This window comes from Streptomyces sp. NPDC001401 (assembly GCF_042895385.1).
In the GTDB taxonomy this organism is placed as follows: Bacteria; Actinomycetota; Actinomycetes; order Streptomycetales; family Streptomycetaceae; genus Streptomyces.
Window position 1 is genome coordinate 185,703 of record NZ_JBIAWI010000014.1, and the last position, 55,976, is coordinate 241,678.

Below are 55,976 nucleotides of genomic sequence, written 5' to 3' on the forward strand. Positions count from 1 at the left end.
GAGCGCCGCCCCGACGTCCGCCCGGGCCCGGGCACCCCGCCCACCGGCACGCCCGTGGTGCGCGCCGACCACCGGCCGACCTGGGCGAAGAACCCGGAGGTCGGCCTGCCCGTCGAGGAGCGCGAGCCGGGCTCGGAAGCCTCCCTGGGACCGGCCGAGATGGAGGTGGACGCGCCCTTCGAGGCCGAGTTCGAGCCCGGCTTCGGCGCGGGCTTCGACGCGGGCGAGGAGGCCGTACGAGAGGCGGAGGCGTCGCTCGTACAGGAGCCCGTACAGGAAGAGGCGCCCGTACGAGTGCCCGATCCGCCGTCGCTCTCGTGGCGGGAGCGGCTGCAGCCCACCCGCCTGGGCGTCGTCCTCGGCTGTCTGCTGGTGGCCGCGCTGCTGCTGTACTGGGTGCCCGCGCTGCGGCTGGGCGAGGCGGACCTGGACCGGATGGGCGGGCTCGGCCTCATCTCGGTGCTGCCGCTGCCGACGCTGATCGGGGCGGCGCTGCTGGTGGCGGTGTTCGCCTCGCTGCTGTGGCTGGGCCGTGAGCACAAGGCGCTGCTGCTCATCACCCTGCTGGCGACCGTGGTGTCGCTGCACGCGCTGCCCGCGGTGATCGAGACCGAGCCGCGCTTCCCGACGGCCTGGCAGCACCTCGGGTTCCTCGACTACATCGACCGCACCGGGTCCGCCGTACCCGACCTGGACGCGCGCTGGAGCTGGCCGGGATTCTTCGCGGTGGCCGCGTTCGTCGCGAAGGCCTGCGGGATCACGGACCTCACCGAGGTCATCCGCTGGTGGCCGCTGACCATCCAGCTCCTGTATCTGGCCCCGATGTTCCTGCTGGTGCGCTCCCTGCGGGCCGGCTGGCGCGCCAAGTGGACCGGCATCTGGATCTTCGTCCTCAGCGGCTGGGTCGGCCAGGACTACTTCTCCCCGCAGGGCTTCACCTACCTCCTCTACCTGGCCTTCGTCGCCATCCTGCTGGTCTGGTTCCGTGAGCCGCGGGTGATCTGGACGAAGAAACGGCCGGGCGAGGCGGAGGTCGAGCCGACGAGCCGACGCCAGAAGGCCGTCCTGCTCGGGGTGCTGATCGGCCTGTTCATGGCGAGCGTCCCGGCGCACCAGCTCACCCCGTTCGTGATGCTGGGCGTGCTCGCGGCGCTCGTCCTGATCGGCAGGTCCGAACTGCGCGGCCTGCCCATCCTGTTCGCCGTGGTGGTGGCGGTGTGGATCGGCTTCATGGCCGAGCCCTACTGGTCCGGGCACTTCAACGAGCTGTTCGGCGGGGTCGGCGGCGTCGGCAGCAATGTCTCCACGTCGGTCTCCGGCCGTATCCAGGGCGGCGACTCGACCCACAAGCTCGTCCTGTACGCGCGCGTGCTGCTGGCCGGCGGCGTGATGGCGTTCGCCTGCTGGGGCTGGTGGCGGCGGCGCGACCACAAGTACCGCGAGCGCTCGCTGCTGGTGCTGACGTTCGTGCCGTTCCTGGGCTTCGGCATGCAGTCGTACGGCGGCGAGATGGCCCTGCGCGTCTTCATGTTCGCGGTGCCGGGCGCGGCCCTGCTGGCCGGCCTCGCCCTGTTCCCGCGCACCGGAGTCACCGCCGAGGAACGCGACAAGGACCGCGTCAGCCTGGCCCCGCTGGCCGCACTGCTGGCGGGACTGCTCCTGATGGGCGGCTTCCTGGTGGCCCGCTGGGGCAACGAGCCGTTCGAACGGGTCCGGCCCGGCGAGGTCGCGGCCATGGACTACGTGTACGCCCACGACCGGCCGACCGTCCGCCTGCTGTGGCTGAGCAACGACACCGTCAACGACGTGACACCGGCGATGCCGTGGGGCGCGAAGGACATGGAGCGGGTCAACTACGTGCCCACGCTCGCGCCGGCCGACCCGGTGCTGGTGTCGGGGCTGGTCAAGGCGCTCAAGGACGCGGGCCCGAACTCGTACCTGATGGTCAACGCCAGCCAGACGACCTATCTCCAGATGGACGTGGGCTATTCGGACACCTGGGAGCCCCGGCTCATCCAGAACCTGGACCAGCGGCCCGAGCTGAAGAAGGTCTACGTCAACGACGACGCCACCGTCTACGCCCTCAAGAAGCAGCCCGCGGGCAAGGTGCCGAAGCCGGATCCGGGTCCGATCGGACCGCAGATCACCTGGACGCCGTGGTCGGTCGTCGGCGCCCTGGCCGCCCTCGCGCTGATCGTCTTGCTGACGGCGCGCGAGGTGGTGCGGGTCGCGGTGCGGCCGGGTGTGCGGCAGCTGCGGTGGCTGCAGAGCAGCTTCTGGTTCTCGCTGCCGCTGCTGGCGGTGCTGCTGGCCTCGCTGGTGCAGCGGTTCCTGACGATGAAGTGAGATGAAGCGAGATCGCGTGTCGTGAGGTGGCTCGACCGGCTTACCGGTTGAGCCACTTCACTTCGTACGCCTGCATCTCGAACCGCTTGCCGTCGACCTGCGCGCTGATCGACCGGTCGAGGGTGTTGACCACCAGGACGGTCCTGTCGGTGGCGAGGACGCGGACGTTGGGCACGTCGTCCGCGGCGACCGACACGGTCGTGTACTTCGTGCCGGGCGGGAACGCCTGGTGGAAGCGGGAGACCAGGTCGAACATGGGCAGCTTCCTGCCGCCGTCCGCGCTGTCGGTCGGCGTCCACAGACAGCCCGCGCAGTTGGTGCCCTTCTCCTCCTCCGGGTTCCAGTAGAAGCCCGAGGAGGCGCCGCCCTTGACCATGGCGATCATTCCGGCGGCCTGGACGGCCACGCGGCGGGTCTCGGACCAGCCCTTGCGGTCGTCGTTGCCGTCGGCGGGCTCGACGTAGTACTCGGCCCACCACAGCGGCAGGTTGTGCGTCTGCTGCCGCACCCACTTCCCCACGGCGGTGAGCTTGTCGGTCGCCGCGAACTCGTTCGGCAGCATCTCGTCGTCGTTGGTGTAGCTGGAGCCGTCGACGACGACGAAGTCGGCGCCGGCCTTGTTCCTGTTCCAGTAGTCGAAGGCGTCGAGGACCCGCTGGTCCATGGCGCCCCAGGGGCCCTTGAAGGTCTTCGAGGCCTCGTCCGCGCGCGGGTCGACACTGTCCATGACCAGGTACGGCCCGCCGACCATGATGTCCTTGTCGACCTTCTTCAGGGCCTTGTAGACCAGGTTGTAGAGCTTGGTGTAACCCTCGTAGTCCCAGCGGCCCTTGGCGTCGTTCCAGAAGCCCTTGAACTCGTTCCAGACGATGAAGTGGCGTACGTCCGGATAGCGCTTGGCGACGGTCGCGGCGAGCGCGGCGAAGTCCGCGTAGTGCTCGGGCAGCGGGGCGGTCTCCAGCGCGGACTGGCTCCAGTCGGTGTTGTCGACGCCGGCCTTGCCGCCCTTCATCCAGTCCGGGGAGCAGCACAGGGTGACGACCGGGGTGCCGCCGGACTTGCGGATGAAGTCGATACGGCGGTCCATCGCGTCGAAGTCGTAACGCCCCTTCACCGGCTCGGGGTTGTCCGCGCCCCAGCCCATGAGGGCCTGGTCCTGCGGCATCCCCCCGGCGTCCGCAAGTAGCTTCTCGACGTTGTCGGTAGCGGTCGAGCTGCCCTCGTCGGCGCTGTACTGGGTGTGCGTGAAGCCCCAGCCGACCTCGGGCTTGTCCTGGTCCTTCGGGGTCACCGGGGTGCCGTGCACCGTGGCGCCGTTCTTCGAGGTGCCCTTGGTGCTTCCGCCGCTGTCCGGAAGCGTGTTGATCAGGGTCACGATCAGTGCGAGTGCGGCCACGCCCACGCCGAGCAGCGCGGTGAGCCGCCACCGCCGTGCCCCCGAAGTCCACTCATGACGTCCCATCGAGGGCAACAGTAACGGCGTGAATGCCGTACAGGGCAGATGTTGTGAATGCACAGCTCTGTAACGGGACGGATTGGATACAAACGGACTCTCGGCGCACAGCCGACACAACCGACGCACTACGGAAAGCGGATGCACACGGCGCCCTCGTGCCGGATCATGGACGCCATGTCTGCGAACCCACACGACGCTCTGCCGATCCGGCTCAACGTCGACGACAGCGACTCGCCGTCCGACGTCGTCGACGCGCTGTTCCTCGGCCGCTTCGCGACGGGCGAGCAGCCGTACTCGCATGCGGCGAACATCGACCGGGTCCGGTCGGGGGCGACGCTCCTGCCGCCGGGCGCCCGGGTGCTGCGCATGGCCCGTGACGACGACCGCAGCGCGACGCTGGCGGAGGGCGACGGCTGGACGCTGCTGATCTCCCGCTGGAACCGCGGCGCCGACGTCACGGTGACGGCGACCAGCGCCGAGCTGGCGCAGAAGGTCCTCGACCAGGCCACGGACGGCGCGGCGGACGAGCCCGAACCCCAGCCGGAGAACGTGACGATGGGCTTCTGGTACGTCTCCCCCAGGCGCGGCCCGCACCGCACGACCCGGCAGATCTCCGCGGGTACCTGGGACGAGGTGCGGGAGAACTACACGGCGCCGGTGGCGGACGCGATGGACCGCCTGATGAAGACGACTCCCGAGGACATCGCGGGCCGCCTGCTCCTGCTGCACGGCCCGCCGGGCACCGGCAAGACCTCCGCCCTGCGCACCCTCGCCCGTTCCTGGCGGGACTGGTGCCAGGTGGACTGCGTACTCGACCCCGAGCGCCTCTTCTCCGACGTCGGCTATCTGATGGACATCGCGATCGGTGAGGAGGACGGGACGGGCAAGGGCCGCTGGCGGCTGCTGCTCCTGGAGGACTGCGACGAGCTGATCCGCGGCGAGGCGAAGCACACGGCGGGCCAGGCGCTGTCGCGGCTGCTGAACCTGACCGACGGCCTGCTCGGCCAGGGCCGCAACGTCCTGGTCGGGGTGACGACGAACGAGGACCTGGAGCGCCTGCACCCGGCCGTGGTCCGCCCGGGCCGCTGTCTGGCCCGCATCGAGGTGGGGTCGCTGACCCGCGCGGAGGCGGTGAACTGGCTGGGCACGGACGAGGGCGTGGGCCGCGAGGGCGCAACGCTGGCGGAGCTGTACGCGCTGCGCCGGGGCACCTCGCCGACGGCGCTGCCGGAGCCGCGGGACGGGGCGGACGCCGGGCTGTATCTCTAGGCGACCGGTGTTTTGATGGACGTATGACCCTGTTCGTCGGGACGTCGGGGTGGCAGTACAAGGACTGGCGGGGCGTCCTGTACCCGGCCGAGTGTCCGACGCGGCTGTGGCTGGAGGAGTACGCGGCCCGTTTCGCCACGGTGGAGATCAACAACGCGTTCTACCGGCTCCCGACGCGGGAGAACTTCGAGAACTGGCGGGACCGGGTGCCGCCGGATTTCGTGGTCACGGTGAAGGCGAGCCGCTATCTGACCCACATCAAGCGCCTGCGGGACCCCGAGGAGCCGGTCGACCGCCTCATGACCCACGCGGCCGGCCTCGGCGACCGCCTGGGCCCGGTGCTCCTGCAACTCCCTCCGACACTGAAGGCCGACGCGGGGCTGCTGGACGCATGTCTGGGCTGCTTCCCCGCCGGCACGAGGATCGCGGTGGAGCCCCGCCACGATTCGTGGTGGACAGCCCAGACCCGAAAGGTCCTCGAGGCCCGGCGCGCTGCCCTGTGCTGGGCCGACGTCCAGGCTCACCCCACCACCCCGCTCTGGCGCACCACCGACTGGGGCTACGTCCGCTTCCACGAGGGCCGCGCCCGTCCATGGCCGCACTACGGCCGCCGCTCCCTGGAGACATGGGTGGACCGGATCGCAACCACCTGGTCCGACGCCCGGGACGTCTACACGTACTTCAACAACGACCCCGGCGGTGCGGCGGTGAAGGACGCGGTCACCTTCGCGCGAACGGCCACGAGGGCGGGGCTCACGGCAACGCGCACCCCGGAGCTCGCCGCACGCCGCTGACCGCTGCCGGCAAGCGGGCGGGGCGAAGTACGCTGCGGTTCGACAGCGCCCCAAAGGGGCGCGGGGAACTGCGCGACCAGCCACGACGGGCCTGCAGGCGATCAACGGCGCACCACTCCCGGAAACTGCTTACCCCTCGTAGCCCGCCCGCAGGGCATCCCGCACGGCGGCCAGCGCCGCGCCCTCGTCCAGCCCCAGCCGGCGAGCCCGCTCCACGTAAGCCTGGGCAGCCAAGGCCAACTCCCGCTCCGCCGCCGAGCCCGCGGCAGCGACGAACGTACCGTTGCGCCCCCGCGTCTCGATCACCCCGTCGCTCTCCAGCGCGCGGTACGCCTTGGCGACCGTGTTCGCCGCGAGCCCGAGCGATTCGGCCAGCCCCCGCACGGTCGGCAGCCGGTATCCCACCGGCAGCACCCCCGACCGCGCCTGCTCGGAGATCTGCGCCCGCACCTGCTCGTACGGCGCGGCACTGTCGTCGATGTGGATCTTCAAGGTCACGCTGCCGATTGTCCCGCACCCGCAGGAAAATGAGGGGCGCCCGCGCAAGTCCCCACGTAGCGTGCGCGCATATGACTGTGAACGTGCGCGATCTCCGCCCCGACGACCGGGCCGACGTCGAGGCCTTCGCCCGGGTACGGCACCTCGCCCTCCCCCACATTCTGTGGACCCCGGACGCGATCACCCACCGCCTCGCACACACCCACCCCGACGCCCGCTTCAGATCCCTGGTCGCGGAGGAGGACGGCGAGGTCATCGGCACGGCCCAGGTGCAACTGGCGTACGACAGCCCGGAGCCGGACCAGGGGATGCTCAACATCTATGTGCGCCCGGACCGGACCCTGCGCGGCGCGGGCGGCCTCCTGGTCCGCACGGCCGAGGAGCACCTGACCACATACGGCGCGACGAAGCTGTTCGCCTGGGTCCTGGACGAGCCGGCCAACCGGGCCTTCGCCGAACGGCACGGCTACCGTGCCAGCCGCTCCGCCCACTTCCTCCGCCTCGACCTGACCGGCGGAACGCTCCCGCCGCTCCAGTCCCCGCCGCCGGGCGTCGAGCTGCGCTCCGCGGCCGACTTCGCGGACGATCCGCGCCCGCTGTTCGAGCTGGACGCGGAGACGACATCGGACGAACCGAGCGACGTCGAGGCCGAGCTCACCGACTACGAGGCCTGGCTCGAGGAGAGCTGGCAGCACCCGCTGCTCAACCGGGAGCTGACCACGGTCGCGTTCGTCGAGGGCCGCCCGGCCGCGTTCAGCGTGGCCTGGACGGACGCCGCCACCGGCCGCTACGCCACCGCCATGACCGGCACCGCCCGCGCCCATCGCGGCCGCGGCCTGGCCAAGCTCGCCAAGAACGCCTCCCTGCACCGCGCCCGCACCGCGGGATACGCGGTGGCGCTCACGGGCAACGACTCCGGAAACGAGCCCATGCTCGCGATCAACAAATGGTTCGGATACGAGATCTGCGCATCGGAGGTGCGGTATGTCCGCGAACTCACCTGATCAGTCAGGGCAGTTGGACGTCGTCCTGGTCAAGGCGGGCCGGACGAAGATCCGTTACGCGGCGGAGCTGCTCGGCGACGACGGTACGCGCATCGTCGTCCGCGCGCCCTGGGCGGGCGACGGCGTCCGCGACTTCGGCTTCGTCCGCTTCGAGAAGGGCGACGTCTTCACGGAGTACTACTGGCGCGACCGCTGGTACGCGGTGAAGGAGGTCCGCGACTCCGAGGGCACCCTGAAGGGCTGGTACTGCGACATCACCCGCCCCGCCATCCTCTCCGGCACCGAACTGATCGTCGAGGACCTCGACCTCGACCTGTGGCACTCCGCCGACGGCAGGGACGTACGCCGACTGGACGAGGACGAGTTCGCCGAGAGCGGGTTGCCGGAGACGGACCCGGAGGCCGCGGCCGCCGCCGTCGCCGCCCTGGACCAGCTGGAGACGCTGGCCCGCGGGGGCGGCTTCGACGCACTGCTGGCGTGAGGGACTCACACCAGCGCCACCACCGCGTACCGCTCGTCCGCCACCTCCTTCCCCCACAGCAGCGCGTCCTCCGACAGCCACTCCACACGCACGTCCCCGGCCAGCGGTGCGAGCAGGCCGGTGAGCAGGTCGGCGGGGATGCCGGCCGGGCTGACCGTCCCCCACACGCCCTCGACCAGCACCAGCCGGCCTCCCGGGCGCACCAGCTCCCGCCAGTGCCGCAGGACCCGGCCGGGGTCGGGCAGCGCCCACAGCAGATGCCGTACGAGCACGACGTCGAAGCGCTGCTCCCCCACCGGCGGCGCCGCCGCGTCACCGACGAGGAACGCCGCGTCACGCCCGGCCAGCTTCGCTCTGGCGAGGTCGACCATGGGCGCGGAACTGTCCACGCCGGTCACGCGGTGTCCCTGCTCGGACGCGAGGAGCGACAGACTGCCGGTGCCGCAGCCGAGGTCGAGGACGTCGCTCGCCCGCTCCGGCAGCCAGGAGAGGAGCCGCTCGGCCCAGGCCCGGCGCGCCTGCGGGTCGCGCAGACCGTGATCCGGTTCGTCGTCGAAGGTGGCGGCCTCCGCGTCCCAGTCCACAGCCGCCCAGCTCAGCCCGTCGTTGTCGTTGGTCATGAGCCCAAGAGTGACACCCGCCACTGACAGTCGATTCGTGACAGCCACCACAGACAGGCCCGGACCGATGAGTCACCCTCCCGGAAAGGGTCTGCCTCCGTGAGAACGCGGAAGACCGGCAGAACCCGAAGGAGGCAGCCATGCGCCGCACCTATGTGCAGAAGCCCCTGAGGAAGACGGACTCCCGCAAGGTCCGCGAGGAGGCCGACGAGCGTCCCGCCGGACGCCCGGAGGTCCGAAAGGACATCGCACGAACGTGGTGGCCGGACGGCTGAAGCAGCCGGTCCAGCCAGTGCGTCGGTCCAGCCAGTCCGTCCGTCCGTCAGCCAGTCAGTCAGTCCAGCCGCTTGCGGTAGTGGATGCGGTCGTAGGGGCCGTCCACCCGCCGCTCCACGACCTCATAGCCGAACTTCGGATAGATCTTCTGGTTCTCCCACATCATCGCGTTGGTGTAGAGCCTGACCTCGGGCAGACCGAGCGCACGCGCGCGTGCGTCCACGAACTGCAGCAGCCGCCGCCCCACGCCCCTGCCGTGCGCGTCGGGGTGGACGGCGATGTTGTCGAGGTACAGATGGTCCGCGTGCTCCTCGAGCACGACCAGGCCGATCACGGGGTCTCCCGTCACGAACACCCTGCCCGCGGCCACATTCGCCGCGTGGTCCGCCTCCATCGGCTGCGGCACCACCCCGATGCGCTCGATGTAGTGGTGGTACGCGGCGTCGGTCACAGCCTTCACGGCCGGTACGTCGGCGGCGACGGCCGCCCGGATCTCCTCGTCGGTCATGCCGCGCACGGTATTACCTGATCCCAGGCTGAGCACTCCCTTAACGCCACCATAAGGATCTCCATCACCCGCCTCCAGCAGGCGATTTCACGGTTTCTTGGGGCTAGCTTGCTGATCGCCCCCACGGGTTTCCAGCCGCGATCCCAGTGACCGTTCCGAGGAGTTCCCCCATGCCCGCACGCCGCAAGGCCGCCGTCGTCGCCGCCCTCGGCACCGCCCCCCTCGCCCTGACCGTCCTCGCCGCCGCCCCGGCATCCGCGCACGGCACGATGGGCGATCCGGTCAGCCGGGTCTCGCAGTGCTACGCGGAGGGTCCGGAGAGCCCTGAGTCGGACGCGTGCAAGGCGGCGGTCGCGGCCGGCGGCACCCAAGCGCTCTACGACTGGAACGGCATACGCATCGGCGACGCGAACGGGCAGCATCAGACGCTGATCCCGGACGGCAAGCTGTGCAGCGCGAACAACGAGGAGTTCAAGGGGCTCGACCTGGCGCGCGCCGACTGGCCCGCGACGAGCGTGAGGAGCGGCTCGTACACGTTCAAGTACCGCGTCACCGCACCGCACAAGGGCACCTTCAAGGTGTACGTCACCAAGGCCGGTTACGACCCGACGCACCCGCTGGCCTGGTCCGACCTGGACCTGGAGCACCCGGTGGCGACGGCCACCGACCCGGTCGCGGCGGGCGGCTTCTACACGTTCTCCGGCACGCTCCCCGAGCGCTCCGGCAAGCAGCTCCTGTACGCGATCTGGCAGCGCTCGGACAGCCCGGAGGCGTTCTACTCCTGCTCGGACGTGACCTTCGGCGGGAGCGGCAGCAGCAGTGGCGGCAGCGGTACGACGAGCAGCTCGTCCCCGGCCCCGGCCGCCTCCGCGCCCTCCGACGAGCAGATCGAAGCCGGTGCCGACAAGTCGACGGTCGAGCACCACGGTCACGGTGACGCCGACGCAAGCACCTCGGCGGACCCGACGACCGCCGCCGCGGCCAACGCACCCAAGGCGGCCGGCGCCGAGGAGAACCTCGCCGAGACCGGCGCCGGCGGCAGCACCCCGTACATCGCCATCGGCGGCGCGGGCGCCCTGGCCCTCGGTGCGGCTGCCCTGTTCGCGTCGGTCCGCCGTCGCGCGAGCGGCGAGGGCGGACGGCACGGCCGCTGACCCGGCCGAAGAGCGCGGGGCCTGTCCGGCGGCTCAGGTCGGACAGGCCCCGAGATGTGCGTCAGCCCAGTGCGGACAGACAGGTGGTGGCGGTGGCGTGCGCCGGATCCAGGGCGTTGGCCACCTCGTGGAAGGCGACCCGGTCGGTCAGCCCGACCAGGGCGTGCTCGGAGAGGTCGACCGCGCACAGGTTCTGCAGCAGCACGTTGTGCACGTCGGAACCGCTCAGGAACTGACTGCTGTACGGCGTGACCACCTCGTCGTACTTGGTGGCGAGGACCGTGTAGTGGACGCCGGGGACGGTGTCCCCGCCCGCGTTGAGCTTGGTGAGGAAGGCGGATCCGACGACCTGGTCGGCCAGTGCGGGTGTGGCGGCGGAGATCAGGTCCGCCGCGCCGGGGAAGTACGGCAGCAGGTTGGTGAAGCCGTCGAGGTCGGTGCCGTGATTGCTGGGTGCGATGCCGACGAGGGCGTTCACCTTGGCGGCTCCGCCGAGGAACTTGAGGTAGTAGCGGGGCATCATGCCGCCCTGCGAGTGGCCGACGAGGTCGACCTTGGCGGCGCCGGTCGCGGTGAGCACCTTGTCGACGTAGGCGGACAGTTGCTGTGCCGACTTGTCGATGGGCCCGAGGCCGTAGAAGACGGGGACGCCCGACAACTGCCCGTAGTCCAGGGAGAAGACGCAGTAGCCGCGGTCCTCCAGATAGGGCGCGAGGGCCAGCCAGTTGTCGACGGAGTTGGCGAGGGTGCCGTGGACCAGGACGACGGGGCGGGGATGGGTGGCGGACGGTTTGCAGGAGTAGTCGTTCCAGCCGCTCGACGAGGTCACGGCCGTGTCGCCGGCGTGGGCGACGGTGGCCGGAACGGTCGCGATCGCGGCGGTCAGCAGCAGCGCGGTCAGCGGTCTGAGCACTCGTTTCCAGGGCAGCATCGTGTGATCTCCTTGCGGCTCAAGGGAGTTGCGATGGACTTACGCCCTGTGATCCGGATCACGAAGGATGCTGTTCACTCGTCAAGTTACGAGCGAGTAGCTCAAGTGTGAAGTTACGCGTCAGTAAAAACTTCCAGTGATAACTGACTCGGCAGTAGCCGGCACTGAACCGTCACCAGGCGGGCCTGATGGGCCCATAGGGCGCAATGCGCCCCAACTGCCCACCCAGCGACCGCACTTCAACCTCACCGAGCACATCACTCCACCCCTGCACCACCTCCGCGGCAGCCTCCTCCGCGGCCCGCGTGCAGGCCCAGCCTCGCTCGGTCAGCACGATCAACCTGGCGCGCGCATCCACGGGATGCGGTCGGCGCTCGGCATAACCCTTCCGCACGATCTCGTCGACGAGCTGACTGGCGGCCTGCTTGGTGACGCCGAGGTGGACCGCGAGGTCGGTGACCGTCGCGCCGCCCGGGGCAAGCCGCGCGAAGGCGAAGCCGTGCGCAGGCCTCACCCCCTCGAAGCCGCGAGCGACGACGCCTTCATGGATGCGTTGCGTGAGCTCGCCGGCGACGGCAAGCAGGGCGGCGGACAGGGCCATGGCCTCGGAGTTCTGCACGGAGGCATTGAAACACCCTTGACGGGATGGTCAAGCAGCTTGACCATAGAGGAGACAGTCAAGCTACTTGACCATATGGATCGGAGTCAGCCATGCCCGTCATCCGCACGTCCGAAGCCGTCACCCACGAGATCCACGGCGCCCGCTTCGTCTCGTACGCCACCCCGCTCGCCGGCAGTCAGGAACTGTGCGCCTGGCGCGGTGAGATCCCCGCCGGGACCAAGGCTCCGGCCCACACCGTCAGCCGCGAGGAGATCTTCCATCTCCTCATCGGCGAACTGCTCGTCACCCTCGACGGCCGCACCGACCGCATCACCGCGGGCGACACGGTCATCATCAATCCGGGCGCGACCTTCGGTGTCGAGAACCCCACCGATCAGACGGCGATCTCCTGGGTCACCACATCCATCGGCCTGGAGGCGGTACTCGCCGACGGCACCCGGATCACTCCCCCATGGGCCAACTGACCTTCTGGCAGGGGGAGTTACGCCGCCAGCGCCCCCGGTCGCACCGCCCCCGGTCCGAACTTCGCCCGGACCCGGTCCGCGGCCTCCTCGATGCGGCGGACCTTCTCGTCCACCGGGTCGAAGGTGAGCTGGTAGGAGGCCTGTTCGGCGGGGCCGAGGGACTCGGCGCGGAGGGTGAGGGCGCGGACCCGGGCGCGCTGGAGGCCCAGGGACTCGTACATGTCGTACGCCGTCCTGGTCAGGGCGGCCGAGTGGGCGGTGGGTTCCTTGAGGGTGCGGGTGCGGGTCGTCGCGGTGCGGTCGGCGTAGCGCGCGGTGAGGGTGAGCGTGCCGCAGACCTTGTCCAGGGCGCGCAGCCGGGCGCCCAGTTCCTCGGCGGCCGAGAGCAGCGCGCGGCGGTGCCGGTCCGGGGACAACTCGTCGCGGGTGAAGGGGCGTTCGGCGGCCAGGATGGGGGTCCCCCCGCTCGAGCGAAGCCGAGAGTGGGGGAGGGAGACGGCGTTCGGGACGACGCGGCCGCGGTCGATGCCGTTCGCCTTCTCGTGCAGTTCGCGGGCCGTCTTCGCGCCGATCAGGCGCTGGAGTGTGGAAAGCGGTGCGGCGGCGACCCGGCCGAGGGTGTCGAGGCCGTACTCGCACAGGGTGCGGGCGGTGGCCGTGCCGACGCCGGGGAGCGCGGTGACCGGGCGGTCGGCGAGGAACTCCGCGATGCCGTCCGGATCGCCGGGGACCTCGCACGTCAGCCCGGGCCGGGCGTCCCGCAGCGCCACCCGTGCCAGCATCGGGCCCGGTCCGGCACCGATCACGCAGTCGACGCCGTACAGGGCGAGGGCGCGCACCCGGATCACCGCCGCCAGTTCGACCGCGCTGCGCCCGAAGTACCGCTCGGCGCCCCGCAGATCGGCCAGTGCCCCGTCCGGCGGCAGTGCCTCCACGACCGGGGTGAACTCCTCCAGCAGCCCGAGCAGCCCCGGCAGGGCGGCCTCGTACGCCTGCGGCAGCTGGAAACGTACGCACACGATGGTCATCCCGCACTCCCCGGGCTCTGGTGCCACAACTTCCGTACCTGTGAGGGCTCTTGACCCGCCGGTCGCAGATCGGCCCACGGGTTCATTTCGTATCCGGTGGGCATTTGGATTCGCCGGCCCCGTGCCGGATCCGAGCCCTCTCCCTCCGGCATGGGCTCCGCCAGCCGCTTCGCCACCTCGTCGAGGCCGCCCTCGGCGCGCAGTTCGACCAGTTCGGCGAGGTTCCAGGCGGCGGCGCCCACCACGCTGAGGCTGCGCGGGCCGCGCCGCTGCACCACTCCGCGCACCAGCAGCAGCCAGGAGTGGAAGACGGTGTGGGCGCAGGCGTCGTGGGAGTCGTCGAAGAAGGCGAGGTCGACCAGGCCCGTGCCGTCGTCCAGAGTGGAGAAGATGACCCGCTTGCCGGAGCGGATCGGCGGGGTCTGGGTGGCCGCCTTGGCCCCCGCCACCAGGACCGTCTCGCCGTGCCGCGTCTCACGCAGCCGGCGGGCCGACACCACGCCCAACTCGTCGAGGAAGGCCCGGTGGTCGTCCATCAGGTTGCGCGAGGCATCCATCGACAGCACCCCCAGTTCGGCACTGAGTTTCTCGGCGGAGGACAGGTCCGGCAGCCCGGCGGAGGCGGTCTTCCGCCCACCGGCCAGGGGGAGTTGACCACCGCCCGCACCCCGGGCGCCCCGGTGCAGCTCGGTCAAGTGCAGTTGCAGATCACGCCGGTTGGCACCGAAGGCATCCAACGCACCCACCTGCGCGAGCCGCCCGGCCAGCGGACGACTCGGCCGCGCCCGCTCCCAGAAGTCCAGCAGCGAGGCGTACGGCTGCCCCTCCGCGATCCGCGCCGCCTCGGCCTCGCTGATGCCGTACACGTCGGAGAGGGCCAACCGCAGCCCCCAGACTCCCGATCCCGATCCCTCTGATTCAGACACCAGTTCGATACGGTGTGCGACCGCCGACCGGTTCACATCCAACGGCAGCACCGGCACCCCGCGCCGCCGCGCATCCGCCAGCAGCAGCCGCTTCGGATACATCCCGGGGTCGTGCGTGAGCAGCCCGGCATAGAAGGCGGCCGGGTGATGGGCCTTCAGCCACGCGGACTGATACGTCGGCACGGCGAAAGCAACGGCATGCGCCTTGCAGAAGCCGTACGAACCGAAGGCCTCGACGATCTCCCAGGTCCGCCGAATCGTTTCCGCGTCGTAGCCGTTGGCCGCCGCGTGCTGTGCGAACCACACCTTGATCCGCCCCTGCGACTCCGGGTCCGACAGCCCGCGCCGCACCCGGTCCGCCTCGCCGCGCCCGCAGCCGGTCATGATGGCGACGATGTCGATGATCTGCTCGTGGAAGACGACGACCCCGTACGTCCCCTTCAGCGGTTCCTCCAGGTCCGGGTGCGGATAGCGGACCGGCGCCCGCCCGTGCCGTGCCTCGATGAACGGCCGCACCATGTCGGCGGCGACCGGGCCGGGCCGGAAGAGGGAGATGTCGACGACGAGGTCGTGGAAGGTGGCCGGCTGCAGCCGGCCCACCAGGTCCCGCTGGCCCGGCGACTCGATCTGGAAGCAGCCCAACGTCTCGGTGGAACGGATGAGTTGATACGTCGCCGGGTCGCCGCCCTCGACCGCGTCCAGGTCGATCCGCTCCCCCGTCGCCCGCTCCACCTCGGCGACCGCGTGCGCCATCGCCGACTGCATCCGCACGCCCAGCACATCGAGTTTGAGCAGCCCGAGGTCCTCGACGTCGTCCTTGTCGAACTGCGACATCGGGAAGCCCTCGCCGCTGGTCGGCATGACCGGCGTACGGGAGAGGAGGGAGGCGTCGGAGAGCAGGACCCCGCAGGGGTGCATGGCGACTCCGCGCGGGAGGGCGTCGAGGGCTTCGACGAGTTCCCAGAGCCGTCCGTACCGCTCCTTCTCCCCTGCCAGCGCCTTGAGTTCGGGCAGTTCCTCCAGTGCCGCGCGGGCGTCGCGGGCGCGGATGTGCGGGAAGGACTTGGCGATGCGGTCGATGTCGGCCGGGTCCATGGACAGGGCCGCGCCGACGTCACGGATCGCGTGGCGGACGCGGTACGTCTCCGGCATCGCGACCGTCGCGACCCGCTCCGTACCGAACCGGCCGATGATCGCGCGGTAGACCTCCAGCCGGCGTGCGGACTCCACGTCGATGTCGATGTCGGGCAGCACGACCCGCTCCTTGGACAGGAAGCGCTCCATCAGCAGTCCGTGCTCGACCGGGTCGGCGTTCGCGATGCCGAGGAGGTGGTTGACCAGGGAGCCCGCGCCGGAGCCGCGGGCGGCGACACGGATGCCCATGTCCCGTACGTCGTCCACTACTTGAGCGACCGTCAGGAAGTAGGAGGCGAAGCCGTGGTGGGCGATGATGTCCAGCTCCCGGTGCATCCGCTCCCAGTAGGCGCGCCTGCCGGAGTAGCCGTGCAGCACCATTCCGGCCGCCGCCCGCGAGGCCAGCGCCCGCTGGGCGGTGCGGCGGCCCGCGCCGACGAGGTGCGGCTCGGGGAAGTGGACGGCGCCCATGCCGAGGTCGTCCTCGGGGTCGACCAGGCACTCGGCGGCCGTCGCCTGCGTCTGCTCCAGCAGGCGGTGGGCGGTGTCGCGCCGGTAGCCCGCGGCCTCGACGATCCGCTCGGCGGCGTGCAGCATGTCGCCCGCGCCCTTGAGCCAGGCCTCGCCGGAGTCCAGTTCCTTCGCCGGGTCGACGGGGACCAGGCGGCGGGCCGCGTCCAGGACGTCGGCGACCGGGCCGAGGCCGGGGTCGGCGTAGCGGACGGCGTTGCTGAGCACCGGACGGATGTGCTGCTCGGCGGCGAAGCCGACGGTGCGGGCGGCCAGGCGCAGGGAGCCGGGGCCGGTGCCCTTGCGGCCGTGCCAGACCGCTTCGAGGCGCAGGGCGTCGCCGTAGATCTCCCGCCAGGGGGCGAGCAGCTTGGCCGCGCGGTCGGGGCGGCCGGCAGCGAGGGCGCGGCCGACGTCGGAGGCGGGGCCGAGCAGGACGGTCAGGCCGTCGGCGACGGGGGTCCCCCCGCTCGGGTGCGTCCGGGAGTGGGGGGTGTCGGTCCAGGGCAGCAGGGGCGGGCCCTCGGCGGAGTGCGCCGCGGTGACCAGGCGGCACAGGTCGGCCCAGCCGCGGGCGCCGTCCCTGGCGAGGAAGGTGACGCGGGGTGTCGACTCGTCGATGAAGGCACCGCCGCGTACGGGGGTACGGCGCCTTTCCCGTCGTACGGGATCGTCCTCCCGCAGCCGGGCGGGCTGCTCCACCGCCAGTTCCGCGCCGAACAGCGGGCGGACGCCCGCCTTGGCGCAGGCCTTGGCGAAGCGGACCGCGCCGGCGAGGGTGTCGCGGTCGGTGAGGGCGAGGGCGTCCATGCCCCGTTCGGAGGCGCGCTCGGCCAGCCGCTCCGGGTGCGAGGCGCCGTAGCGCAGGGAGAACCCGGAGACGGTGTGCAGATGGGTGAAGCCAGGCATCCGCACCTCCCGCTCTCGTCCGCCGTCGTCCGCAATCGAACATCAGTTCCCGACTGCCCCACCCCCACCATAGACCAAAAATCGAATGAGTGTGCGACAACCGTTCGGCCCTTCCCCACCTGCGGAAACGTCCGCCGCCCCGGACCGTGAGGACATGGCACAGAGGACCTTTCTCGCCGAGGTGAAGGACGCGGTCACCCCGCGCGCCACGCTGCTGGTCGTCGGCGTGATCGCCCTCCAGTTGCTGTTCATCGCCTCCTACGTGGGCGCGCTGCACGATCCGAAGCCCAAGGACGTGCCCTTCGGAGTCGTCGCGCCGCAGGCCGCGGCCGAACAGGCGGTGGCCCGGCTGGACAAGCTGCCCGGCTCGCCCTTCGACCCACGTGTGGTGGCGGACGAGGCGGCGGCGCGCGCGCAGATCCTGAACCGGGACATCGACGGCGCGCTGCTGATCAACCCGGCCCGCACGACCGACACGCTCCTGGTCGCCAGCGGCGGCGGCACCGTTCTCGCGAACACCCTGGCGCAGTACCTCACCGTCCTGGAGGCCTCTCAGCAGCGGACCGTCCGGACGGTGGACGTGGCCCCGGCCTCGTCCCAGGACTTCGACGGACTGACGTCCTTCTACCTGGTCGTGGGCTGGTGCGTCGGCGGCTATCTGTGCGCCTCGATCCTGGCGATCAGCACGGGCGCCCGGCCCGCCAACCCGCGCCGCGCGGTGATCCGGCTGGTCGTCATGGCGCTGGTCTCGATCGTCGGCGGACTCGGCGGGGCGGTGATCGTGGGCCCGGTCCTGGGTGCTCTGCCGGGCAGTGTGATGGCCCTGTGGGGGCTGGGCGCGCTGGTCACTTTTGCGGTCGGGGCGGCGACGCTCGGACTCCAGGGGATCTTCGGGATCGTCGGCATCGGGCTGGCGATCCTGCTCGTGGTGATCGCGGGCAACCCGAGCGCGGGCGGCGCCTTCCCGCTGCCGATGCTGCCGCCGTTCTGGAAGGCGATCGGGCCGGCGCTGCCGCCGGGTGCCGGGACCTGGGCGGCGCGGTCGATCGCGTACTTCGAGGGCAACGACACGACCGCCTCGCTGCTGGTGCTGTCGGCCTGGGCGGCGGCCGGGATCGCGGTCACGCTGGTGGCGGCGGTGCTGCGCGAGAGGCGCGCGGGCGAGCCCCTGCCGACTCAGGTGCAGTAGCACTCAGGTACGCGAAGGTCCCGCCCCTCGCGCGCGGGGCGGGACCTTCACTCAACTTCACACAACTTCGAGCAACTTCTGCGGAGCCGGTGTGCCGGTCAGCCGATCTCGGCACCCTCGGCCGACAGCGCCTCGGTGACCGGCTGGAAGAAGGTCTCGCCGCCGGAGGTGCAGTCGCCGCTGCCGCCGGAGGTGAGGCCGATCGCCGCGTCGCCGTCGAAGAGCGAGCCGCCGCTGTCGCCGGGCTCGGCGCAGACGTCGGTCTGGATGAGACCGCTGACCGTGCCCTCCGAGTAGTTCACGGTGGCGTTCAGACCGGTGACCGTGCCGTCGTGCACCTGGGTGGTGGAGCCGCTGCGGGTCACCTTCTCGCCGACCGTGGCCTCGGCGGCGTGGGTGATGGACTGCGAGGAGCCGTTGTAGAGGTCGACCTCGCTCGGGTGGTCCACGTCGGCGGTGTACTTGACCAGGCCGAAGTCGTTGCCCGGGAACTGGGAGTCGGCGTTGGTGCCGATCTGGTTGCCGCTGGAGTCCGACCAGGAGGAGATGGCGTCGGTGCAGTGACCGGCGGTGAGGAAGTACGCCTCGCCGCCCTTGGTCACGTTGAAGCCGAGCGAGCAGCGGCCGCCCGAGCCGGAGATGGCGTCGCCACCCGCGATGAAGGGCTTGAACTCCCCCTTGGTGCGCTTGAGTTCGGCCTTGGCGCCGAGCCCGTCGACGACCTTGGAGAGCTTGGCCCACTCGGTCTTGGAGACGGTCTTGTCGGCGGTGACGACGACCTTGTTGCTCACCGGGTCCGTCGACCACGACGTGCCGGGGATGGTGGCGTCCTTCGTCAGCGTCGTACGGGCGCTGTTGAGTTCGGCGAGGGAGTTCTCGACGACTCTGGCCTTGGCTCCGGCCGCCTCGACGGTCTTGGCGGCGGCTTCGTCGAGGACGTTCACGACGAGGCTCTTGGCGTTCGCGTCGTAGTACGTTCCCGCCGCGTCGGTGCCGAGGTTCTTACCGAGGGTCGAGGCGAGCTTTCCGGCCGCCGCGGCCGACAGGGTTTCGGGCGCGGAGGTCTTCGAGGGCTCGCTGGCGTTCGCAGTCTGGAAGGTGACTCCCGCGGTGACCAGTGCGGCTATGCCCGCACCTACCACGGCTGCACGCCGCTTGGGTATACGTCGGTGATTCAACTGACGTCCTCCTGTGGGGGGTCGGTCCGGGAGGTTGTGGGGACCTCGCGAACCGGAAGGCGTTGAACAGCGCCTACTATCCCGAGGCCGACAGGGAGCACACAAGGGCGTCTTCAGGACGCGCGTAGAACGCGGTTTGTGCGCCCCCACACTTTTGACAGTCCACGGTCACCCCACGTCTTCGCTCTGCAAACACTACGAGCAAGTACCTTGTGCGCAGTGCGTGAGGTCTAGTCCTGTCCGGAATTCGACCCCTCGGGACCGGGTTCCAAGCGGGGCACGGGAGGCGGCAGTTGCTCCTGCACCGGTTGCTGCTGCGCCTGCACCGGCTGCTGCGAGACCTGCTGAGGCGCCCCGGTCGGCTGCTGTGCCCTCTCCAGGAACCGCAGCAACTCCACCGGGAACGGCAGGACGAGCGTGGAGTTCTTCTCGGCGGCGACCGCCACCACCGTCTGCAGCAGCCGCAGTTGCAGCGCGGCGGGCTGCTCGGACATCTCCTTGGCGGCCTCGGCGAGCTTCTTCGACGCCTGCAGTTCGGCGTCGGCGTTGATGACCCGCGCCCGCCGCTCACGGTCGGCCTCGGCCTGCCGGGCCATCGACCGCTTCATGGTCTCGGGCAGGGACACGTCCTTGATCTCGACGCGATCGATGGTGACGCCCCACTCCACGGCAGGGCTGTCGATCATCAACTCCAGGCCTTGATTGAGCTTTTCGCGGTTGGACAGCAGATCGTCCAGCTCGCTCTTGCCGATGATGGACCTGAGCGACGTCTGCGCCATCTGCGAGACCGCGAACCGGTAGTCCTCGACCCGGACGATCGCTTCGGCGGCCCCGGTCACCTTGAAGTAGACGACGGCGTCCACCCTCACCGTGACGTTGTCCCGGGTGATGCCCTCCTGCGCGGGCACCGGCATCGTCACGACCTGCATATTGACCTTCTGGAGCCGGTCCACGAACGGCACGATCATCGTGAACCCCGGCCCGCGCACATCGTCGCGGAGCCTGCCGAGCCGGAACACCACACCGCGTTCGTACTGCTTGACGACCCGCGCCGCCGCCATCACGTACACCACACCGACGGACGCGAGAGTCGCTCCCGCCGCCACCAGCTCCTCGACCATGTCGGCCCCCAGGGGACTGAGCCCTATTTGTACTTCGAAGGTAACTCCGTCACCCGGGCAAGAGGGAGCCCCCGCACGCCAGTTGCGTACGGGGGCCACTCGGAGGACATGTCAGCCCTCGAAGGAAATGTCAGCCGACGCTCACGCCGTAGTAGCTCAGCGCCTCGGTGACCGGCTGGAAGAAGGTCGTGCCGCCGGAGGTGCAGTTGCCGCTGCCGCCGGAGGTCAGACCGTACGCCACGCTGCCGCCGTACAGCGGGCCGCCGCTGTCGCCGCCCTCGGCGCAGACCGTGGTCTGGATCATGCCGTAGACGACGTCGCCGCTGCCGTAGTTGACGGTGGCGTTCAGCGCGGTGACCCGGCCGCTGTGCGTGCCGGTGGTGGAGCCGCGGCGGTAGACGGTCGTGCCGACGCTCGGGGTGGCCGCGCTGGAGATGGTCTGGCTGCCGACCGCGCTCGGGTGCGCGATCGAGGAGTTGGTGTAGCGGACCAGCGCGAAGTCGTTGGTCGGGAAGCTGTAGCCCACGTTGGTACCCAGCGTCGTGGTGTGGCCGGAGTTGGAGTACCAGGTGGAGGCGACCTCACCGCAGTGGCCGGCGGTCAGGAAGTAGTAGGTGCTCCCGCTGTGCACGTTGAAGCCGAGGGAGCAGCGGTACTGGCCGCCGTAGATGGCGTCGCCGCCGCTGATCAGCGGCTTGAACTGGCCTGACGTGTGCTTGATGGTGAGGGCGCCGGAGTTGGCGCCGGCCTGGCGCTTGATCTTCGCGATCTCGGCCTTGGAGACCGTGCTGTCGACGGTGACGACGACACGGTTGGTCTTGCTGTCGACGGCCCAGGCGGTGCCCGGGACGTTCGCCTTGAGCACCGAGGCATCGGCGCTCTTCAGCTGGGCCGTGCTGAAGGGGGTGGCGGTGGACGCGTTCGCGCTGGGGACCGCGATCGCGGCGGCGGCCACGAGACCGGTGGTGACGGCGATCAGCCGGGTCCGTCTCGCAATGCCGCTGCGGGGGGTGGTGCGCTTGATCCTCACGTTCGTTCCTCCCAAGGGGAAGTCGGTGGGCCCGCGTGGGGTCGGGGCCCGTGAGGCGCAGCCAGGGCTCTGATCGTCCGGATTCCGGACACGCCGTGCCCCTGACAAGCGCTTGCGGGGAGTATTCGGCCGAACGACCGGTAGCCGCAAGGGGGCCTTTCAGCCGTCAACCTTTGAACGAACTATGCTTTTTGGCCACCCGTGCCCTGGTTCAGACCAGGTTGCGCTCACCCGCCTCCACAGCGACGTCCAGCGTGTTCCCGGGCGGCGGAAAGGGGCAGATGAAGTGGTCCGCAAAGGCGCACGGCGGCAGCACGGCGCGGTTGAGGTCGACCGTCGTACGGCCCTCGGCGTCGGGGGCCTGCGGGTAGAGAAACCGGAAGCGGAAACTTCCGTCCCCGCTGGTCGTGTCGGCGAAGACGGCCCACAGCACGTCGCCTTGGATCGCGACCTGGAGGGTGAGGTCCTGCCCGTCGAGAGTGAAGGCCAGCTCACCGGCGAGCCCCAGCCCGCGTTCGCGTCCGTCCGCGTTCTTCACGCGTACGGTGCGGTCCTCGCCGTACGGCGTGAAGCGCCCCGGCACCGACCAGCGCGGATCGTAGGGCGTGGCCTCGATCCCGCGGAACGCGCGGCGCGCCTGCGACGCCGGATCGAAGTCCCGCACACCCCAGACCCCTTCGCGGACGAGCACGACCAGCCGCCGCTCGCCGTGGGCGACCCGGGCCGCGTCCACCGCTCCGGAGTCGGCCGTGAGCCGGACCGCACCGTCGAGGGGCTGCCCGTCCACGGTCAGACCATCGGCAGCCACGGCGGTCAGCACCACACCCTCGCCGTCGGCCGTCCAGATCCCGGGAATGTCCGGAAGTCGCCCTTCCGGATGGTCCTCGAACCAGTGCGTACCGGTCAGCGCGAGCGGCCCGTAGGGCGCCGACACCGTCTCGACGCGGCCCTCCTGCCACTGCTTCCACTCGTCGGACGCGTCCGAAGTCATGCGATCAGCCCCGTCGTCATTGATCAATCCGGTCGTCATCTGGTCAACCCCTCCATACCGGGTCGGGCAACCCGAGATGTGAGCGCAGAGTGGCGCCCTGGTATTCCGTGCGGAACGCGCCGCGCTCCTGGAGCAGCGGCACCACCCGGTCCACGAACTCGTCGAGCCCTTTCGGGGTGATCACCGGTTGGATGATGAAGCCGTCTGCGGCGTCCTTCTGCACGAACTCGTCGAGCTCGGCGGCGACGGCCTCGGGAGTGCCGATGAAGGACTGCCGGGTGCCCGCCTCGATCACGGTCTGGCGGATGGACAGCCCCTTCTCCTTGGACAGGGCACGCCACTTCTCGGCGATCGCGACGGTGTCGCCGCGCCGGGTGCGCCCCTGGGTGATCCCCGAGTCCGCCACCGGGTCGGTCTCGGGCAGCGGCCCGTCGGGGTCGTACGCCGACAGGTCGACGCCCCAGATCTGCTCCAGCGCGAGGATCGCGTTCTGCGGGGAGACCTGCTGCCGCCGGATCTCGGTGGCCCTCTCCTGTGCCTCGGCGGCGGTGTCGCCGAGGACGACGGTGACGCCGGGCATGATCTTCAAGTCCCCGGGTTCACGGCCGTACTTGGTCAGCCGCCGCTTCACGTCGGCGTAGAAGGAGCGCCCCGCCGCCAGCGAGCCGTGCCGCGTGAAGATGACGTCGGCGGTGGAGGCGGCGAACTCCCGTCCCTCGTCCGAGTCCCCGGCCTGGATGACGACCGGGTGGCCCTGCGGTGAGCGCGGCACGGTGAACTCGCCCGCGATGTCGAAGTGCTGCCCGCGATGCGCGAAGGGCCGGGGGATGCCGTCTGGGGTCCACGAGTCCCACAACTGCCTTGCCGTGGCGACGAATTCGGCGGCCCGCGTGTACCGGTCCGCCCGGTCGAGGAAGCCGCCGCGCCGGAAGTTCTCGCCGGTGAAGGCGTCCGAGGAGGTCACCACGTTCCAGGCCGCGCGGCCGCCACTGAGGTGGTCCAACGTGGCCAGCCTGCGGGCGAGTTCGTACGGCTCGTTGAAGGTCGCGTTGACGGTGGCCGCGAGCCCGAGGTGTTGCGTGACGGCGGCGAGCGCGTTCAGCACGGTGAGCGACTCGGGCCGTCCCACCACGTCCAGGTCGTGGATACGGCCCTTGTGCTCGCGCAGCCGCAGCCCCTCGGCGAGGAAGAAGAAGTCGAACAGACCGCGTTCGGCGGTGCGGGCCAGGTGCTCGAAGGACGAGAAGTCGATCTGCGACCTGGACCGCGGATCGGCCCATACAGTGGTGTTGTTGACGCCGGGGAAATGCGCCGCCAGGTGGATGTGCTTACGACGTCGTACGGTCATGACGCTCCCCCTGTCACGGCGTACTGGTTGGCGGGCCTGGCGAGCCCCAAATGCTCCCTGAGGGTGCTGCCCGGGTAGAAGGTGCGGAACAGGCCGCGGTGCTGGAGCAGCGCCACCGTGCCGTTGACGAGCCGCTCCAGGTCACGGCGTGGCTCGGTGGGCGTGAGGTGGAAGCCGTCGACGATGCCGTCCGCGTGCCAGGTGGCGATCAGTTCGGCGAGGTCCACGGGGCCGCCCCGGTACAGCGGGCCCTGCACGGTCTGCCGGGGGCCGCCTCCGCCGTGGCCCCGCTCGGCCGCGTGCTCGCCGTCGCCGAGGTCGACGAGGAGACTCGCGAGGACGCGCAGGCTGTCGGGGTTGCGCCCGAACTCCGAGGCGGTCTGGCGGAGTTGATCCCGTACGGCGGCGGCCTGCGCGGGGCTCGCAGCCCGCACGAGGGCCACGTCGGCGTACCGGGCGGCGGTGCGCCGGGTGGGCCCCTCGGTGGCGTCGACCACGCGCACGGGGTGGCCCTGCGGGGGCCGCGGCACGATCGAGGGCCCCTTCACCGAGAAGCCGGCGCCGGCGAAGTCGACGTAGTGCAGCTTGTCCCGGTCGATGAAGCGGCCGGTCGCCAGGTCCCGTATCTCGGCGTCGTCCTCCCAGCTGTCCCACAACCTGGCGGCCACGTCGGCGACTTCTCCCGCCTCGCGCCACAGCTCGTCGGCGGGTACGGCATGCCGGCGGCCGAAGAGGCGGGCCTCGCCCTCGGTGGTCGACACGTCGATGCGCCAGCCGGCCCGGCCGCGGCTGACCCAGTCGAGGGTGGCGACGGCGGCCTGGACGTGGAAGGGCTCGGTGTGCGTGGTGGTGACGGTGGGGACCAGGCCGATGCGGTCGGTCGCTGGGGCGACGCGGGACAGGACGGCGAGGGCGTCGGGGCTGGGCCGGGCGAAGGTGTCGTCCAGGGTGACGAAGTCCAGGCCGCCGCGCTCGGCGAGCCGCGCCAGTTCGATGTGGGAGCCGGCGTCGAACACCGCCGGCTGGTCCAGGGCCGCGGCCAGGTGCAACAGCCCCCGGCCGTTCGATGAGGTCATGTGGGGGAACCTTTCGGAGAACCTTGGAGAGAAGCGCCCGTGTGCGCAGTTCGTGCAGCTTGTCGCCGGAGCGCCGGTGGCCGACCAGGGTGAAGGGCATTCACCGAAGGTGTTTCGTCGAAGGAGGTCATGCGGCCACGTCGGAGACCAGGGCGCGCAGGAAGACCAGGGCGGCCCGTGCCGTCGCGTCGTTCTGCCGGAAGGCGGGGCCGCCGGTGCGCGGGCGGGTGAAGGCGCCGGGCGTGCGTCCGTCGGTGTAGGGCCCGAGCGCGAACCGCCGGGGATGCGGCAGGCCGGCCGCGTCGAGGAGCCGCCCGTCGGCGGGGTCCACCCGGAGCAGCCCGTCGGGGGTCTCGGCGGCGCCGTCGGCGTGCAGTTCGCGCAGCAGGGTGTCGCGGGCCCGCCCGACGGTGGGCTCGGGCAGCCGCGCCTCGACCAGCGCCCACGCCTCGACGAAGGAGCCGGGCACGGTGGCGCTCGACGCCCGGAACACCCCGCCCTCGGCGCTGACGGTCATGTCGGAACCGAGGAACTTCAGGACTCCGGCACGGGAGAGCGCCAGCATCTGCCGCAGCCGCGGCCCGGGCGGCCCGGAGGCCAGATAGCTGAAGAAGCCGTGCCACCGGGGGCCGATACCACCGAGCCGGACCAGTTGGCCGTAGACGGAGAGCAGCCCGAGGAACACCGCCAGGTCCGGGCTGTGGTACGGATCGTGACTCCTGCTCAGGTCCCGCTCCACATAGCCGCGCAGCCCCTCCTGGAACTCCTCGAAGGAGCCGTACCGCACCCCGTCCAGCGGGTGGTCGAGTGCGTCCAGGTCGAGCCGGTCGGCGGGGTCGGGCACGGCGGACGCCACGAGCGCCTCCCGCTCTGCCGCGTCGGAAGCGGCCGCGTACTTCTCCTCGAAGGCACTCCAGTCGACGCCCGTCCGCTCCGGATGCACGGTGAACAGCCGGTGGTAGTGGGCGAACCCCAGCTCCTTCTCCACCAGCGGCCACACATCCCGCCCGAAGTCGAACCCCTCGGGCCGCGCGAGCAGCGCGTCCACCTCGGGCGGCCCGAAGAACCTCGGCAGCGGCGGCCGTTCACCACTCCAGTCGTAGCCGATCTTCGAGTGGTACGGCACTCCGCGCCGCGAACCGACGTACAGCACCGGCTCCTGCCCCGACGGCACATAGGTGTCGCCCTCGTACCGCCCGCCCCGCCCCTCGGTCAGCAGCACCATGAGATCGACGAAGGCGAGTCCGAACCCGCGCACGAGAACGGGCTCGCCGGCCTTCAGCGCGGAGAGATCACTGTCGGCGGTGAAGTCGGGCGGCAGGTGGACCAGCCCATGAGCACGCGCGTATTCGGACAACTCGCGTTGCTGGTCGTCGAGTTCGGCGTCGAGATGGCCGAGCGCGAGCACGACGAGATCGGCCAGGAGCGGGCGCGGGCGGCCCTCCAGCCACACCTGCTGACGGCCATCGCGCGGGCCGCCGATCCGCAGGGCCCGCCGCGCATGGTGGTGGACGGTGACGCCCGGGGGCAGGGCGGCAACGGCCTGTTCATGCACCCAGCGCAGATAGGCCCCCTGGAGTTGCCGATCCGCAAAGGTACGACCGTCGATGCCGGCCCACTCGTGCAGCGTGGGCCCCTCCCGCACCGGGCCCTCCATGGCCACCGTCTCGTCGGTGAACATGGTGACGTCCTCGGCGTGGGAGTTCATCCACAGCAGCGGCGACTGCGCGGCGCGCCAGATGCGTCCGGCGCCCGGCGGATGGGGGTCGACGAGATGGATGTCGAGGCCCGAACCGGCGTACAGCTCGGGCGCGTTGGCGGCGATCCGCTCGATGAGGCCGGTCCCCCGCGGACCGGCTCCGACGATCACCAGGGAGGGCCTCATCGCACGCGCTCCGGTATGTCCGGCGCGGCGGGGATATCGGCGTGGGTGTCGGAAGACATGCGAAGGCTCCGTGACACGTAGGTCGAACACGGTGGGTGCCTTCACACGGGCGTGTCGCGCAGCGCACGACGCGATACGGCCGAGCCCCTCAGCAGGGCCGTCCGTCGACTGTACGGGGCCGTTTCCCCTCACTGTCAAGGCTGTCCGGCATGTGAGCCGCACGTCTCAGGTCAGTTGACGCAGAACCGGATGCCTGTTCCACTTGGCCCATGCATCCACAGCAGTGCCTGGTCACGCGCTCCCACATCGACTTCGGTCGAGTGTGGTCCTGTTCCTGTTGAGCCGACCTCACTGCGCGCCCTGACGGGGCGCTCTCAGCGTTCTCCCTCTTCGCCTTCACACGCGCACCCCTCCCCTCGCGCTCTTTTCGCTCCTTGATCCACCTCCAAAGGACGAACCCGCACTCGCTAACGCACCAGAGCCGCCCGCCTCCTGGGCGCAGCCCGAACCCCGATCACCCGGTCCATCAACGCCCCCAGAACATCCCGCACCGACGAACGCTCCCGAGCATCACACTCCAGCACCGGCACATCGGCCCCGAGGCCGAGTGCCTCCCTCACCTCGTCCAGATCGAACCGCTCCGCGCCCTCGAACCGATTCACCGCCAGCACGAACGGCGCCCCCTGCGATTCAAAGTAGTCAACGGCCGGAAAACACTCCTCGATCCGTCGAGTGTCCGCGAGGACAACCGTCCCGAGCGCCCCCTCCACCAGGTCGTCCCACAGGAACGAGAACCGGTCCTGCCCGGGCGTCCCGAACAGATAGAGCGCGATCGTCGGGTCGAGAGTGATCCGCCCGAAATCCAGCGCAACGGTCGTGGTCGTCTTCGACTCGACCCCCTCGAGCGAATCGACCCCCACGGAAACCTGCGTCATCGCAGCCTCCGTGTCCAGCGGTTCGATCTCCGAAATCGCCCCGATGAACGTGGTCTTGCCAACGCCGAGTCCACCGCTCACCACGATCTTCACGGCGAGCGGCACGATCCTGTCAGAGCGCCCGGACATGGTCCCTGATCCTTTCGAGCATCTGGAGCGGCAGCTCCTCGGGTTCCCGGCAGTCGAGCCGGCCGGCGACGACGAGGTCGGACACGAGCACCTTGGCGACGCCCAGCGGGACACCGACCCGCGACGCCACCTCCGCAACCGTCGTCGGCTGCTCGCACACCGCGACGATGTGCCGCCGCTCGAACGTCAGCGACTCGTCGGGTACGCCGACGGCGACGACCAGCGTCTCCAGCCGCAGGTCGGCCTGGAGCGGCTCGGCCCGGCCGCCGGTGATGATGAACGGCCGGACGAACGTCGCGTCCTCAACAGGCTCTACGTCCATGGGCTCTTCGCCGTTCACCGCGGCAACGCCTGTCGCAGATCCGCGATGAGCGTCGGCGTGAGCAGATCACCGGCCCGTTCCGCGAGGACCGCCATCTCGTAGCCGACGAGCCCCAGTTCACCGCTGCTGTCGGCAAGCACCCCGAGACAACTGCCGTCGCGGATCGCGGAGACGAGCAGGAAACCCCGCCCCATCTCGATCATGATGAGCTTGACCCCGTCGAAGCCGTACCGCTTGGACGCACTGCGCGCCAGGCTGCTGAGCCCCGAGACGATCGCGGAGAGATGGTCGGCCTCGGTCCGCCCGAGCCCGTCGGACACGGCGATCAGCAGCCCGTCGGAGGAGACGGCGACCGCGTCCCGTACCCCGTCGGTGCTCTTGACGAAGTTGGCGAGCAGCCAGTTGAAGGTCTGCGAGTCGTTGTGGGCGTCGACTGCGGTCACTTGGCGTCACCCTCTTTCTGCTCGGCGACCTTCGGTTCGGTGTCCTTCGGCTCGGCGTCCTTCCGCTTCTCCTTCTCCGCGCTGATCCCGCCCCGCATATGGGCGCTGCGCAGGGTGGAGAGCATCCCGGAGATCTCCTCGGGGCTGCGGTCGGGGGTGGCCTCGGCGGGGACCGGCCGCTCCGGGCGGTCGGTCTCGCTGACGGCGTCCGAAATGGCACTGCGCTGCGGGCGTTTGACGAGCCCGTTGCGGGTCCGGGCGGCGGAGGTGCCCTTGCCGCCCGCGGCCGTGTTGCCGGCGTTCTCGGCGGATTTCGCCGCTGCCGGAACACCCACGAGCTCACCGGCCGAGGCTTCCGCTTCCTGTCCCTTCCGCGGTGCCGGCACCACGGGCTTGTCCTCGTCGTTGGCCTGCGCCGCCCCGACCGCCTTGTCCTGCGGAGCCTCGGTCAGCAGCGACACCGGAATCAGCACCCGGGCGACCACTCCGGCCGCCGGTGCCTCGCCGAGCCGTACCTCGATCCCGCACTTGCGGGCGAGGGCGCCGACCACGAAGTGGCCCAGGAACCGGGTCGGTTCGGCCATGAAGCTGGCCGTGCCGGACAGCCGTACGTTCGCCTCGGCGAGCGCCTGGGTGTCCATGCCGAGCCCGTTGTCGACGATCGCGACGAGATAGCCGGCGCTGGTGCGCCGCCCCTCGATCTCCACATCGGAGTCCGGCGGCGAGTAGCTCAGCGCGTTCTCGATCAACTCGGCGAGCAGATGGGCGACTTCGCTGACCACGGAGCCGCTGATGTGTGCGCCTTCGACACGGCGCAGGGTGACCCGGCGGTACTCCTCGACCTCGGCGAGCGAGGCGCGCAGGACGTCGGTGACGGCCAGCGGGGTGGCCCAGGGACGGGGGCTGGACTCCCCGGCGAGCACGAGGAGGCTCTCTGCGTTGCGGCGCATACGGGTGGCGAGATGGTCCAGTTCGAAGAGGTTGGCGAGCGTGGCCGGGTCGGCGTCCTCGTGCTCCAGCTTGTTGATGAAGCTGATCTGGCGGCGTACCAGGTTCTGGTTGCGGCGGCCCAGGCTGACCAGCGAGTCGGTGGCGTTGCGACGCAGCACGGCCTGTTCGGTGGCGAGGTCGAAGGCGGCGCGCTGGACGCGGTCGAACGCCTCGGCGACGTCCCGGACTTCGGCTCCCGCCCTGCCGGTCACCTCGAGTGCGGAGGGAGGCTCGGGGCTCTCTCCGGAGTCCGCGTCCTGCACGGCGGCGACGGCGCGCGGCAGTCGCTCGTCGGCCACCTCCCGTGCCTGCTGGACGAGTTCGGCGAGCGGCGCGGAGACGGACCGTACGCAGTCGAGGGCGAGTGCGCCGAGTGCGGCGACGGTGCCGAGGGCGAGCAGCACGAACAGCAGCAGGTCGCGCTGGGCGGTGCTCTCCAGTGCGGCGGCGCGGTTCTCGACGTCGGCGCCGAGCGCGATCTGCACGGCCCGCAGCCCGTTGATGGTCGAGGTCGTGGTGTCCCACCAGGCCATGGGCGGGATGTCGGACGAGTCCAGCTTTCCGCCGCCGTGCACGGCGACGCTCTCGTACGCCAGCATGCGCTCCGCGTCCGGAGTGGTCAGGGCCTCGTTCAGGCGCCGTTGCTGGGCGGCGGTCGCCGAGCGGGGGAAGGCGGCGAGGGCGGCCTGGCGGCCGGCCCGGATCTGCATGAAGCGGCTGTAGTCGTCGCCGCGGAACCGGCCGCCGGACGCGCGCACCGAGCCGAGCACGATGGCGCGTTCCTCTCCGGTGAACTCCTTGGCGTTGCCGAGGACCTGAAGGGCCTGGTACGCGTCGCGCAGGGTGCCGTCGCGCACCGCGTCGAGACCGAGGTCGAGCCGGTCGAGGACGGTGATCGTGGTGGTGAAGTAGTCGAAGGTGTCCTTCACGACGCCGGTCCTGTCGTCGGCGTGCCTGCGGATGCCGGCGAGGCCGTCGAGTCGTCCGAGGGACTCGCGCACGGAGTCGGCGGCCGCGCCGTCGCGCCCCTTCAGCGCCTTGTCGAGCTCGGCGCGGGCGGTGTCGGTGGCCTTGCGCTGGGCAGGCAGCTTGGTCTTGAACTGCGAGACTCCGCCCACGTATCCGGTGGTGAGTCCGCGCTCCTTCTGCAGCTCGTGGACCAGGCCCTGGAGGGTGATCTCCAGCCGTGCGTTCCGGTCGGTGGCGGATGCATTGCGGTAGGCGGAGATCTGCTCGGCGGCCGCGATGCCGAGCAGCGCCAGCAGGACCGCGAGGGCGAGGGTCAGGATCCGCAGCAGCCTGGTGCGAATGGTGGTGGTCGCTTTTGCTGTGACGTCCACTGAAGTGCCTTATGTGGGTGGCGAGTTGGGACAGGGACAGAAATGGTTCTGCTTCCGCCCAACGACCTCACCCGGCACCGGTCACCAGATCATCTTCTTCTTTTACGCCGCGGACACAGGATCTTCGGGAAACACCAGGTGACTCTCCGCCCGGCGCATTCCGTATACGACACCTGCGGTAACCGGATCAGCAGTCGCAGCCGCAGTCGCAGCAGTCGCATCCATCACAGCACTCGCAGCAATTGCAGCTGCAGTCACAGCAATCGCAACAGTCGCCGCAGTCGGTGTCCTTGCAGAGGCCGTCCTTGCGCTCACGGCTCCACGGGTCCTCGTACTCGCCGCAGCACATCTGGCACGTGCAGGCCAGCCCGGCCCACACCGCGCAGCCCGCCAGCAGTCCACGCCGTTCACGCCGGGGCGGCTCCGGCGGCAGGAACGGCCCACCGGGACCGCCGGGCGGTGCATACGGCCCCGACAGCGACGGCAGCGATCCGTGCGCGCAGGAGGCCGTACCGAAGGCGCGGTCGACCGAGGTGCGCAGTTCGTGCACGAGCAGCCGGTGGGCAAGCCTGCTGTCGCCGCTGTGCTTTTCCGGGGAGACCCCGGACCCCCAGGCCACCTCACGCAGCGCGAGCCGGATCCCGTGCAGGGCGTCGTCGGCGAGCCGCCGGGCCTCGGCGAGCGGGGTCCCGGTCACGGTGAGCGGGTTCCAGGCACCCGACGCGGCGTCAGTTTCCTGGTCCTCCACGGCATCCAGGAGATGCGCGAGCCGCCCGAACAGCCGCCCGGCCTCGGCGAGCGGTTCGGCGTTGCCCGGCCGTCCGGCCAGGACCGCGGTGTGCGCGAAGGCCGCGGCGGTGGCCGTCTCGGTCGGTTCGGTGACCGTCAGAACCGGCGTCCCGGGCCCCGCAAGGGCCTCGATGCCGATCTGCCGGTCCACGGCGTCCACGAGCACCGCGGTGTCGAACCCGACGTCGGATCCGGTACGGGCCCCTGCCGCGCCCCAGCTCGAGGCCACCCGGCGCGCGGCGAGCGCCACCGGTTTCCGCGCCAGCAGCCCGTCCCCGTCGGCGACGTGGTCCCGCACCTTGGCCGCGGCGAGCACCAGCGAAACGGCGGCCGCGAGCCGCGCCCCTTCTCCCTGCGCGACGGACGCGGTACGCATCCCGCGCAACGGACAGGGCCCCGCCGTACGCCGCCACCCGGCCGCCTTCTCGGCCTGAGCCTCCGTCAGAACCGATATGAGCAGCCCGTCGTAGTTGGTCACGACCCGCGCGAACTGCCCGTGGTCCTTGCGCAGCGCGAGACACAGGCCGCACAAATGCGCAACCCATTGGGACTTGAGGCTCTCACCGAGCCGATGCCGACAGGGCCTGACGATTCCGAACACGACGATCCCCCGTGACGCGTGTGACTTCCGATGCTGCTGATACGACGTTGAGCTGATACGGCGTTGAGCTGCCGCATCGTATCGACCACCCCGTTCACCCGTACGCACTGCCCGTCACCCGTACGCCGTGAAGAATCATATTTCACTCACAGTCAGCATCTGTGTACAGCAAGACCCTTGGGAAACGCGGGCTCTCGACGGATTCGCTCTGCACCAGTACCGTCACAAACCCCCCGCGCGGCGTCTATCCACTTGGCGCGCCAACCGCATCATGGATGACCATAGGGATGCGGAAAGCAGAAGGACCGCTGTGAGAGGAGGCGTCCATGGGATCGGTACGCAAGGCGAGTGCCTGGCTTGGCCTCGTTGACGACAACGATGACGAGCGTTACTACGACGACGACTACTCCGAAGGGACCGAGCAGCCCGGGGATGCCTGGGTCACCGACCCGCGGGTCAAGGTGGCCTCGGAGGCCGCCGAGGAGAAGGACCGTCGCATCGGCACGGTGACCCCGGACAGCTTCCGGGACGCCCGCGCCATCGGCGAGCTGTTCCGCGAGGGTGTTCCGGTCATCGTGAACCTCACCGCCATGGAGGCGTCCGACGCCAAGCGCGTCGTCGACTTCGCGGCGGGGCTCATCTTCGGTCTGCGCGGTTCGATCGACCGCGTCTCCAACCGCGTGTTCCTACTCACGCCCGCCGACACGGAAATCGTCAGCGGGGAGCCGGCGCAGCACCGTTCGGACGGTTTCTTCAACCAGAGCTGAGGCAGGGCCGCTCACCGGCCCTGCCCCCGCGCAGGGTTTACCGGAAGGCGTCGAGTCCGGTGAGCGCCTTGCCCAGTACGAGCTGGTGCATCTCGACGGTGCCTTCGTAGGTCAGCACCGACTCGAGGTTGGTGGCGTGCCGCATGACGGGGTATTCGAGCGAGATCCCGTTGGCGCCGAGGATGGTCCGTGCCGTACGACAGATCTCGATGGCCTCTCGTACGTTGTTGAGCTTGCCGAAGCTGACCTGCTCGGGACGCAGGCGGCCGGCATCCATGCGCCGCCCCAGATGGTGGGCGAGCAGAATCCCCTTGTGCAGTTCGACCGCCATGTCGGCGAGCTTGGCCTGGGTGAGCTGGAATCCCCCGATCGGCCGCCCGAACTGCTCCCGTGACTTCGCATAGTCGACGGCGGTCTCGAAACAGCTGCGGGCCGCGCCCATGGCTCCCCACACGATGCCGTAGCGGGCGTGCGAGAGACAGCTGAGGGGGCCTTTGAGCCCGACGACCTCCGGCAGTACGGCGTCGGCGGGCAGCCGTACGTCGTCGAGGACGAGTTCGCTGGTGACGCTGGCCCGCAGGGACCACTTGTGCTTGATCTCCGGCGCGGAGAACCCGGCGGTGTCGGTGGGCACGACGAACCCACGGATCCCGTCCTCCGTCTGGGCCCACACCACGGCGACGGCCGCCACGGACCCGTTGGTGATCCACATCTTCCGCCCGTTGAGGACCCAGTCGCCGCCGTCCCGCTTGGCGTGCGTCCGCATCGAGGCGGGGTCGGACCCGTGGTCGGGCTCGGTCAGCCCGAAGCACCCGATGGCCTCGCCGGCGGCCATGCGCGGCAGCCAGTGCTGCTTCTGCTCCTCGCTCCCGAACCGGTGGATGGCGTACATCGCAAGGGACCCCTGCACGGAGACCAGGGACCGGATCCCGGAGTCGGCGGCCTCCAGCTCCAGACAGGCGAGCCCGTACTGCACGGCACTGGCCCCCGCACACCCGTACCCGCTGAGCGACATGCCGAGGGCACCGATACCGCCGAGCTCGCGGGCGAGCTCCCGGATCTCGGGCAGCTCACCCTTCTCGTACCAGTCGGCGACGTACGGCAGCACCCGGTCGGCCGCCCAGCCGCGCACCGTGTCCCGGATGGCCAGGTCCTCCGGCTCCAGCAGGTCATCGATGCCGAGCGGGTCGGCGGGGTCGAAGGGGGGCAGTTTCGAGGACGCGGACATGGGACACCCTCCGGCACACGATGAAAACTAGCAGCGCTAGTTACGATTTCCAGGCCGACGCTACGGTGCAGTCTCCCGCACGTCCAGTGTCACGCCCTAAAGGGGCGCGGGGAACTGCGCGACCAGCCACAATGGCGCCGCAGACAACCGACAACGGTCAGGCCGAGACGCGAGAGTCGGCAACTTCCCGAGGCGCGGGCAGCTCCACCGGTGCCGCAGGCTCCCCGCAGTGCATGATCCGCGGCAACCGCAGCGCCATCACCGCACCCAGCAGCAGCAAGGCCGCGCTGACCAGCAAGGTCACATGCAGCCCGTGCACGAAGGAGTCCCGCGCGGCCCGCCGCAGGGCAACCCCGACGGGCCCGCCCAGGTGCGCGGCAACCTGGTAGGCCTCGCCCAGCGAATGCCCCGCCGCGGCCGAGGCCGAAGACGGCACCCCCGGCACGGACGACAGCCCGGGCGCGTACGCCGCGTTCATCACGCTGCCCAGCAGGGCGATACCGATCCCTGCCCCCAGCTGGTACGACGTCTCCCCGATCGCGGCCGCTCCGCCCGCCTGCGCCGGCGGAGCCTCGCTCAGCATCGACTCGTACGCCCCGAAGAGCGTGGTCTCCAGACCGAAGCCCAGCAGCAGGAACGCGGACACCATCAGCCCGGCGTTGTCCGACCCGCCCATCACGGTCAGCAGCACCACGGCCCCGGCGGTGAGGCAGAACCCGAAGCACACCATCCGGCGCGGGCCGAAGCGGCGCAGCAGCCGCGCCCCCGCCAGCCCCGCCGCCATCGCCGCGAACGTCAGCGGCAGCAGTCGCAGCCCCGTCTCCAGCGGCGACAGTCCCAGCACCAGCTGCAGATACTGCGCCGCGATCAGCTCCAGCCCCACCAGCGCGAGCATCGCCAGCACGATGCAGCCCACGGCGGTGCTGAAGGCGGGCCGCGCGAACATGCCGAGGTCCACCAGCGGATGCGTACGGCGCCGCTGTCGTCGTACGAAGAGGACCAGCAGCAGGGCGCCCACGACGAGCGGCGCCACGGCGAGGACGCCCAGTTCGCCTCCGCCCAGCCGCTTCACGCCGAGCACCACGCCGAACAGGCCGGCCGCGGCCATCAGCGCGCCGACCACGTCCCAGGGGCCGTCACCGGTGCCCCGCGACTCGGGCAGCAGCAGTCGGCCGACCGGCAGGCTGACCAGCATCAGCGGGATGTTGACCAGGAAGACCGAACCCCACCAGAAGTGCTCGAGCAGGAAGCCGCCGAGCAGCGGGCCGACGGCCGCGCCGACCGCGGCGACCGCGCTCCAGACGCCGATCGCGAGTGCCCGTTCACGCCGGTCGGGGAAGACCTGGCGGAGGATCGAGAGCGTCGCGGGCATGATCATCGCGCCGCCGACGCCGAGCAGCGCCCGCGCGAGGATCAGCACCTGTGGGTCGTGGGCGAGGGCCGCGAGGCCGGATGCGATGCCGAAGAGGCCGTAGCCGAGCAGCAGGATCCTTCTGCGGCCGACCCGGTCGCCGAGCGTGCCGAAGAGGATCAGCAGCGAGGCGCAGACGAGGGGGTAGACGTCGACGATCCAGAGCAGCTCTATCGCGCCGGGCTTGAGGTCCTCGGTGACGGCGGGGACCGCCACGTGCAGCACGGTCGCGTCGACCGCGACCAGCAGCAGGCTCACACAGAGGACGACGAGGACGACCCAGCGGTTGGCACCGGCCCCGGCCGCCCGACGGCGCAGCGCAGCGGCGGCCGTGGTCGTCCCGGACATGTACGTACCTCCCAGATGTTCCCTCGCGGTCGGCGGGCACACGGGGTGGGGACTCCCCGTGATCTCGGCCGGAGAGGAGCGGTGGTCTCCGGCCCGCGCAACGAAGGCGAGTGACACGTCAGCGTACGCGAGTTCGTGCCCAGGTCACGTGGCGGACCTCTCAGAGTTCGCACAGACCGGTGTGGCGTACGCCACTCCCCCTCCTCCTGTGGTACGCCCCGCCCGGCCTGCCGGTTCCGTCGGGCCGTCGATAATCGAGCCCGTGACCGACCTTGTGACACGCGTTGCGCCGCCTCGCGACACGGCCCTGCGCCGTGCGGCCCCTGCCCTCCTCGGGTACGCGGCCGTGCGCGCCCTGGGCCTGCTCGCGCTGGCCCTGTGGAGCGCCGCGCGCGGCAAGAGCGCGTACACGCTGCTGACGGCCCGCTGGGACGCGCTCTGGTACGCCAGGGTCGCCGACCTCGGTTACGGCTACGAGGTGCGGCTGCCGAACGGCGACGTGCACTCGAATCTGGCCTTCTTCCCGCTGCTGCCCTGGCTGGAGCGGGGCCTCGCGGCGGTCACCCCGCTGTCGTACGCCGACGCGGGCTTCGTCGTCAGCCTGCTTGCCTCGCTCGCGGCGGCCTGGGGGATCTTCGCGGTCGCGGAGCATGTGTACGGCCGCAGGGTCGGGGTGTGCGCCGTGCTGCTGTGGGCCGTGCTGCCCGTCGGGATCGTGCAGTCGATGGCGTACAGCGAGTCGCTGTTCACCGCGCTCGCCGCCTGGTCGCTGTACGCGGTCCTGACCGGCCGCTGGCTGACGGCGGGCGCACTGGCCGCGCTGGCGGGGCTGACCCGGCCGGTCGGGCTCGCCGTCGTCGCGGCCGTGTGGGCGGCCGGGATCGCCTCGTTCGTGCGAGAGCGAAGCGCGGCGGACGCGCGCGCGGGCGAACGCGCTCCCGCGCCGCCCGGAGACGGCTCCACGCAGCGCGTCGGGACATCCGGCGGCGCGCCGGACACCCCGCGCGCCCCCGCGGCCGTACGACGCGCCCTGGCCATGCTCCTGGCCCCGCTGGGCGCCGCCGGCTACGTCCTGTGGGTCGGCCACCACACTGGCAGGGGCCCGCTGGGCTACCTGGACGTCCAGGCGGGCTGGCGCAACGGCTTCGACGGCGGCCTGGCCTTCGCCCGCTTCGTCGCCGACAAGTTCACGTCACTTCCGGGGGCACTCGCGGGCGTCGGGCTGATCGCCGGGGTCGGACTGGTGGTCCGGCTGTACGTCGTCTGCGTACGGCAGCGCCAGCCGCTCCCGCTGCTGGTGTACGCGGGTGTGGTCACCGCGCTCGCCCTGTGCGCGTCGAGCTACTTCGGCTCGAAACCACGCCTGCTGCTGCCCGCCTTCCCGCTGCTGCTGCCCCTCGCCCTGACCCTGTCCCGGCTGCGTACGTCCAGGTCGGCCCTGGTGGTGGGCGGTGTCGCGGTGGCATCGGCCGTGTACGGAGCGTTCTGGCTGAACGGCTCCGGTCCTCCATGATCGACTTGCGGGGACCGGTGAGCATCCGGAGAAATCCGCCCCAGCATTCGGTGAACGAATTTATAAGGCCCATAAAACTGATTCGCGAATGATCAAAGGAATTGAAGGGACCGACCGCCGGACATTGCGGATTCCTTGGAAATAAACCCGCTCCTGAGAGGAATCCCACATCACATCGTCATCACAAAGCAGCTGAAGAGACGGAGAACTTACCTCACTCGCTGTAACGTCGATTGGGTGCGTACCGAACGAAACCTCACCCGTCTGGACCGGGTGTTCGCCAGGCTGGACCGGGAGCCGGAACGACCGGCCCACATCGATGTGCCGAAGATGAGCCGGCACCGGGTCGCGCTGCTGACCGGGACCCTGGCCTTCTATCTGGCGATCGTGTGGCTCGTGGTGACCACGTCGTGGCTGGTCCGCTTCGACTGGCAGGTCATGTTCTTCCGGCCCTACCAGCAGTGGCAGGGCATCCACTGGTTCGTCGACTACTACGTCGTGCTCGGCCAGCGCGGCCCGACCGCGGTGATGGTCGCGGCCTGGCTCGGCTGGCGTTGCTGGCGGCAGCACACACTGCGCCCGCTGCTGACGCTGGGCGCCTCGCTGCTGCTGCTGAACATCACCGTGGGCGCCGCCAAGATCGGCATGGGCCGCCTCGGACCGCACTACGCGACCACGATCGGCTCGAACGAGATGGGCCTCGGCGGCGATATATTCCCCAGCGGCCACACCGCCAACGCCGTGGTGACCTGGGGAATCCTGGCCTACCTCGCCTCCACCCCGAGAGCCCGCCGCTGGCTGTCCGCCCTCTCCGCGGTGACCGCGCTGGGCGTGGGCCTCGCCACCGTCTACCTCGGTACGCACTGGCTGAGCGACGTGCTCCTCGGCTGGGCCGCGGGTCTGCTGATCCTGCTGGCCCTCCCCTGGTGCGAGCCGGGGATCGCCAAGGCCGAGGTGGCGCTCTTCGACCTGCGCGACCGCTGGCGCGCCCGCAAGGGGGCCACGGCACCTGCCGCTCCCGTCGGCGCTCCGGTGCTGCTCAAGCCGCGCACGACCGCGCAGGACGAGGCCGCCGCACGCGAGACGGTCACCTCCGCGGCCCGCTCGGCCCGGGCGCCCGCCTACCTGGCCCCGGGCCCGCACACGGCACGCTCGGAGCGCACGCCGGTCACTCCGGTCGGCAGCCGCCGCCCGCCGCACTCGGACCGCATCCCGCGCGGCGCGACGGCCTCCACGGCCCGCCCCCTGGGCGGCTGACGCCACACGGACAGCGGGGTCGGTACGCACAACCACTCCCGCACAGCGAAGGCCCCGGTTCCCGTTCGGGAACCGGGGCCTTCGTCACGTATCAGCCCTTCTCAGCCCTTCCAGGCCCGCACCACCCGGCCGTCCTTCACCTCGAAGTTCAGCCGGCCCGTGCGGTACTCCATCGTGATGATCGCCCCCGGCGGCAGTGAGCGCACCGTGGACCATCCGCGCTCCCGCGCGCGCCGCTCGGCGCCGGGCGCATCGAGGCCGACATACGCGTCCGGACTGTCCTGGGGCTCCGCCTGCGGAGTGGGAATCGGTGCCATGCCGCCACGCTAGGCCCTGTCCGGCGGCCGGGGAAGGCGGGGCGGTCCCACACGGCCCGTATCCCCCTCCGGTCACACTTCTGTCACAGGATCACGACACGTGTTTCGGCTCACGTGACATCAACTGCTGCACAGCGGGCGTCACACGTACGAGCGGTTCCGCACCTGTTCCGTAGGCCTTCCGCAGGTAATCGAACGTAATTCCCGCGTGTCGCGACCGTTCTCCGAATAGCCCGTCGGAAAGTGCCGTGAGAACCGACCCCGGGCCTCTTTCCGGTCCGATTCCGGGCGGGTTCGTGAGAGCTGACACCGCGTAGGAAATGCACGGTTCCAGCACAGAACCCCCGCACGCCCCCTGTCGGAGCGCGCGGCGGCGCGCGCATCATGACGTGAGCTCGCGGGCATGCGCGCGCGGGCTTCAGCGGACCCGGGGCGCGACGAGCGAAGGGGCGAGCGAGCGATGGGGACCCAGACCGTGCATCCGGCGGCGCGACCCGTGCCGACCAGTCAGGGACGGGTGATCGTCGACTGGCTGACGACCACCGACCACAAGAAGATCGGGCACCTCTACCTGATCACGGCGTTCCTGTTCTTCCTGGTCGGCGGGGTCATGGCGTTGCTGATGCGGGCCGAACTCGCCCGGCCCGGGCTGCAGATCATGGACAGCAACCAGTACAACCAGCTGTTCACCATGCACGGCACGATCATGCTGCTGCTGTTCGCGACCCCGGCCTTCGCGGGCTTCGCCAACGAGCTGATGCCCCTGCAGATCGGCTCCCCCGATGTCGCCTTCCCCCGGCTGAACATGCTGTCGTACTGGTTCTTCCTGTTCGGCGGCCTGATCGTGCTCAGTTCGCTGGCCGTGCCCGGCGGCCCCGCCGCCTTCGGCTGGTTCGCCTACGCGCCGCTCAACAGCGCGGTGCACTCGCCCGGTGTCGGACCCGACCTGTGGATCATGGGGCTCGCGCTGGCCGGCTTCGGCACGATCCTCGGCGCGGTCAACTTCATCACCACCATCATCGGAATGCGCTGCCCCGGCATGACGATGTTCCGGATGCCGATCTTCGTGTGGAACACGCTCTTCACGTCGATCCTGATCCTGATGGCGTTCCCGGTGCTCGCCGCCGCGCTGCTGTGTCTGGAGGCGGACCGGCGGTTCGGCGCGCAGGTCTTCGACTCGGCCAACGGCGGGGCGCTGCTGTGGCAGCACCTGTTCTGGTTCTTCGGCCATCCCGAGGTGTACATCATCGCGCTGCCGTTCTTCGGCATCATCACGGAGATCCTCCCGGTCTTCAGCCGCAAGCCGCTCTTCGGCTATCTGACGCTGATCGGCGCGACGATGGCGATCACCGGCCTGTCGGTGGTGGTGTGGGCGCACCACATGTTCGTCACCGGCTCGGTGCTGCTGCCGTTCTTCTCCTTCATGACGTTCCTCATCGCCGTGCCCACCGGCGTGAAGTTCTTCAACTGGATCGGCACGATGATCAAGGGCTCGCTGTCCTTCGAGACGCCGATGCTGTGGGCGTGCGGCTTCCTGGTGACGTTCCTGTTCGGCGGTCTGACCGGGGTGATCCTGGCGTCGCCGCCGCTGGACTTCCATGTCTCGGACAGCTACTTCGTCGTGGCGCACTTCCACTACGTCGTGTTCGGCACGGTCGTCTTCGCGATCTTCGGCGGCTTCTTCTTCTGGTGGCCCAAGTTCACCGGCAAGATGCTCGACGAGCGGCTGGGCAAGATCCAGTTCTGGACGCTCTTCGTCGGCTTCCACACCACGTTCCTGGTGCAGCACTGGCTGGGCGCCGAAGGCATGCCGCGGCGGTACGCCGACTATCTCGCGGCGGACGGCTTCACGGCCCTCAACACCATCTCGACGATCGGCGCGTTCCTGCTCGGCATGTCGACGCTGCCGTTCCTCTACAACGTCTGGAAGACCGCCAAGTACGGCGAGAAGGTCGAGGTCGACGACCCCTGGGGCTACGGCCGCTCCCTGGAGTGGGCGACCTCCTGCCCGCCGCCGCGGCACAACTTCACGACGCTGCCCCGGGTCCGCTCCGAGTCCCCGGCGTTCGACCTGCACCATCCGGACTTCGCGGCAGAGCCTCAGGAACCTGGGGAGTCCGTCGCAGCAGAGCGCGAGACAGGCGGTCCCGAGCGGTCCTGATCGCCTCGGTCAGCTCGGCGGGCTCCAGCACCTCGAACTCGAAGCCCATCATCATCACGTGGATCACCATCACGTCGAGGCCGGCGGCACCGGTGCGCAGGATGCAGCTGTCCGGGCCGTCCGCCTCCAGCTGCCCCGCCGAGGGCGAGATGCGCTCCGCGGCCTCCTCCAGGGGTGCCAGTAGCCGGATGACGGCATGTGAGGCGTACGCGCGCGTGGAGACGCCCTTCGAGACGTACGCGGCGAGGTCCTCGGCGGGCGGGGTGCGCGGGGCGAAGCGCGGGCCGTGCGGCGGCTTCGGCGTGATGCGGTCGACGCGGAACGTACGCCAGTCCTCCCGGTCCAGGTCCCAGGCGACCAGGTACCAGCGGCGCTCGGTGCACACCAGGCGGTGCGGTTCGACGGTGCGGCGGGTGGAGGTGCCCCCGTGGTCGCTGTACTCGAAGCGGAGGCGCTCGGAGTCCCGGCAGAGATTGGCCAGTTCGGTCAGGACGGCCGGGTCGACGGCGGAGGGCTGGGGTCCGCGCAGCATCGGCACGGTGAAGGCGTTGAGGGCGCCCACGCGGCGGCGCAGCCGGTTCGGCAGCACCTGCTCCAGTTTGGCGAGGGCCCGTACGGAGGTCTCGCCGATGCCCTCGATGCCCTGCCCGGCGGCCGTGCGCAGCCCGACGGCCACCGCGACCGCCTCGTCGTCGTCCAGGAGCAGCGGCGGCAGCTCGGCGCCCGCGCCCAGCTGGTAGCCGCCGCCGGTGCCGGGGCTCGCGTTGACCGGGTAGCCCAGCTCGCGCAGCCGGTCGACGTCGCGGCGCACGGTGCGCGGGGTGACGCCGAGGCGGTCGGCGAGGTCGGCGCCGGACCATTCGCGGTGGGCCTGGAGGAGCGAGAGCAGGCGCAGGAGTCGTGCCGAGGTCTCCAACATGGGTCCGAGTCTGCCAGGAATTGCGGACAGTAACTGTCCTCAAGGGTGCCTGGTACGGGGCACCGCGGTGACGGACACGGACAGGTCGTTGTCCCGCGTGTAGTACGGCCCGGCCTCCACCGGACCGTACGGCGCGTCCACGCGCACGCGTGGATAGGTGAACACGGGCTTCTTGTCCGCCACGTCGTCGAGCAGCCGCGCGACCCGCACCGCCGGTCCCGCCTCCCCCGCGGGCCGCAGCCACAGGTCCCACACGCCGGGCTCCAGGGCGCCGTACACCACCTTGAAGCGGAACTCGGTCCGGTCGGCGAGGAGTTCGGTCCGGCGAGCCGGGACGGGCGCGTGCCGGCCGCGGAGCTCCGCGTACGCCTCCGGGCCGAGCCCGACGCCGTACACCCGCCCCGGCACCGTCAACACGCCCTGTTTGATGCGCAGTTCGCCCGCCTCGGCGTGCGGGGCGCGCAGCCAGCTGCGGACGGTGAGGTTGCCCTGCCGGGTCGCATACGGGATGCGGACGGCGACGTGGCCGCGGGAGCCGCTGGGGGTCCGGGCGGCGAGCGAGCGCAGGTCGGTGACGCCGGGCACCAGGCGGCGAGGCTCGCCGGCGTCCACGCGCGCGTAGGCGTCCCAGCGGCCCTCGGGGAGGGCGACGATGCTGGGCAGCGCGGCGCGCAGCCGGCCGTCGGCGGCGGGGGCCAGCGGCAGGTACACCTCGTCATGGCCTTCGCGGCGGCGCAGCACGAGCAGGGCCGTGGCCGATTCCCCGACCGCGAGGACGTCGAAGGTCAGCCCGCCGGCGGAGTCGGCGATGCAGTCGGCACGCAGCGGTGTGGACTGCGGGGCCAACGTTGTCATGCGCTACGGATCCCTTCTGGCCTGTTCCCTGGTAAGACCGGCGAACAGGCACTTTGGTTGCCCTTTACCCGGACTACGGCTGGTAGGGGATCTGCGGCACGTCGAAACAGTTGCTGTTCATGTCTCCCTGGGACACCCAGCCCTTGCCGTCCTGCCAGCGGGCCACCGACAGACAGGTCCTGCGGTCCTTCGGCGGCTCGGCCTGCCGCTCGAAGGCGACGGGAACCAGCAGCCCTCCGGCGGTGTAGTTCTCGCTGCGGTTCATGAAGGCGTCGACGCACGCGCGCGTGATGCCCGCGTGTGCACAGGACTTCGCCGCGTCGGTGAACCACATGGCGGCCGCCCAGCCCTCCAACTGCCACTGGGAGTGCGTCTTCAGACCCTTCGTGGCGTCCCGGAAATCCCGTACGCCCGCGTTGCCCGTGTCCTCGTAGTTGCGGCTGGAGCCGGTCGCCCAGAGGGCGTTGCGGCAGCGCGGGGAGTCCTTGTAGTCGTCCGGGACGGTGGACGTCCAGTTCTGTACGTTGGTGACCTTGGCGGTGACCCTGGCACCGACCTCGTCCATCGCCTTGCACAGCTGGGCGTTGCCGTGGGTGTCGATCGCGTCGAAGACCAGATCGGCGCCCTGCTCCTTCAAGTCGGCCGCGGCGGCACGGAAGTTGGGCAGCGCGAAGTCGACCTGCTCGGTGACCACCTTGTAGCCCTCGGCCTCCAGGCCCCGCTCGACGAGCCTGGCGTAGGCGGCGGACGCGGCCTGGTTGTAGGACACGACGGCGGCCGTGCGGGCGCCCTTCTCGCGCTTGAAGTAGCGGTAGACCTCCGTGCCGCCGTAGAGCTTGCCGTCCCAGCCGGGCGTGCCGTTCCTCGGGGCGAGGCTGCCGTAGATGCCGTACAGGTGCGGCCAGGTGTCGTAGGCGGCGCCGATGGGCTGGCCGCCGATGTCGGGCACGCGCGCGTGGGAGACGCGGGAGGCGCCCGCGTAGTCCAGGGCGGTGGTGGCGACCAGGGCGACGACCTTGTCCTCGTCGATCAACTGGTGCACGCAGGTGTTGTTGCCGACGCCGCTGCCGCCGTCGTCGCACTCCCGCACCTCGACCGGGTGCCCGTCGATGCCACCGCGCGCGTCGAGGCGGTCGAAGTACGCCTTGGCGCCGTTGCGCGGGCCGGTGAAGGTGTTGCCGCCGACCGGGCTGGTGGCGCTGGTGATGATGCCGACGCGGATGGGCGTGCCGCTGGTCGGCGCGGGCGTGTTCGTCCGGCCGCCGTGCTCGAAGTCGCTCTCCGGCAGGCGGCTGCCGCAGGCCGTGCCCAGCACGAGCAGCAGCGCAGCGGCAGCTGCGTGCTCAGCAGCCCGGGAGCGCCGACGCCGAGGCATTGCCGCTCATGGCGACCAGTGCGCAGAGCGTGTTGACGGAGACCTTCCAGGTGCCGTTCTGCTCGACGGACGTCCCGGACGCGTTCGGCAGGGCGGTGGCGCCCTTCAGCGTCAGGTTGTACGTCACCGTCGCCTTGGTCGGCGAGGTGAAGTCGACCTTCGTCACCTGGGCCTGCACCTGCCCGCCGCGCTGGTCACCGCCGAAGGCCTGCAGGACGAGCGCCATCCGGTCACCGTTCTCCAGGACGGCCAGCTTCTCCTTCGCAGAGGTCTTCGGGTCGAAGAACTTCGCCCAGTTCTGCTTGATCTCCTTCGTGGCGGCCGCCGGATCCGCAGGCGCGGTGGCCGGCGCGCTCGTCGTCTTCTCCACGGACGGAGTGGGGGGTGTGCTCTCGCTCCCGCCGCCGCTGTTGTCGCTGCAGGCCGCGAGGACCGGGGCGAGGATGAGAACGAGGGCGGCCAGTGCCGCCGTGCCCCGTCCCGCCGCCCTTGGGCCGCGCCCCCTTCGTGCGTTCCCCCGCCTGAGGTCGCTCCCGAGAACCATCTGGCTCACCACCGGGTGTCGGTCCGGGCAAGGTGCGCCCGGTGCTTTCAGGGTCAGCTTCCAGAAGGCATAGTGCAAGCCATTGGCTGACATGGACAGACACTCGACGTGTGTGAACGGACGAGGAGCCAACGATGCGGACAGCGCGACTGCGGACCGTTCACCCCGTCCTGTGGGCCGGCTGGGCCGCGCTCGCCGCGGGTGCGGTGCTGTGCGTCATCGGCTGGTACGGCATCTCCGGCGAGCGTTACGCCGAGCGGCAGCTGCCCTACCTCGCCTCCTGCACGGTCCCCGGCGCGGCACTGATCATCGCCGGGTCGGTGCTGCTCACCCACGGGCGCAACGCCCTCGCCGCCGCGCGCGTGGAGGAGCTGTACGGCCTCCTGGTCGCCGCCGAGTCCGCCGACGCCGACGAGTCCCGGCAGGCGGCCGCCCTGCCCCTCGCGGTCAGCGGGGACCTGCTGATGGTGCCCGGCGGCACACTGTGGCACCGCGCGGACTGCCCCCTGGTCTCCGGCAAGGTGGAGGCCGTACCGGTCGACGCGAAACTGCTGACGAGCGGCGAGCTGGGCCCGTGCCCGATCTGCGAACCCGCCGACGAGACCGACTGAAGTACTCCCTGATGTCTTCCCTGACGTACGACCTCACGCTCGCCGGGCTCTCCGTCGGCAGCGCGGCCGCGCTCACCGGAATCGGCCTGATCGTGACGTACCGCGCGACCGGCGTGCTCAACTTCGCGCACGGCGCGATCGCGATGGTGTGCGCGTATGTGCTGCGGCAGTGCGTGGTCGAGTGGGGCTGGCCGCTGTGGCTGGCGGCGACGGTGACGCTGGTCGTCCTGGCTCCGGCGATCGGCGTGGTCCTGGAGCGGTTCGTCTTCCGGCCGCTCGCGGTCCTGGGCAGCGACCCGGCGCAGACGCTCGTCGCATCCATCGGGGTGTTCGTACTGCTGGTCGGCGGGGCGGCGCTGGTGTGGGGGCAGGGGGCGCGGGACGACGCCCCGGAACTCGTGTCGGAGGACCCGTGGGGCCAGCTGGCCGTGGTGCTGGTGCTGGCCATGGGCGTCGGGGCGGTGATCCGGTGGACGCGGTTCGGGCGGGAGCTGCGGGCCGTGGTGGACGACCGGCAGCTTGCGGTGCTCGGCGGGATCGACGCGGACCGGGTGGCGGCGGCGGGCTGGGCGTTCGGTGCGTTCACGGCGGGCCTGACGGGCGTCCTGCTGGCGCCGTACGTGCGCCTGGACCCGTACGGACTGCCGCTGCTCGTCATGGAGGTGGTGGCGGTCGCGGTGGCGGCGCGGATGCGGAACCTGCCGCTGGCCGTCGTCGTGGCGCTGGGCATCGGGATCGCACAGAGCCAGCTGACGCGGCTGCATCCCTCCGGCTGGGGCGAGCCGTTGCTGCAGGCGGTGGGCGCGAACCTGTTCGTGGTGGCCCTGCTGGTCGCCGCTCTCGTCCTGCCCCGCATCGGTACGCGCGACGCCCTGCCGCGCACGGCCACCGCGCGCGTGCCGACGCCGCCGGGCGCATGGATCGTGGCCGTCGTCCTGTTCCTGCTCCCGCTGGGTTTCGCCGGCTCGGACCTGCACACGTCGGTCCAGGTGCCGGCGCTGGGCGTGGTGCTGCTGTCCTTGGTGGTGGTCACCGGCCGGGGCGGCCAGATCTCACTCGGGCAGGCGGCGTACGCGGGCCTTGGCGCCCTGTTCACGGCCCTGCTCGCGGCGGGCCGCTTCCCGGGCCTGCCGCGACTGCCCGAGCTGGCCGCCCTGGCGGTGGCGGTCGTTCTGGTCGCTCCCCTGGGCCTCCTGACGGGCTGGCCGGCGATCGGCCGCCAGGGCCTCGCGCTCGCGCTGGCGACGTTCGCGGTGGGCGTCGGGGTGAGCCGCTTCGTCTTCGCCCAGCCGTACGCCACGTCCGGACTGTCTCTGGACCGCCCGGCGGGCTTCGACGGCGACCGCGCGTACTACGTCCTCGAACTGGCCCTGCTGGCAGCCGCGTTGCTGGCCACGCGGGCACTGCGCAGAGGCCGCACGGGCCGGGCCCTGGCCGCCATGCGGGACCACGAGTCGGGCGCCTCGGCAGCCGGCGTCCAGGTCCCGTCGCTCAAGCTCCTGGCCTTCGTCTCGGGCGCCGCCCTGGCCGCGCTCGGCGGCGGCATGCTCGGCATGGGCCTGCGGGCCTTCGACCCGGGCGCCTACGACCCGGTCCGCGGCCTGCTGTGGTTCGCCGCCGTCGTGGTACTGGGCGCCGACAGCACCCTGGGCGCCCTGGCCGCGGCCGCCCTCCTGGTCGGCCTCGACGCGGGCGCCCGGGGCGGGGTGGCGGCGGCGCTGATCGGCGTGCTGGCGGTGCTCGTCGGGCGCTTCCCCGGAGGCCCGTACGAGGCACTGCGAACAGCCGCGGGACGACTGCGGCTCGGGCGAAGGGCGAGGCTGACGGAGCTGGGGCTGCGGGCACGGGCGCGGCTGCGGCCGACGGAGCAACGGGCCGAGGGGCGGCCGGCGTTGGCGGGGGTGACGGCGGCGGGCCTGCAGGAGACGTCCCGGCGGACTTCACCCCCACAACCCGCAGCCGCCGATGCTGCTCGGCCCCCACAGGGGCCACCCGCACCCGACCACGAAAGTGGTACGGGTGGCACGGGTGGTGCGGGTGGGAACACAAACCCGGCCGAAGGCCGGGTGCACCCCCACACACCCGCACCTGTACTCACAGCCCGCACCCTCCACGCCCGCTACGGCGGCTTCAAAGCCCTCGACGGAGTCGACCTCACCGTCCCCCCGGGACAGGTCACCGCCATCGTCGGCCCCAACGGGGCGGGAAAGAGCACCCTGTTCCACTGCCTGGCGGGCACCCTGCGCCCCACGCACGGGCAAGTGCGGCTCGGCGCAAGGGACATCACCCGCCTGGCCGCCCACGCCCGCACCCGGCTGGGAATCGCCCGCACGTTCCAACAGCTGGCCGTCTTCCCGTCGTTGACCGTGGCCGAGAATGTCCGCGTGGGTGCCGAGCAGGGCCGGCTGAGCGATCCGGGGGCCGTGGATCGGGCGCTGCGGCTGTTCGGCCTCGACGGCCCCGTACGGACCCTGCCCGCCGCAGGCCTCCCCACCGGCACGCTGCGCCGCGTGGAGCTGGCCCGGGCCCTCGCGGGCAGTCCGCGCGTGCTGCTGCTCGACGAGCCCGCTGCCGGCCTGGACAGCGCCGAAGTCGCCGCTCTGGCACGGGTGCTGAAGGCCCTGGCGGCCGACGGCACCGCCCTCCTGGTGGTCGAGCACGACCTCGACCTGGTCGCCGACCTCGCAGATGTCGTGCAGGTCATGACGGCGGGCCGCATCGTCGCCTCCGGCCCGCCCGAGCACGTACTCGACGCCCTCGGCACCGGGGAGGCGCGCCCATGACCATCTCCCTGCGCCACGCGCGCGTGCGCTACGGCCCCCTGGAGGCCCTGCACGGCATCACCCTCGCCGCCCCCGGCCCCGGCCTCACCGTCCTGCTCGGCCGCAACGGATCCGGCCGTACGACCGCCCTGCGCGCGCTGGCCGGGCTCGTACCGCTGTCCGGCGGCGCGGTGGTGTGGGACAGCGTCGACGTGAGCCGGATGCCGGCGTACGAGCGGGCTCGGCGCGGGCTGTGTCTGGTTCCCGAGCGGCAGGCCGTGTTCGGGTCCCTCACCGTGCACGAGAACCTCGAACTGGCAGCCAGGGACTACGGCTTCGCCCTCGAGGCCTACCCGCAGCTGGAGCCCCTGCTCACGCGCCGTGCCGGCACCCTCTCCGGAGGCGAGCAGCGCATGCTCGCCCTGTCCCGCGCCCTGCTGGCACGCGCACGCGTGGTGCTCGTCGACGAGCCCGCGCAGGGCATGTCACCCGCGGTCGCGGCCCGCACGTACGACCTGCTGGGCGCCGTCGACGCGTGCGTCGTCATCGCCGAGCAGCGGCTGCCGCCCGGGCTCCAGGACCGGACGGGGGTCCTCGTGTACGAACTGCGCCGGGGCGCCGTCGTGTTCAGCGGAGAGGCGGGCGAACGGGAGCGTCGGACAGCGGCGGACCGGCCGCCTCGAAGTCCTGGTACGGCTCCTGGACGCGGGCCGAGCCCCCCGGGATGAGCAGCTGTGTGCCGACGTTCAGCCGGTTCGGACGTGTGCCGACCATGTCCTTGTTGGCCCGGTACAGCGACAGCCAGCCGCCGTCGAGGCCGTACCTGTCCGCGATCGACACCAGCGTCTCGCCGGCGTGCACGGCGTGCACACGCCCCTGGAGCCGGTACCGCTGGGAGCAGGCCGGCCAGGTCTCCCACCCCTGGGCGGCGAGTACCTTCTCGGCGACGGCGATCTGCTCCTCGCGGGTGGCGAGATCCGCGCGCGGGGCGAACTTCAGCCCGCCGAAGTGCTTCCAGGTGGACTGCTGGAACTGCAGACCGCCGTAGAAGCCGTTCCCGGTGTTGATGTCCCAGCGCCCGCCGCTCTCGCAGTCCGCGATGCAGCCCCAGGGCCAGTGGTCCTTGGCGCAGCCGTAGGACAAGCGCACCGGAAGCGCTCCCGGCAGCGGGGGCGGCGGTGCCGCCTGGGCCGTGACGGGGACGAGGGCGCTGAACAGGGCGGCGGCCAGCGCGAGTGCGAACTGCGTGCGGTGCATGCGGAACATCGGGCCACGGTAAGCAGTGGGCGGCCTGCGGCCGCTCCGGCGCGTCCGGTGCGCCGAAGGGCCCCACCCGGTCGGACGACCGGACGGGGCCCGCACCCGGCAAGAGCCTGTGTTCACAGGCTCTTGCCGGGTGGGTGGCTCAGAGGTTGAGCTGCTGCCCGGGCACGATCAGGTCGGGGTCACCGCCGATGACGGCCTTGTTGGCGGCGTACAGCCGCTGCCAGGTGGTCCCGTGCCGGGCGGCGATCCTGCTCAGGGTGTCGCCCTCGCGGACGGTGTAGTCGCCGCGGGAGGCACCGCGCGTCGTGTGGCCCGTCGAACGTGCCGGCGCCTTCGACGGCTTCGACTTGGCAACCGCCGAGGACTCGGTGGACTTGGTGGTTGCGGAACCGGAGGAGGCCGCGGGTGCGCTGCCGTACGCTCCGGCCCGTGCCGAGCAGACCGGCCAGGCGCCCCAACCCTGGGCGTGCTGGACCTTGGTGGCCACCGCGATCTGCTGTTCCCTGGAGGCCCCGGCGGCCGTCGGCGCATAGGCCGAGCCGCCGTACGCGCGCCAGGTGCCGGCGGAGAACTGGAGCCCGCCGTAGTAGCCGTTGCCGGTGTTGATGTGCCAGTTGCCGCCGCTCTCGCACCGGGCGATGCGGTCCCACACTCCGCCGTCCGCCGCCGCGGCGTTGCCGGTCGCGGCCAGCAGCCCGAGCGGAGCGAGCAGTGCCGCCCCGGCGAGGACCGCCGTCGTACGAGCCTGCGTCTTACGAACGTTGTCGCGGTTGGTATCGGCACATTCGGACATGTAATTCCCTCTCCAAGGACTCGGGGTCCCCCAAGGCGGGGCGCACTCCCACGCATCGACGCGGTCGTCGCGCTCCGCCCCGTCCGCCGGAGGTGGTGCTGGGTGCTGGCTTGGTGCGGCCGGCGGACGGTCCCGAGCGGTGCTCGTTGCACACGGCCGAGGAATCTAGGGAGCCTGTCGAGGCATCAGCAACCAACTGCTTGTCATTCCAGGCCAGTTCGCCGTTACCGCAGGTATCGGTTATTTCCGGCCACCCACTTCATTCGCCGATTTCACGATTTGTCGACCAGGTGCCTCGACGATCTGTGACCCACTTCACGGAACCAACTTCCTTGGATTTCCAAGGAATTGACGGTGAGTGCCCGATTCCGCACCTGTGGTGACCCTGTGCGGTGGATGGTTCGATTCCGTTCGCCCTGGAGCGTGACTCCCGCCACAGATCGCCCGTTGTCTTCTTCATGAGCCCGGGACCCACCCGGGCACCGCTTCCCGAGGGAGTCACCGTGCCGCGCATGCTCGACGTCAGCGACGAGGTACGCGCCGAGATCGGCGACGAAGAAGCCGACCGGCTGCTCACCGGAGAGAACGCCCCGGGCAGTTACGACTGCACGTCCTGCCGTACCCCGGGCGACTCCGAACAGGAGCGCACCAGCACCGTCCTGTTCATCGGCGAGGAGACCGCCGTCCTCGCCTTCGCCCACGCCACCTGCCTGCCCTCACAGGTCGTCCAGGTCACCGAGGAGCAGCTCCAGGGGGCCGTGCGGTCCATCTCCGGGGACACCGTGGACCTGGACCCCGAGCAGGTCGTCCCCGAGCAGGCCGTGCTCGGTGTGACCAGCGGACTCGTCCTGATCGCCGGGGAGTTGCACCCGGCGCTGGTCGTCGAACCGACCGGGCCCATCGTGCGGCCGGGCACGACCGGGCTCGGCGACGACTTCCTGCCGCTGCTGATCGAGCAGGGGTTCATGCCGCTCATGGAGCTGGCCGAGGTGCCGCCCGTACTGCACGGCTGGTCGGTGCTGCTCGCCATGGGGCAGCTGCACGCCGTACTGCAGCCCGGCACGAACGGCGGGCAGCCGGTGGCGTGGTGGCAGGCGCATCAGCCGCTCCAGGTGACCGAGGGCTGGCGGGCCGCCGCCAACAAGCATCAGCAGGTGCTCATGTTCGCCGCTCCGGTCGGGTCCATCGGGCGTCAGCCCCGCGAGGACCTGCTGCGGGACGCCCTGGACAAGGCGGCGGCCAACGGGAAGCTGGTCGGGGTCGCCATGCCTCTCGCGGGGACGTGAGCACGCCCAAAGAGGCAGATACCAACCGCATCCCTTGAAGTTCGGGGTCGTTTGGACATACGTGCATGCATACGACGTTCCCCGCCGCCAGCCCTTCCAGCCGATTCCCTCCGCGCGCTCGGGCCAGGACATTTCGGGCAGCCACTCGGCCACGCCCATCTACGACGCGCTCTACTCCGAGTACGTCAAGTCCTTCCGCACGCTGCCGGGTGACCGCAGCGGCGAGGAGAACCTGGGGTTCACCGCCTTCGGGAACATTCCGACCAGTACGGAGCCGCACGGAGGTCACCGGCCGGGGTCGTTCAGCAGCTCGTACAGCGCCTACAGCGCCGGGGCCTACAGCGCCCGGCAGCAGTCGCAGTGGCAGCGCGTGCCGGCCGCACTGCCACCCGGCCCGCGCAGCGTTCGCTGAGACATGGGTGAGGGCGGTCCCGATCGGGACCGCCCTCACCCATGTCTCGCCTACTTCTTCTTGTTGCCGCGCTTCTCGCGCACCCGCACCGAGATATGGATCGGCGTCCCCTCGAAGCCGAACTCCTCGCGCAGCCGGCGCTCGATGAAGCGCCGGTAGCCCGCCTCGATGAACCCGGAGGCGAACAGCACGAACCGCGGGGGCTTGGTGCCGGCCTGGGTGCCGAAGAGGATGCGGGGCTGCTTGCCGCCGCGGACGGGGTGCGGGTGGGCGGCGACCAGCTCGCCGAGGAAGGCGTTCAGACGGCCCGTCGGAACGCGGGTCTCCCAGCCGGCCAGCGCGGCCTCGATCGCCGGGACCAGCTTCTCCATGTGCCGGCCGGTGCGCGCCGAGACGTTCACCCGGGGCGCCCACGCCACCTGGCCGAACTCGGTCTCGATCTCCCGCTCCAGGTAGTAGCGGCGCTCCTCGTCGAGGGTGTCCCACTTGTTGTACGCGATGACCATCGCGCGGCCCGCATCGACGGCCATCGTCACGATCCGCTGGTCCTGCACCGAGATGGACTCGGAGGCGTCGATCAGAATGACCGCCACCTCGGCCTTCTCGACCGCGGCCGCGGTGCGCAGGGAGGCGTAGTAGTCGGCGCCCTGCTGGAGGTGGACGCGCTTGCGGATACCGGCGGTGTCGACGAACTTCCAGGTGACGCCGCCGAGTTCGATGAGCTCGTCGACCGGGTCGCGGGTGGTGCCCGCGATTTCGTTGACGACGACGCGCTCCTCGTTCGCCACCTTGTTCAGGAGGGAGGACTTGCCGACGTTCGGGCGGCCGATCAGGGCGATGCGGCGCGGCCCGCCGATCGCGGTGCCGAAGGTCTGCTCAGGGGCGTCCGGCAGGACCTCCAGGACGGCGTCCAGCATGTCGCCGGTGCCCCGGCCGTGCAGGGCGGAGACGGGGTGCGGCTCGCCGAGGCCCAGCGACCACAGGTAGGCCGCGTCCGCCTCGCCGCTCTGGCCGTCCACCTTGTTGGCGGCGAGCACGACGGGCTTGCCGGCCTTGCGCAGCAGTCGTACGACCGCCTCGTCGGTGTCGGTCGCGCCCACCTTGGCGTCGACGACGAACACGACGGCGTCGGCGGCCTCGATCGCGTACTCGGCCTGCGCGGCCACGGAGGCGTCGATGCCGAGGACGTCCTGCTCCCAGCCGCCGGTATCGACGACCTTGAAGCGGCGGCCCGACCACTCGGCCTCGTAGGTGACGCGGTCGCGGGTGACGCCGGGCTTGTCCTCCACGACGGCCTCGCGGCGGCCGATGATGCGGTTCACGAGGGTCGACTTGCCGACATTCGGGCGGCCGACGACGGCGAGCACGGGCAGCGGCCCGTGACCGGCCTCCTCGATGGCACCCTCGACGTCCTCGAGGTCGAAGCCCTCTTCCGCGGCGAGCTCCATGAAGTCCGCGTACTCGGCGTCGCCAAGCGCTCCGTGGTCGTGCTCCCCGCCCGAGCCGTCGGAGTGGATGTGGTCGTTCATGAAGTCCGTACCTCGTCGTTCATCGTGGTGATCGGTGGAACAACCGGGTTTCTCCCGGCTGATCCACTACTCAAGTGTCGCTTAGCGCCCGGTCAGGCGCCTGGCGTTTTCCAGGTGTGCGGTGAGCTGCTTCTGGATGCGTTCGGTCGCCTCGTCGAGCGCCTTGCGCGTGCGCCGTCCGCTGCCGTCGCCCGCCTCGAAGGGGTCGCCGAAGACGACGTCGATACGGCTGCGCAGCGGAGGCAGCCCCTTTATCAACCGTCCCCGCCGTTCGGAACTTCCCAGTACGGCGACCGGGACGACCGGGGCGCCGCTGCGTACGGCGAAGTAGGCGAGCCCGGCGCGCAGCGAGGCGAAGTCGCCCTCGCCGCGGGTGCCCTCCGGGAAGATGCCGAGGACTCCCCCGGCCGACAGCACGTCCAGGGCCTGCGTGATCGCCCCGCGGTCGGCGACCGAGCGGTCCACCTTCAGCTGGCCGATGCCCAGCAGGAACGGGTCGAGCGGGCCGATGAACGCCTCCTTCTTGATCAGGAAGTGCGTCGGCCGGGGCGCCACGCCCATGACCATCGGCCCGTCGATGTTGTGGGAGTGGTTGACGGCGAAGATCACCGGGCCGGTGGCGGGTACCTTCCAGGCACCCAGCACCCGCGGCTTGAACAGCCCGTACATCAGGCCGACGCCGATCCGCCGCCCGACCTCGGCGCCCTTCTCGGAAGGGACGGAAGGTGCGGTCACTTCCCGGCCCGCTTCTCCTCGACGAGGGTGACGACACACTCGATGACCTGCGCGAGCGTGAGGTCGGTGGTGTCCACCTCGACCGCGTCGTCCGCCTTGGCGAGCGGCGAGGTCTTGCGGGAGGAGTCGGCCGCGTCGCGCTTGATCAGCGCCTCGCGGGTGGCGTGCACGTCGGCACCCTTCAGCTCGCCGCTGCGGCGGGCGGCACGCGCCTCCGGGGAGGCGGTGAGGAAGATCTTCAGGTCGGCGTCGGGCAGCACGGTCGTACCGATGTCACGGCCCTCGACGACGATGCCGTCCTCCGCGGAGGTGGCCAGGGAGCGCTGCAGCTCGGTGATCCGGGCGCGCACCTCGGGCACCGCGCTGACCGCGCTGACCTTGGAACTGACCTCCTGGGTGCGGATCGGGCCGGCCACGTCGGTGCCGTCGACCGTGATCGTCGGGCCCGCCGGGTCCGTACCGGAGACGATCTCGGGCTTGCCCGCCACGGCAGCGATCGCGGAGGGGTCGTCTATGTCGATCCCGTTGTTCACCATCCACCAGGTGATCGCCCGGTACTGGGCGCCGGTGTCCAGGTAGCTCAGGCCGAGCTGCGCGGCGACGGCCTTCGACGTGCTCGACTTGCCCGTGCCGGCCGGGCCGTCGATGGCGACAATCACGGGCTTGGCGGCGCCGTTTTCCACGGGGGGACACCTTCCTGGTGCGGTGCGGTGGGAGTGTGGGGCGCGATGGTGCCCTGCACAAGGTTACTGGGTGCGGGCCACTCAACCGGACGAGTGGTCACTGGTCGCCGCCGGTCACTGCACTCCAGCCCGTCCGGCGTTTGAGGACGAGGCCCCTTCAGGGCCGACCGGGGGTCTGGGGGCAGAGCCCCCAGGGACGGGACGGGTAGGGGCGGCGGGGCGAGAACCTACTGCCGGATCGCCCAGCCCCGTTCCCGCAATGCCGCCGTGAGGACCGGCGCCGCCTGCGGCTCCACCATCAGCTGGACAAGGCCCGCCTGCTGCCCGGTCGCGTGCTCGATCCGCACATCCTCGATGTTGACCCCGGCCCGACCGGCATCGGCGAAGATGCGCGCCAGCTGCCCCGGCTGGTCGTCGATGAGGACGGCCACGACCTCGTACGCCCGCGGAGCGGACCCGTGCTTTCCCGGGACCCGGACCTGTCCGGCGTTCCCGCGCCGCAGGACGTCCTCGATGCCCAGGACGCCCTCTCCGCGCTTGGCCTCGTCGGAGGACTGCAGGGACCGCAGCGCCTGCACCGTCTCCTCCAGGTCGGCGGCGACGTCGGAGAGCAGGTCGGCCACCGGCCCGGGGTTCGCGGACAGGATGTCGATCCACATCCGGGGGTCGGAGGCGGCGATCCGGGTCACGTCGCGGATGCCCTGGCCGCAGAGTCGTACGGCCGCCTCCTCGGCGTACTCCAGTCGCGCGGCGACCATGCTGGACACCAGGTGGGGCATGTGGGAGACCAGGGCGACGGCGCGGTCGTGGGCGTCGTCGTCCATGACGACCGGGACGGCACGGCAGTGCGAGACCAGCTCCAGGGCGAGGTTGAGCACCTCGGTGTCGGTGTCCCGGGTCGGCGTCA

Annotated in this window: 50 protein-coding genes and 1 pseudogene (2 of these 51 cut by a window edge); 18 read left to right on the top strand and 33 right to left on the bottom strand. The window is 70.9% G+C overall.

Going from position 1 to position 55,976, the window contains the following annotated elements:
- A protein-coding gene (locus tag ACFY10_RS37195) for a lipopolysaccharide biosynthesis protein (protein WP_390669692.1) crosses the window boundary here: on the top strand, positions 1 to 2,346 show its 3' portion. The gene continues 1,500 nt to the left of window position 1, outside the view; only the last 2,346 of its 3,846 coding nucleotides appear in the window; the start codon falls outside the window, past its left edge; it ends in the stop codon at positions 2,344 to 2,346.
- 40 nt (positions 2,347 to 2,386) lie between these two features.
- Here the strand turns inward: ACFY10_RS37195 and ACFY10_RS37200 are convergent, their stop codons facing one another.
- Positions 2,387 to 3,808 (bottom strand): xylan 1,4-beta-xylosidase, encoded by a 1,422-nt coding sequence (locus ACFY10_RS37200; RefSeq protein WP_390669693.1) that lies wholly within the window; start codon positions 3,806 to 3,808, stop codon positions 2,387 to 2,389.
- 168 nt (positions 3,809 to 3,976) lie between these two features.
- On the opposite strand from ACFY10_RS37200, the gene ACFY10_RS37205 reads away from it, so the two are divergent.
- Together ACFY10_RS37205 and ACFY10_RS37210 are read left to right on the top strand one after the other, a co-directional pair.
- A complete protein-coding gene (locus tag ACFY10_RS37205) occupies positions 3,977 to 5,071 on the top strand; it encodes a DUF5925 domain-containing protein (protein ID WP_390669694.1) in 1,095 nt (364 codons plus the stop codon).
- A 23-nt stretch (positions 5,072 to 5,094) separates the two neighbouring features.
- Positions 5,095 to 5,865 carry a DUF72 domain-containing protein gene (locus ACFY10_RS37210; RefSeq protein ID WP_390669695.1) on the top strand — a complete coding sequence of 257 codons (771 nt, stop codon included), beginning with the start codon at positions 5,095 to 5,097 and terminating at the stop codon, positions 5,863 to 5,865.
- Between the two features lie 129 nt (positions 5,866 to 5,994).
- Here ACFY10_RS37210 and ACFY10_RS37215 read toward each other — a convergent pair whose 3' ends face one another.
- Positions 5,995 to 6,363: a GntR family transcriptional regulator gene (locus tag ACFY10_RS37215; RefSeq protein ID WP_390669696.1), complete on the bottom strand. Its 369-nt coding sequence runs from the start codon at positions 6,361 to 6,363 to the stop codon at positions 5,995 to 5,997.
- A gap of 71 nt (positions 6,364 to 6,434) precedes the next feature.
- On the opposite strand from ACFY10_RS37215, the gene ACFY10_RS37220 reads away from it, so the two are divergent.
- Positions 6,435 to 7,367 (top strand): GNAT family N-acetyltransferase, encoded by a 933-nt coding sequence (locus ACFY10_RS37220; RefSeq protein ID WP_390669697.1) that lies wholly within the window; start codon positions 6,435 to 6,437, stop codon positions 7,365 to 7,367.
- Complete coding sequence (locus ACFY10_RS37225; protein WP_390669698.1) at positions 7,348 to 7,848, top strand: DUF402 domain-containing protein; 501 nt, start codon at positions 7,348 to 7,350, stop codon at positions 7,846 to 7,848. The genes ACFY10_RS37220 and ACFY10_RS37225 overlap by 20 nt, the downstream gene beginning before the upstream one ends.
- A gap of 5 nt (positions 7,849 to 7,853) precedes the next feature.
- On the opposite strand, the gene ACFY10_RS37230 is transcribed toward ACFY10_RS37225, so the two are convergent.
- Complete coding sequence (locus tag ACFY10_RS37230) at positions 7,854 to 8,468, bottom strand: class I SAM-dependent methyltransferase (protein WP_390669699.1); 615 nt, start codon at positions 8,466 to 8,468, stop codon at positions 7,854 to 7,856.
- 140 nt (positions 8,469 to 8,608) lie between these two features.
- Here ACFY10_RS37230 and ACFY10_RS37235 point away from each other — a divergent pair, with 140 nt between their 5' ends.
- Positions 8,609 to 8,743 carry a hypothetical protein gene (locus tag ACFY10_RS37235; protein WP_390669700.1) on the top strand — a complete coding sequence of 45 codons (135 nt, stop codon included), beginning with the start codon at positions 8,609 to 8,611 and terminating at the stop codon, positions 8,741 to 8,743.
- A 59-nt stretch (positions 8,744 to 8,802) separates the two neighbouring features.
- Here the strand turns inward: ACFY10_RS37235 and ACFY10_RS37240 are convergent, their stop codons facing one another.
- Positions 8,803 to 9,252 (bottom strand): GNAT family N-acetyltransferase, encoded by a 450-nt coding sequence (locus tag ACFY10_RS37240; protein ID WP_390669701.1) that lies wholly within the window; start codon positions 9,250 to 9,252, stop codon positions 8,803 to 8,805.
- A gap of 170 nt (positions 9,253 to 9,422) precedes the next feature.
- On the opposite strand from ACFY10_RS37240, the gene ACFY10_RS37245 reads away from it, so the two are divergent.
- Positions 9,423 to 10,406 carry a lytic polysaccharide monooxygenase gene (locus ACFY10_RS37245; protein WP_390669702.1) on the top strand — a complete coding sequence of 328 codons (984 nt, stop codon included), beginning with the start codon at positions 9,423 to 9,425 and terminating at the stop codon, positions 10,404 to 10,406.
- Positions 10,407 to 10,467: 61 nt separating this feature from the next.
- Here ACFY10_RS37245 and ACFY10_RS37250 read toward each other — a convergent pair whose 3' ends face one another.
- Positions 10,468 to 11,337: an esterase/lipase family protein gene (locus tag ACFY10_RS37250; RefSeq protein WP_390669703.1), complete on the bottom strand. Its 870-nt coding sequence runs from the start codon at positions 11,335 to 11,337 to the stop codon at positions 10,468 to 10,470.
- Between the two features lie 172 nt (positions 11,338 to 11,509).
- Positions 11,510 to 11,956 (bottom strand): MarR family winged helix-turn-helix transcriptional regulator, encoded by a 447-nt coding sequence (locus ACFY10_RS37255; protein WP_390669704.1) that lies wholly within the window; start codon positions 11,954 to 11,956, stop codon positions 11,510 to 11,512.
- Between the two features lie 92 nt (positions 11,957 to 12,048).
- On the opposite strand from ACFY10_RS37255, the gene ACFY10_RS37260 reads away from it, so the two are divergent.
- Positions 12,049 to 12,423 carry a cupin domain-containing protein gene (locus tag ACFY10_RS37260; protein WP_390669705.1) on the top strand — a complete coding sequence of 125 codons (375 nt, stop codon included), beginning with the start codon at positions 12,049 to 12,051 and terminating at the stop codon, positions 12,421 to 12,423.
- Positions 12,424 to 12,440: 17 nt separating this feature from the next.
- Here ACFY10_RS37260 and ACFY10_RS37265 read toward each other — a convergent pair whose 3' ends face one another.
- Positions 12,441 to 13,451: a helix-hairpin-helix domain-containing protein gene (locus ACFY10_RS37265; protein WP_390669706.1), complete on the bottom strand. Its 1,011-nt coding sequence runs from the start codon at positions 13,449 to 13,451 to the stop codon at positions 12,441 to 12,443.
- A complete protein-coding gene (locus tag ACFY10_RS37270; protein WP_390669707.1) occupies positions 13,448 to 16,930 on the bottom strand; it encodes a DNA polymerase III subunit alpha in 3,483 nt (1,160 codons plus the stop codon). The genes ACFY10_RS37265 and ACFY10_RS37270 overlap by 4 nt, the downstream gene beginning before the upstream one ends.
- Positions 16,931 to 17,084: 154 nt before the next feature.
- On the opposite strand from ACFY10_RS37270, the gene ACFY10_RS37275 reads away from it, so the two are divergent.
- On the top strand, positions 17,085 to 18,119 hold the full coding sequence (locus ACFY10_RS37275) for a DUF3533 domain-containing protein (protein ID WP_390669708.1): 1,035 nt from the start codon (positions 17,085 to 17,087) through the stop codon (positions 18,117 to 18,119).
- A 98-nt stretch (positions 18,120 to 18,217) separates the two neighbouring features.
- Here the strand turns inward: ACFY10_RS37275 and ACFY10_RS37280 are convergent, their stop codons facing one another.
- The 12 genes from ACFY10_RS37280 to ACFY10_RS37335 all read right to left on the bottom strand — a co-directional run bounded on the left by ACFY10_RS37280 (position 18,218) and on the right by ACFY10_RS37335 (position 32,297).
- The gene (locus ACFY10_RS37280; RefSeq protein ID WP_390669709.1) at positions 18,218 to 19,297 is read right to left on the bottom strand and encodes a S1 family peptidase; all 1,080 of its coding nucleotides are present in this window, start codon (positions 19,295 to 19,297) and stop codon (positions 18,218 to 18,220) included.
- Between the two features lie 230 nt (positions 19,298 to 19,527).
- Positions 19,528 to 20,418, bottom strand: coding sequence for a slipin family protein (locus tag ACFY10_RS37285; RefSeq protein WP_390669710.1), 891 nt, complete (start codon positions 20,416 to 20,418; stop codon positions 19,528 to 19,530).
- Positions 20,419 to 20,548: 130 nt separating this feature from the next.
- Positions 20,549 to 21,448, bottom strand: a complete 900-nt coding sequence (locus tag ACFY10_RS37290) for a S1 family peptidase (protein ID WP_390669711.1) — start codon at positions 21,446 to 21,448, stop codon at positions 20,549 to 20,551.
- A gap of 211 nt (positions 21,449 to 21,659) precedes the next feature.
- Complete coding sequence (locus ACFY10_RS37295; protein WP_390669712.1) at positions 21,660 to 22,439, bottom strand: DUF1684 domain-containing protein; 780 nt, start codon at positions 22,437 to 22,439, stop codon at positions 21,660 to 21,662.
- A gap of 43 nt (positions 22,440 to 22,482) precedes the next feature.
- Positions 22,483 to 23,787 carry an NtaA/DmoA family FMN-dependent monooxygenase gene (locus tag ACFY10_RS37300; RefSeq protein WP_390669713.1) on the bottom strand — a complete coding sequence of 435 codons (1,305 nt, stop codon included), beginning with the start codon at positions 23,785 to 23,787 and terminating at the stop codon, positions 22,483 to 22,485.
- On the bottom strand, positions 23,784 to 24,863 hold the full coding sequence (locus ACFY10_RS37305; protein ID WP_390669714.1) for an LLM class flavin-dependent oxidoreductase: 1,080 nt from the start codon (positions 24,861 to 24,863) through the stop codon (positions 23,784 to 23,786). The genes ACFY10_RS37300 and ACFY10_RS37305 overlap by 4 nt, the downstream gene beginning before the upstream one ends.
- Before the next feature lie 127 nt (positions 24,864 to 24,990).
- On the bottom strand, positions 24,991 to 26,748 hold the full coding sequence (locus ACFY10_RS37310) for an FAD/NAD(P)-binding protein (RefSeq protein ID WP_390669715.1): 1,758 nt from the start codon (positions 26,746 to 26,748) through the stop codon (positions 24,991 to 24,993).
- 467 nt (positions 26,749 to 27,215) lie between these two features.
- Positions 27,216 to 27,812: an ATP/GTP-binding protein gene (locus ACFY10_RS37315; protein ID WP_390669716.1), complete on the bottom strand. Its 597-nt coding sequence runs from the start codon at positions 27,810 to 27,812 to the stop codon at positions 27,216 to 27,218.
- Entirely contained in the window at positions 27,796 to 28,134 is a 339-nt protein-coding gene (locus ACFY10_RS37320) for a DUF742 domain-containing protein (RefSeq protein WP_390669717.1), read from the bottom strand. The genes ACFY10_RS37315 and ACFY10_RS37320 overlap by 17 nt, the downstream gene beginning before the upstream one ends.
- 14 nt (positions 28,135 to 28,148) lie before the next feature.
- Complete coding sequence (locus ACFY10_RS37325; RefSeq protein ID WP_097262076.1) at positions 28,149 to 28,577, bottom strand: roadblock/LC7 domain-containing protein; 429 nt, start codon at positions 28,575 to 28,577, stop codon at positions 28,149 to 28,151.
- Positions 28,574 to 30,907, bottom strand: a complete 2,334-nt coding sequence (locus tag ACFY10_RS37330) for a nitrate- and nitrite sensing domain-containing protein (RefSeq protein ID WP_390669718.1) — start codon at positions 30,905 to 30,907, stop codon at positions 28,574 to 28,576. Before ACFY10_RS37330 ends, ACFY10_RS37325 begins: the two co-directional genes overlap by 4 nt.
- 187 nt (positions 30,908 to 31,094) lie before the next feature.
- Complete coding sequence (locus ACFY10_RS37335) at positions 31,095 to 32,297, bottom strand: DUF5685 family protein (RefSeq protein ID WP_390669719.1); 1,203 nt, start codon at positions 32,295 to 32,297, stop codon at positions 31,095 to 31,097.
- A gap of 326 nt (positions 32,298 to 32,623) precedes the next feature.
- Here ACFY10_RS37335 and ACFY10_RS37340 point away from each other — a divergent pair, with 326 nt between their 5' ends.
- Positions 32,624 to 33,064 carry a cell division protein SepF gene (locus ACFY10_RS37340; RefSeq protein ID WP_390669720.1) on the top strand — a complete coding sequence of 147 codons (441 nt, stop codon included), beginning with the start codon at positions 32,624 to 32,626 and terminating at the stop codon, positions 33,062 to 33,064.
- A 37-nt stretch (positions 33,065 to 33,101) separates the two neighbouring features.
- Here the strand turns inward: ACFY10_RS37340 and ACFY10_RS37345 are convergent, their stop codons facing one another.
- Positions 33,102 to 34,292, bottom strand: a complete 1,191-nt coding sequence (locus ACFY10_RS37345) for an acyl-CoA dehydrogenase family protein (protein WP_390669721.1) — start codon at positions 34,290 to 34,292, stop codon at positions 33,102 to 33,104.
- A gap of 157 nt (positions 34,293 to 34,449) precedes the next feature.
- Positions 34,450 to 36,051, bottom strand: coding sequence for an MFS transporter (locus ACFY10_RS37350; RefSeq protein WP_390669722.1), 1,602 nt, complete (start codon positions 36,049 to 36,051; stop codon positions 34,450 to 34,452).
- Between the two features lie 262 nt (positions 36,052 to 36,313).
- Between ACFY10_RS37350 and ACFY10_RS37355 the strand changes: the two genes are divergently transcribed.
- Together ACFY10_RS37355 and ACFY10_RS37360 are read left to right on the top strand one after the other, a co-directional pair.
- A complete protein-coding gene (locus ACFY10_RS37355; RefSeq protein WP_390669723.1) occupies positions 36,314 to 37,564 on the top strand; it encodes a hypothetical protein in 1,251 nt (416 codons plus the stop codon).
- Positions 37,565 to 37,801: 237 nt separating this feature from the next.
- On the top strand, positions 37,802 to 38,821 hold the full coding sequence (locus ACFY10_RS37360) for a phosphatase PAP2 family protein (RefSeq protein WP_390669724.1): 1,020 nt from the start codon (positions 37,802 to 37,804) through the stop codon (positions 38,819 to 38,821).
- A 101-nt stretch (positions 38,822 to 38,922) separates the two neighbouring features.
- On the opposite strand, the gene ACFY10_RS37365 is transcribed toward ACFY10_RS37360, so the two are convergent.
- On the bottom strand, positions 38,923 to 39,138 hold the full coding sequence (locus tag ACFY10_RS37365) for an I78 family peptidase inhibitor (RefSeq protein WP_390669725.1): 216 nt from the start codon (positions 39,136 to 39,138) through the stop codon (positions 38,923 to 38,925).
- A 460-nt stretch (positions 39,139 to 39,598) separates the two neighbouring features.
- Here ACFY10_RS37365 and ctaD point away from each other — a divergent pair.
- Positions 39,599 to 41,275, top strand: a pseudogene (gene ctaD / locus ACFY10_RS37370) (cytochrome c oxidase subunit I); the annotation flags it as partial.
- Here the strand turns inward: ctaD and ACFY10_RS37375 are convergent.
- From ACFY10_RS37375 to ACFY10_RS37390, 4 genes are all read right to left on the bottom strand, one after another.
- Positions 41,166 to 42,218: a helix-turn-helix transcriptional regulator gene (locus tag ACFY10_RS37375; protein WP_390669726.1), complete on the bottom strand. Its 1,053-nt coding sequence runs from the start codon at positions 42,216 to 42,218 to the stop codon at positions 41,166 to 41,168. The pseudogene ctaD and the gene ACFY10_RS37375 sit on opposite strands and share 110 nt — an antisense overlap.
- Positions 42,219 to 42,257: 39 nt before the next feature.
- A complete protein-coding gene (locus tag ACFY10_RS37380; protein WP_390669727.1) occupies positions 42,258 to 43,073 on the bottom strand; it encodes a hypothetical protein in 816 nt (271 codons plus the stop codon).
- A gap of 73 nt (positions 43,074 to 43,146) precedes the next feature.
- A complete protein-coding gene (locus ACFY10_RS37385; protein WP_390669729.1) occupies positions 43,147 to 44,448 on the bottom strand; it encodes an ABC transporter substrate-binding protein in 1,302 nt (433 codons plus the stop codon).
- Complete coding sequence (locus tag ACFY10_RS37390; RefSeq protein WP_390669730.1) at positions 44,417 to 44,992, bottom strand: hypothetical protein; 576 nt, start codon at positions 44,990 to 44,992, stop codon at positions 44,417 to 44,419. The genes ACFY10_RS37385 and ACFY10_RS37390 overlap by 32 nt, the downstream gene beginning before the upstream one ends.
- Before the next feature lie 134 nt (positions 44,993 to 45,126).
- Here ACFY10_RS37390 and ACFY10_RS37395 point away from each other — a divergent pair, with 134 nt between their 5' ends.
- From ACFY10_RS37395 to ACFY10_RS37405, 3 genes are read left to right on the top strand one after another with little or no spacing between them, the layout of a single operon-like run.
- Positions 45,127 to 45,603 carry a hypothetical protein gene (locus tag ACFY10_RS37395; protein ID WP_390669731.1) on the top strand — a complete coding sequence of 159 codons (477 nt, stop codon included), beginning with the start codon at positions 45,127 to 45,129 and terminating at the stop codon, positions 45,601 to 45,603.
- 11 nt (positions 45,604 to 45,614) lie between these two features.
- Positions 45,615 to 48,386 carry an ATP-binding cassette domain-containing protein gene (locus tag ACFY10_RS37400; protein ID WP_390669732.1) on the top strand — a complete coding sequence of 924 codons (2,772 nt, stop codon included), beginning with the start codon at positions 45,615 to 45,617 and terminating at the stop codon, positions 48,384 to 48,386.
- Positions 48,383 to 49,093, top strand: coding sequence for an ATP-binding cassette domain-containing protein (locus ACFY10_RS37405; RefSeq protein ID WP_390669733.1), 711 nt, complete (start codon positions 48,383 to 48,385; stop codon positions 49,091 to 49,093). Before ACFY10_RS37400 ends, ACFY10_RS37405 begins: the two co-directional genes overlap by 4 nt.
- On the opposite strand, the gene ACFY10_RS37410 is transcribed toward ACFY10_RS37405, so the two are convergent.
- Positions 48,993 to 49,631, bottom strand: a complete 639-nt coding sequence (locus ACFY10_RS37410; RefSeq protein ID WP_390669734.1) for a transglycosylase family protein — start codon at positions 49,629 to 49,631, stop codon at positions 48,993 to 48,995. The genes ACFY10_RS37405 and ACFY10_RS37410 overlap by 101 nt on opposite strands.
- A gap of 139 nt (positions 49,632 to 49,770) precedes the next feature.
- Entirely contained in the window at positions 49,771 to 50,424 is a 654-nt protein-coding gene (locus tag ACFY10_RS37415; RefSeq protein WP_390669735.1) for a transglycosylase family protein, read from the bottom strand.
- Between the two features lie 503 nt (positions 50,425 to 50,927).
- Between ACFY10_RS37415 and ACFY10_RS37420 the strand changes: the two genes are divergently transcribed.
- Together ACFY10_RS37420 and ACFY10_RS37425 are read left to right on the top strand one after the other, a co-directional pair.
- Positions 50,928 to 51,710, top strand: a complete 783-nt coding sequence (locus tag ACFY10_RS37420) for a hypothetical protein (RefSeq protein ID WP_390669779.1) — start codon at positions 50,928 to 50,930, stop codon at positions 51,708 to 51,710.
- 61 nt (positions 51,711 to 51,771) lie between these two features.
- A complete protein-coding gene (locus tag ACFY10_RS37425; RefSeq protein WP_390669736.1) occupies positions 51,772 to 52,122 on the top strand; it encodes a hypothetical protein in 351 nt (116 codons plus the stop codon).
- A gap of 50 nt (positions 52,123 to 52,172) precedes the next feature.
- Here ACFY10_RS37425 and der read toward each other — a convergent pair whose 3' ends face one another.
- The 4 genes from der to ACFY10_RS37445 all read right to left on the bottom strand — a co-directional run.
- Positions 52,173 to 53,651 carry a ribosome biogenesis GTPase Der gene (gene der / locus ACFY10_RS37430; protein ID WP_390669737.1) on the bottom strand — a complete coding sequence of 493 codons (1,479 nt, stop codon included), beginning with the start codon at positions 53,649 to 53,651 and terminating at the stop codon, positions 52,173 to 52,175.
- Between the two features lie 81 nt (positions 53,652 to 53,732).
- Positions 53,733 to 54,425, bottom strand: coding sequence for a lysophospholipid acyltransferase family protein (locus ACFY10_RS37435; RefSeq protein ID WP_390669738.1), 693 nt, complete (start codon positions 54,423 to 54,425; stop codon positions 53,733 to 53,735).
- On the bottom strand, positions 54,383 to 55,069 hold the full coding sequence (cmk, locus tag ACFY10_RS37440; protein ID WP_390669739.1) for a (d)CMP kinase: 687 nt from the start codon (positions 55,067 to 55,069) through the stop codon (positions 54,383 to 54,385). The genes ACFY10_RS37435 and cmk overlap by 43 nt, the downstream gene beginning before the upstream one ends.
- A gap of 227 nt (positions 55,070 to 55,296) precedes the next feature.
- Positions 55,297 to 55,976: the 3' portion of a prephenate dehydrogenase gene (locus ACFY10_RS37445; RefSeq protein WP_390669740.1), read on the bottom strand. It continues 406 nt past the right edge of the window; the window shows 680 of its 1,086 coding nt (coding positions 407-1,086); its start codon lies beyond the right edge, outside the window; it ends in the stop codon at positions 55,297 to 55,299.

Coding starts and splice junctions, on each gene's coding strand:
- ACFY10_RS37310 (WP_390669715.1), bottom strand. CDS start 26,748: ATGAGGCCCTCCCTGGTGATCGTCGGAGCCGGTCCGCGGGGGACCGGC.
- ACFY10_RS37405 (WP_390669733.1), top strand. CDS start 48,383: ATGACCATCTCCCTGCGCCACGCGCGCGTGCGCTACGGCCCCCTGGAG.
- ACFY10_RS37380 (WP_390669727.1), bottom strand. CDS start 43,073: ATGACAACGTTGGCCCCGCAGTCCACACCGCTGCGTGCCGACTGCATC.
- ACFY10_RS37250 (WP_390669703.1), bottom strand. CDS start 11,337: ATGCTGCCCTGGAAACGAGTGCTCAGACCGCTGACCGCGCTGCTGCTG.
- ACFY10_RS37415 (WP_390669735.1), bottom strand. CDS start 50,424: ATGTCCGAATGTGCCGATACCAACCGCGACAACGTTCGTAAGACGCAG.
- ACFY10_RS37240 (WP_390669701.1), bottom strand. CDS start 9,252: ATGACCGACGAGGAGATCCGGGCGGCCGTCGCCGCCGACGTACCGGCC.
- ACFY10_RS37270 (WP_390669707.1), bottom strand. CDS start 16,930: ATGCCTGGCTTCACCCATCTGCACACCGTCTCCGGGTTCTCCCTGCGC.
- ACFY10_RS37300 (WP_390669713.1), bottom strand. CDS start 23,787: ATGACCGTACGACGTCGTAAGCACATCCACCTGGCGGCGCATTTCCCC.
- ACFY10_RS37340 (WP_390669720.1), top strand. CDS start 32,624: ATGGGATCGGTACGCAAGGCGAGTGCCTGGCTTGGCCTCGTTGACGAC.
- ACFY10_RS37230 (WP_390669699.1), bottom strand. CDS start 8,468: ATGACCAACGACAACGACGGGCTGAGCTGGGCGGCTGTGGACTGGGAC.
- ACFY10_RS37295 (WP_390669712.1), bottom strand. CDS start 22,439: ATGACTTCGGACGCGTCCGACGAGTGGAAGCAGTGGCAGGAGGGCCGC.
- ACFY10_RS37220 (WP_390669697.1), top strand. CDS start 6,435: ATGACTGTGAACGTGCGCGATCTCCGCCCCGACGACCGGGCCGACGTC.
- ACFY10_RS37305 (WP_390669714.1), bottom strand. CDS start 24,863: ATGACCTCATCGAACGGCCGGGGGCTGTTGCACCTGGCCGCGGCCCTG.
- ACFY10_RS37410 (WP_390669734.1), bottom strand. CDS start 49,631: ATGTTCCGCATGCACCGCACGCAGTTCGCACTCGCGCTGGCCGCCGCC.
- ACFY10_RS37315 (WP_390669716.1), bottom strand. CDS start 27,812: ATGTCCGGGCGCTCTGACAGGATCGTGCCGCTCGCCGTGAAGATCGTG.
- ACFY10_RS37390 (WP_390669730.1), bottom strand. CDS start 44,992: ATGGTTCTCGGGAGCGACCTCAGGCGGGGGAACGCACGAAGGGGGCGC.
- ACFY10_RS37245 (WP_390669702.1), top strand. CDS start 9,423: ATGCCCGCACGCCGCAAGGCCGCCGTCGTCGCCGCCCTCGGCACCGCC.
- ACFY10_RS37375 (WP_390669726.1), bottom strand. CDS start 42,218: ATGTTGGAGACCTCGGCACGACTCCTGCGCCTGCTCTCGCTCCTCCAG.
- der (WP_390669737.1), bottom strand. CDS start 53,651: ATGAACGACCACATCCACTCCGACGGCTCGGGCGGGGAGCACGACCAC.
- ACFY10_RS37345 (WP_390669721.1), bottom strand. CDS start 34,292: ATGTCCGCGTCCTCGAAACTGCCCCCCTTCGACCCCGCCGACCCGCTC.
- ACFY10_RS37210 (WP_390669695.1), top strand. CDS start 5,095: ATGACCCTGTTCGTCGGGACGTCGGGGTGGCAGTACAAGGACTGGCGG.
- ACFY10_RS37350 (WP_390669722.1), bottom strand. CDS start 36,051: ATGTCCGGGACGACCACGGCCGCCGCTGCGCTGCGCCGTCGGGCGGCC.
- ACFY10_RS37265 (WP_390669706.1), bottom strand. CDS start 13,451: ATGACCATCGTGTGCGTACGTTTCCAGCTGCCGCAGGCGTACGAGGCC.
- ACFY10_RS37235 (WP_390669700.1), top strand. CDS start 8,609: ATGCGCCGCACCTATGTGCAGAAGCCCCTGAGGAAGACGGACTCCCGC.
- ACFY10_RS37285 (WP_390669710.1), bottom strand. CDS start 20,418: ATGGTCGAGGAGCTGGTGGCGGCGGGAGCGACTCTCGCGTCCGTCGGT.
- ACFY10_RS37275 (WP_390669708.1), top strand. CDS start 17,085: ATGGCACAGAGGACCTTTCTCGCCGAGGTGAAGGACGCGGTCACCCCG.
- ACFY10_RS37400 (WP_390669732.1), top strand. CDS start 45,615: ATGTCTTCCCTGACGTACGACCTCACGCTCGCCGGGCTCTCCGTCGGC.
- ACFY10_RS37260 (WP_390669705.1), top strand. CDS start 12,049: ATGCCCGTCATCCGCACGTCCGAAGCCGTCACCCACGAGATCCACGGC.
- ACFY10_RS37320 (WP_390669717.1), bottom strand. CDS start 28,134: ATGGACGTAGAGCCTGTTGAGGACGCGACGTTCGTCCGGCCGTTCATC.
- ACFY10_RS37205 (WP_390669694.1), top strand. CDS start 3,977: ATGTCTGCGAACCCACACGACGCTCTGCCGATCCGGCTCAACGTCGAC.
- ACFY10_RS37200 (WP_390669693.1), bottom strand. CDS start 3,808: ATGGGACGTCATGAGTGGACTTCGGGGGCACGGCGGTGGCGGCTCACC.
- ACFY10_RS37365 (WP_390669725.1), bottom strand. CDS start 39,138: ATGGCACCGATTCCCACTCCGCAGGCGGAGCCCCAGGACAGTCCGGAC.
- ACFY10_RS37395 (WP_390669731.1), top strand. CDS start 45,127: ATGCGGACAGCGCGACTGCGGACCGTTCACCCCGTCCTGTGGGCCGGC.
- ACFY10_RS37385 (WP_390669729.1), bottom strand. CDS start 44,448: ATGCCTCGGCGTCGGCGCTCCCGGGCTGCTGAGCACGCAGCTGCCGCT.
- ACFY10_RS37225 (WP_390669698.1), top strand. CDS start 7,348: ATGTCCGCGAACTCACCTGATCAGTCAGGGCAGTTGGACGTCGTCCTG.